Source organism: Burkholderia sp. 9777_1386, from assembly GCF_015712265.1.
Lineage (GTDB): Bacteria > Pseudomonadota > Gammaproteobacteria > Burkholderiales > Burkholderiaceae > Burkholderia > Burkholderia cenocepacia.
Map to the genome: position 1 here is coordinate 1 of NZ_JACCQB010000035.1, position 56,764 is coordinate 56,764.

General features: G+C 68.7%; 44 protein-coding genes, 1 tRNA gene, 2 pseudogenes and 2 riboswitches (1 of these 49 cut by a window edge). Of the genes and pseudogenes, 24 read left to right on the forward strand and 23 right to left on the reverse strand.

The genetic code is table 11. The features are described from left to right. Positions 1-122: 122 nt before the first annotated feature. Positions 123-911, forward strand: a complete 789-nt coding sequence (locus H0X91_RS23305) for an ABC transporter substrate-binding protein (protein WP_006488477.1) — start codon at positions 123-125, stop codon at positions 909-911. A gap of 15 nt (positions 912-926) precedes the next feature. After that, positions 927-2,357, forward strand: a complete 1,431-nt coding sequence (locus H0X91_RS23310; RefSeq protein ID WP_058902019.1) for an FAD-binding oxidoreductase — start codon at positions 927-929, stop codon at positions 2,355-2,357. Positions 2,358-2,402: 45 nt separating this feature from the next. Here the strand turns inward: H0X91_RS23310 and H0X91_RS23315 are convergent, their stop codons facing one another. Then, positions 2,403-2,975 (reverse strand): PadR family transcriptional regulator, encoded by a 573-nt coding sequence (locus H0X91_RS23315; RefSeq protein ID WP_060263636.1) that lies wholly within the window; start codon positions 2,973-2,975, stop codon positions 2,403-2,405. Positions 2,976-3,043: 68 nt separating this feature from the next. Beyond that, positions 3,044-3,475 carry a Cd(II)/Pb(II)-responsive transcriptional regulator gene (gene cadR, locus H0X91_RS23320; RefSeq protein WP_006490878.1) on the reverse strand — a complete coding sequence of 144 codons (432 nt, stop codon included), beginning with the start codon at positions 3,473-3,475 and terminating at the stop codon, positions 3,044-3,046. Between the two features lie 81 nt (positions 3,476-3,556). On the opposite strand from cadR, the gene H0X91_RS23325 reads away from it, so the two are divergent. Together H0X91_RS23325 and H0X91_RS23330 are read left to right on the forward strand one after the other, a co-directional pair. Then, entirely contained in the window at positions 3,557-6,079 is a 2,523-nt protein-coding gene (locus H0X91_RS23325; protein WP_196433386.1) for a heavy metal translocating P-type ATPase, read from the forward strand. A gap of 10 nt (positions 6,080-6,089) precedes the next feature. Then, complete coding sequence (locus H0X91_RS23330; protein ID WP_006489530.1) at positions 6,090-6,467, forward strand: zinc ribbon domain-containing protein; 378 nt, start codon at positions 6,090-6,092, stop codon at positions 6,465-6,467. 158 nt (positions 6,468-6,625) lie between these two features. On the opposite strand, the gene H0X91_RS23335 is transcribed toward H0X91_RS23330, so the two are convergent. Next, positions 6,626-7,507, reverse strand: coding sequence for an AraC family transcriptional regulator (locus H0X91_RS23335; protein ID WP_048988906.1), 882 nt, complete (start codon positions 7,505-7,507; stop codon positions 6,626-6,628). A 276-nt stretch (positions 7,508-7,783) separates the two neighbouring features. Between H0X91_RS23335 and H0X91_RS23340 the strand changes: the two genes are divergently transcribed. The 4 genes from H0X91_RS23340 to eutC all read left to right on the forward strand — a co-directional run bounded on the left by H0X91_RS23340 (position 7,784) and on the right by eutC (position 13,180). Continuing rightward, positions 7,784-9,247 carry a mechanosensitive ion channel gene (locus tag H0X91_RS23340; RefSeq protein WP_060263640.1) on the forward strand — a complete coding sequence of 488 codons (1,464 nt, stop codon included), beginning with the start codon at positions 7,784-7,786 and terminating at the stop codon, positions 9,245-9,247. Positions 9,248-9,436: 189 nt separating this feature from the next. Further along, a complete protein-coding gene (eat, locus tag H0X91_RS23345) occupies positions 9,437-10,849 on the forward strand; it encodes an ethanolamine permease (RefSeq protein WP_006496293.1) in 1,413 nt (470 codons plus the stop codon). 139 nt (positions 10,850-10,988) lie between these two features. Then, complete coding sequence (locus H0X91_RS23350; protein WP_196433387.1) at positions 10,989-12,386, forward strand: ethanolamine ammonia-lyase subunit EutB; 1,398 nt, start codon at positions 10,989-10,991, stop codon at positions 12,384-12,386. Then, complete coding sequence (gene eutC / locus H0X91_RS23355; RefSeq protein WP_034201150.1) at positions 12,383-13,180, forward strand: ethanolamine ammonia-lyase subunit EutC; 798 nt, start codon at positions 12,383-12,385, stop codon at positions 13,178-13,180. Before H0X91_RS23350 ends, eutC begins: the two co-directional genes overlap by 4 nt. Here the strand turns inward: eutC and H0X91_RS23360 are convergent. Next, complete coding sequence (locus H0X91_RS23360; RefSeq protein ID WP_084749721.1) at positions 13,173-14,057, reverse strand: LysR family transcriptional regulator; 885 nt, start codon at positions 14,055-14,057, stop codon at positions 13,173-13,175. The genes eutC and H0X91_RS23360 overlap by 8 nt on opposite strands. A 155-nt stretch (positions 14,058-14,212) precedes the next feature. On the opposite strand from H0X91_RS23360, the gene H0X91_RS23365 reads away from it, so the two are divergent. Continuing rightward, positions 14,213-15,835, forward strand: a complete 1,623-nt coding sequence (locus H0X91_RS23365) for an MFS transporter (protein ID WP_196433388.1) — start codon at positions 14,213-14,215, stop codon at positions 15,833-15,835. Positions 15,836-15,969: 134 nt separating this feature from the next. Here H0X91_RS23365 and H0X91_RS23370 read toward each other — a convergent pair whose 3' ends face one another. Then, complete coding sequence (locus H0X91_RS23370; protein ID WP_034178592.1) at positions 15,970-16,398, reverse strand: pyridoxamine 5'-phosphate oxidase family protein; 429 nt, start codon at positions 16,396-16,398, stop codon at positions 15,970-15,972. 321 nt (positions 16,399-16,719) lie between these two features. Between H0X91_RS23370 and exaC the strand changes: the two genes are divergently transcribed. The 3 genes from exaC to H0X91_RS23385 all read left to right on the forward strand — a co-directional run bounded on the left by exaC (position 16,720) and on the right by H0X91_RS23385 (position 20,192). Then, a complete protein-coding gene (gene exaC, locus H0X91_RS23375) occupies positions 16,720-18,246 on the forward strand; it encodes an acetaldehyde dehydrogenase ExaC (RefSeq protein ID WP_006489874.1) in 1,527 nt (508 codons plus the stop codon). Between the two features lie 175 nt (positions 18,247-18,421). Further along, the gene (locus tag H0X91_RS23380) at positions 18,422-18,970 is read left to right on the forward strand and encodes a hypothetical protein (RefSeq protein WP_062884189.1); all 549 of its coding nucleotides are present in this window, start codon (positions 18,422-18,424) and stop codon (positions 18,968-18,970) included. A gap of 205 nt (positions 18,971-19,175) precedes the next feature. Continuing rightward, positions 19,176-20,192 (forward strand): helix-turn-helix domain-containing protein, encoded by a 1,017-nt coding sequence (locus H0X91_RS23385; protein WP_006493582.1) that lies wholly within the window; start codon positions 19,176-19,178, stop codon positions 20,190-20,192. 109 nt (positions 20,193-20,301) lie between these two features. Here the strand turns inward: H0X91_RS23385 and H0X91_RS23390 are convergent, their stop codons facing one another. Together H0X91_RS23390 and H0X91_RS23395 are read right to left on the reverse strand one after the other, a co-directional pair. Then, positions 20,302-21,399, reverse strand: coding sequence for a glycosyltransferase family 9 protein (locus H0X91_RS23390; RefSeq protein WP_196433389.1), 1,098 nt, complete (start codon positions 21,397-21,399; stop codon positions 20,302-20,304). Beyond that, the gene (locus H0X91_RS23395; protein ID WP_196433390.1) at positions 21,396-23,099 is read right to left on the reverse strand and encodes a thiamine pyrophosphate-binding protein; all 1,704 of its coding nucleotides are present in this window, start codon (positions 23,097-23,099) and stop codon (positions 21,396-21,398) included. The genes H0X91_RS23390 and H0X91_RS23395 overlap by 4 nt, the downstream gene beginning before the upstream one ends. A 281-nt stretch (positions 23,100-23,380) precedes the next feature. Between H0X91_RS23395 and H0X91_RS23400 the strand changes: the two genes are divergently transcribed. The 3 genes and pseudogenes from H0X91_RS23400 to H0X91_RS35335 form a co-directional block, all read left to right on the forward strand. Further along, entirely contained in the window at positions 23,381-23,842 is a 462-nt protein-coding gene (locus H0X91_RS23400) for an antitoxin PaaA2 family protein (protein WP_006485674.1), read from the forward strand. Next, a complete protein-coding gene (locus H0X91_RS23405; protein WP_006485672.1) occupies positions 23,839-24,123 on the forward strand; it encodes a type II toxin-antitoxin system RelE/ParE family toxin in 285 nt (94 codons plus the stop codon). The genes H0X91_RS23400 and H0X91_RS23405 overlap by 4 nt, the downstream gene beginning before the upstream one ends. Positions 24,124-24,138: 15 nt before the next feature. Beyond that, a pseudogene (locus tag H0X91_RS35335) lies at positions 24,139-24,213 on the forward strand (VapC toxin family PIN domain ribonuclease); the annotation flags it as partial. A 68-nt stretch (positions 24,214-24,281) separates the two neighbouring features. Here H0X91_RS35335 and H0X91_RS23410 read toward each other — a convergent pair. The 8 genes and pseudogenes from H0X91_RS23410 to H0X91_RS23445 form a co-directional block, all read right to left on the reverse strand. Next, positions 24,282-25,670: an L-serine ammonia-lyase gene (locus H0X91_RS23410; protein ID WP_034201142.1), complete on the reverse strand. Its 1,389-nt coding sequence runs from the start codon at positions 25,668-25,670 to the stop codon at positions 24,282-24,284. Between the two features lie 30 nt (positions 25,671-25,700). Then, entirely contained in the window at positions 25,701-26,843 is a 1,143-nt protein-coding gene (locus tag H0X91_RS23415) for an alginate lyase family protein (protein ID WP_080330590.1), read from the reverse strand. Positions 26,844-26,994: 151 nt separating this feature from the next. Next, positions 26,995-29,922, reverse strand: coding sequence for an aminomethyl-transferring glycine dehydrogenase (gene gcvP / locus H0X91_RS23420; RefSeq protein WP_006485677.1), 2,928 nt, complete (start codon positions 29,920-29,922; stop codon positions 26,995-26,997). A gap of 58 nt (positions 29,923-29,980) precedes the next feature. Further along, complete coding sequence (gene gcvH, locus H0X91_RS23425) at positions 29,981-30,361, reverse strand: glycine cleavage system protein GcvH (protein WP_006485673.1); 381 nt, start codon at positions 30,359-30,361, stop codon at positions 29,981-29,983. 126 nt (positions 30,362-30,487) lie between these two features. Then, entirely contained in the window at positions 30,488-31,606 is a 1,119-nt protein-coding gene (gene gcvT / locus H0X91_RS23430) for a glycine cleavage system aminomethyltransferase GcvT (RefSeq protein WP_069353207.1), read from the reverse strand. Positions 31,607-31,689: 83 nt separating this feature from the next. Further along, a riboswitch (glycine riboswitch) is annotated at positions 31,690-31,823 on the reverse strand. A 34-nt stretch (positions 31,824-31,857) separates the two neighbouring features. Beyond that, a riboswitch (glycine riboswitch) is annotated at positions 31,858-31,960 on the reverse strand. A gap of 113 nt (positions 31,961-32,073) precedes the next feature. Further along, entirely contained in the window at positions 32,074-32,436 is a 363-nt protein-coding gene (locus H0X91_RS23435) for a hypothetical protein (protein WP_006485676.1), read from the reverse strand. Positions 32,437-32,639: 203 nt separating this feature from the next. Further along, positions 32,640-33,692 (reverse strand): oxidoreductase, encoded by a 1,053-nt coding sequence (locus tag H0X91_RS23440; protein ID WP_196433391.1) that lies wholly within the window; start codon positions 33,690-33,692, stop codon positions 32,640-32,642. A 301-nt stretch (positions 33,693-33,993) separates the two neighbouring features. Further along, positions 33,994-34,700 (reverse strand): annotated as a pseudogene (locus tag H0X91_RS23445) (SGNH/GDSL hydrolase family protein). Between the two features lie 310 nt (positions 34,701-35,010). On the opposite strand from H0X91_RS23445, the gene H0X91_RS23450 reads away from it, so the two are divergent. Next, positions 35,011-37,098, forward strand: coding sequence for a UvrD-helicase domain-containing protein (locus tag H0X91_RS23450; protein WP_034195655.1), 2,088 nt, complete (start codon positions 35,011-35,013; stop codon positions 37,096-37,098). Positions 37,099-37,204: 106 nt separating this feature from the next. Here the strand turns inward: H0X91_RS23450 and H0X91_RS23455 are convergent, their stop codons facing one another. After that, on the reverse strand, positions 37,205-38,092 hold the full coding sequence (locus H0X91_RS23455; RefSeq protein ID WP_062884185.1) for a c-type cytochrome: 888 nt from the start codon (positions 38,090-38,092) through the stop codon (positions 37,205-37,207). A gap of 251 nt (positions 38,093-38,343) precedes the next feature. Here H0X91_RS23455 and H0X91_RS23460 point away from each other — a divergent pair. From H0X91_RS23460 to H0X91_RS23480, 5 genes are all read left to right on the forward strand, one after another. Continuing rightward, positions 38,344-38,419, forward strand: a tRNA-Arg gene (locus H0X91_RS23460). Between the two features lie 201 nt (positions 38,420-38,620). Beyond that, positions 38,621-40,225 (forward strand): TIGR04222 domain-containing membrane protein, encoded by a 1,605-nt coding sequence (locus H0X91_RS23465; RefSeq protein WP_062884184.1) that lies wholly within the window; start codon positions 38,621-38,623, stop codon positions 40,223-40,225. Positions 40,226-40,487: 262 nt separating this feature from the next. Beyond that, entirely contained in the window at positions 40,488-41,231 is a 744-nt protein-coding gene (locus H0X91_RS23470; protein WP_048986113.1) for an acetyltransferase, read from the forward strand. Between the two features lie 39 nt (positions 41,232-41,270). Next, on the forward strand, positions 41,271-43,211 hold the full coding sequence (locus tag H0X91_RS23475; protein ID WP_196433392.1) for a tetratricopeptide repeat protein: 1,941 nt from the start codon (positions 41,271-41,273) through the stop codon (positions 43,209-43,211). A 106-nt stretch (positions 43,212-43,317) separates the two neighbouring features. After that, positions 43,318-43,980 carry an acetyltransferase gene (locus H0X91_RS23480; protein ID WP_196433393.1) on the forward strand — a complete coding sequence of 221 codons (663 nt, stop codon included), beginning with the start codon at positions 43,318-43,320 and terminating at the stop codon, positions 43,978-43,980. 10 nt (positions 43,981-43,990) lie between these two features. Here H0X91_RS23480 and vioA read toward each other — a convergent pair whose 3' ends face one another. From vioA to H0X91_RS23505, 5 genes are all read right to left on the reverse strand, one after another. Further along, positions 43,991-45,133: a dTDP-4-amino-4,6-dideoxy-D-glucose aminotransferase VioA gene (gene vioA, locus H0X91_RS23485; protein ID WP_048986119.1), complete on the reverse strand. Its 1,143-nt coding sequence runs from the start codon at positions 45,131-45,133 to the stop codon at positions 43,991-43,993. A 26-nt stretch (positions 45,134-45,159) separates the two neighbouring features. Continuing rightward, complete coding sequence (locus tag H0X91_RS23490; RefSeq protein ID WP_062884182.1) at positions 45,160-47,505, reverse strand: tetratricopeptide repeat protein; 2,346 nt, start codon at positions 47,503-47,505, stop codon at positions 45,160-45,162. 257 nt (positions 47,506-47,762) lie between these two features. After that, entirely contained in the window at positions 47,763-48,062 is a 300-nt protein-coding gene (locus H0X91_RS23495; RefSeq protein ID WP_006484091.1) for a flagellar protein FliT, read from the reverse strand. Positions 48,063-48,087: 25 nt separating this feature from the next. Further along, entirely contained in the window at positions 48,088-49,596 is a 1,509-nt protein-coding gene (gene fliD / locus H0X91_RS23500) for a flagellar filament capping protein FliD (protein WP_006484094.1), read from the reverse strand. A gap of 132 nt (positions 49,597-49,728) precedes the next feature. After that, on the reverse strand, positions 49,729-50,883 hold the full coding sequence (locus H0X91_RS23505; protein ID WP_048985845.1) for a flagellin: 1,155 nt from the start codon (positions 50,881-50,883) through the stop codon (positions 49,729-49,731). Between the two features lie 530 nt (positions 50,884-51,413). On the opposite strand from H0X91_RS23505, the gene rpsU reads away from it, so the two are divergent. Further along, positions 51,414-51,626, forward strand: a complete 213-nt coding sequence (gene rpsU / locus H0X91_RS23510; protein ID WP_006401410.1) for a 30S ribosomal protein S21 — start codon at positions 51,414-51,416, stop codon at positions 51,624-51,626. Positions 51,627-51,792: 166 nt separating this feature from the next. On the opposite strand, the gene H0X91_RS23515 is transcribed toward rpsU, so the two are convergent. Beyond that, the gene (locus H0X91_RS23515) at positions 51,793-53,916 is read right to left on the reverse strand and encodes a TonB-dependent siderophore receptor (RefSeq protein WP_196433394.1); all 2,124 of its coding nucleotides are present in this window, start codon (positions 53,914-53,916) and stop codon (positions 51,793-51,795) included. A gap of 229 nt (positions 53,917-54,145) precedes the next feature. Between H0X91_RS23515 and H0X91_RS23520 the strand changes: the two genes are divergently transcribed. Next, positions 54,146-55,381: a PepSY-associated TM helix domain-containing protein gene (locus H0X91_RS23520; protein ID WP_048985847.1), complete on the forward strand. Its 1,236-nt coding sequence runs from the start codon at positions 54,146-54,148 to the stop codon at positions 55,379-55,381. 102 nt (positions 55,382-55,483) lie between these two features. Here H0X91_RS23520 and H0X91_RS23525 read toward each other — a convergent pair whose 3' ends face one another. Continuing rightward, positions 55,484-56,086 (reverse strand): DNA-3-methyladenine glycosylase I, encoded by a 603-nt coding sequence (locus H0X91_RS23525; RefSeq protein ID WP_034201116.1) that lies wholly within the window; start codon positions 56,084-56,086, stop codon positions 55,484-55,486. A 141-nt stretch (positions 56,087-56,227) separates the two neighbouring features. Here H0X91_RS23525 and H0X91_RS23530 point away from each other — a divergent pair, with 141 nt between their 5' ends. Beyond that, positions 56,228-56,764, forward strand: partial view of a BadF/BadG/BcrA/BcrD ATPase family protein gene (locus tag H0X91_RS23530; protein WP_034201115.1) — the 5' portion only. 345 nt of this gene lie beyond the right edge of the window; 537 of the gene's 882 nt are visible here — the first part of the coding sequence; the start codon lies at positions 56,228-56,230; its stop codon lies beyond the right edge, outside the window.

Consider the following 56,764-nt stretch of genomic DNA (forward strand, 5'->3'; position numbering starts at 1 on the left):
TTTCATAGGGGCCCGCAGCGGCAGTACTGGCTGCAACAAGGCCGGATATAGAGCTGCAGCCCATCCTGTCTGTCTGAACACACGAAAACTGTTGCAAACGGGACGCGTTCATATAGATCACGATGAAACACACGGCCACCCTGAAACTCGCGTTCGCACTCGCGTGCGCCATCGGCTCCGGCGCGGCGCTCGCCGATGCGCCGACGCTGCGCTTCGGCCTCGAAGCGCAATACCCGCCGTTCGAATCGAAGGCGCCGAACGGCGACCTGCAGGGCTTCGACATCGACGTCGGTAACGCCGTCTGCCAGACGGCGAAGCTGTCGTGCAAATGGGTCGAGACGTCGTTCGACGGGCTGATCCCGGCGCTGAAGGGCCGCAAGTTCGACGCGATCAACTCGGCGATGAACGCGACCGAGCAGCGGCGCCAGGCGATCGACTTCACGACGATCATCTATCGCGTGCCGACCCAGCTGATCGCGCGTACCGGCAGCGGGCTGCTGCCGACGCCCGAATCGCTGAAGGGCAAGCGCGTGGGCGTGCTGCAGGCGTCGATCCAGGAAACCTTCGCGAAGGCGCACTGGGAGCCGGCCGGCGTCGCGATCGTCGCGTACCAGGACCAGAACCAGGCGTATGCGGATCTGGTCGCGGGCCGCCTCGACGCGACGCTCGTGCTCGCGCCGTCCGGCCAGCGCGGCTTCCTGTCGCGCCCGGACGGCAAGGGCTTCTCGTTCGTCGGCCAGCCGGTGCACGACGACAAGATCCTCGGCAGCGGCATCGCGTTCGGCCTGCGCAAGGGCGACGATGCGCTGAAGGCGAAGCTCGACGCGGCGATCGACAAGCTGAAGGCGGACGGCACGGTGAAGTCGCTCGGCCTCAAGTATTTCGGCGATATCGACATCTCGACGAAGTAAGCGGGGCCGCGCACGATGCCGACCCCGAACCCGACCGTCGCGGGTCGCGCACCGGATGGCAGGCCGTTGCCGGACGACGCCGTCGATGCGGTGCTCGCCGCCGAACTGGGCGACGCGCTCGTCACGCGCGCGGCCGATATCGATCCACGTTACTTCACCGCGTACAACGAGCCGGCCGGTGTGCGGCCGCGTGCGCTGGTGCGCCCGCGCAGCGTCGACGACGTGTCTCGCGCGCTCGCGCTGTGCATGCGGCTCGGCCAGCCGGTCGTGCCGCAAGGCGGGCTGACCGGGCTCGCGCGCGGGGCGGTCGCGCTGGGCGGCGAGGTCGTGCTGTCGATGGAGCGCTTCGCGGGCATCGAGGCGCTCGACGCGGCGGCCGGCACGATCACCGTGCGCGCGGGCACGCCGCTGCAGACCGTGCAGGACGCCGCGGAAGCGGCGGGCTTCACGTTCGGCGTCGATCTCGGCGCGCGCGGCTCGTGCCAGATCGGCGGCATGCTCGCGACCAATGCGGGCGGCACGCGTGCGATCCGCTACGGAATGATGCGCGAGCAGGTGTTGGGGCTCGAAGCGGTGCTCGCGGACGGCACGGTCGTGTCGTCGATGAACCGGATGCTGAAGAACAACGCGGGCTACGACCTGAAGCAGCTGTTCATCGGCAGCGAAGGGACGCTCGGCGTCGTCACGCGCGCGGTGCTGCGGCTGCATCCGTTGCTCGCGGCGCCGGCCACGGCGCTCTGCCGCGTGCGCGACTACGACGCGGTGGTCGCGCTGTGGAACCGCGTGCGCACGCTGCCGGAAGTCGTCAGCTTCGAGGCGATGTGGCCGGCGTTCTACGATTACGTCGCGCGGCATACGCCCGGTGTGTCGGCGCCGTTCGTCGGCGACGGCGGTTTCGTGGTGTTGATCGAATGCGCGACGAGCGCGCCGGGCGGCGATGCGCATCATGCGCTCGAAACGGCGCTCGCCGCGGGGTTCGATGCAGCGCTCGTCGACGATGCGGTACTCGCGACTTCCGAGCGGCAGGCGCGCGATTTGTGGACGCTGCGCGAAGGCCTCGCGATCGATGCGCTGCCCCATCTCGTCAACTTCGACGTGAGTCTGCCGACCGGCGAACTCGGCGCGTTCGCCGAGCGCTGCGAGGCGGCGTTGCGGACGCGCTGGCCGGCGCTCACGTGCCTGTTCTTCGGCCATGTCGGCGACGGCAACGTGCATATCGGCGTGTCGCTGGCCGCGATGACCGACGCGGACGCCGATGCGCTCGATCACTGCGTGTATGCGGTGGTGCGCGACATGGGCGGGTCGGTGTCGGCCGAGCACGGGATCGGCGTGCTCAAGCGTCCTTATCTCGCGCACACGCGCAGCGACGCGGAAATCGGGCTGATGCGACGCCTGAAGGCCGCGCTGGACCCGCGCGGCATCCTCAATCCGGGCAAGGTCCTTTGACGCGGCCGCCGCCCGTTGCCGACCCGCATCGGGCGGCGCGACGCGTCAGCCGTCCACCCAGCGCAGCGCGCCGATCTTCAGGTGTTCGACGACGCTGCGCGCCCAGTCGAGCTCCGCATTGAGCAGCACGAGCGCATGCTCGTTCTGCAGCAGGAACAGGCGCGGCACCTGATCGGCCTGCGCGGTCGCGCGCAGCGCTTCCAGCCGCTCGCGTTCGGCGTCGAGCCGGGCGATGCGCAACTCGAGCTGGTGGCGTGCGTCCTCGGCATCGAGCAGCGGCAGGAACGCGAGGCCGGCGCCGAATGCCGGAAATTCGCGCGCGGGCTCCGCGAGCAGCGCGTGCAGCCACGCCTGCCCGGCGGTGTGCCCGGCTTCGGTCAGCGCATACAGCGTGCGCTCAGGAAACGCGCCGTCGCGCTCGGTGTCGTGCACGGCGATCAGCCCGTCGCGCAGCAGCCGGTCGATCGTCTGGTAGAGGCTCGTGCGTTGCCGCACGTTGACGACTTCGTCGTATCCGCGGGCCTTCAGTTGCTGCAGCATCCCGTACGGATGCATCGGCGTTTCGGTGAGCGTCGCGAGGACTGCCAGCGCGAGCGGGGACGGACGGGTTGTGGACATGAATAGTTAAAGCATATCTAGTAATAATATAACTATTTTCAATCGGACTATCCGATTTGACAAGGATTTCAGCCCAGGTGCGAGCGCTTTGCGGCCGGCGCGACGGTTTCCATCGTCGCGAGGCCATGCACGATCCCGCAATCCTCGACCGAATGCTCGCCGACGCACTGGCGCCGCAATTCGGTGAGCTGGTCACGCAGCTGCGTGAGTTCCGCGAGGCGCGCATCGACGTGTCCGATGTGATCGTCGAGCAGCGAATTGATCGAATCGCAGCGGTCGGCCGGCGTGTCGGTGAGCCGCAGCAGTGCGCGGATCTCGTCGTGCGCCATGTCGAGCGCGCGGCAGTTGCGGATGAAGCGCAGCCGTTCGACGTGCACGTCGGTGTAGTTGCGGTAGTTCGAATCGGTGCGCTCCGCGTCCGGCATCAGACCCTCTTTCTCGTAGAAACGGATCGTCTCGGGCGTGCAGCGGGCCGCTTTGGCCAGTTCGCCAATCTTCATGCCTTTCTCCCGTGTAAGGGTTGACCTTGTAGTGGCTTCAGGGTGTTAACTCTACACCGTCAAGCCACAAAGGAGGTTGTCATGACCGACGCCAAGCGTCCCCACGACCCACGACACCGTCATGCCGGCGGCGCCGACGCGTGCTGCGCCGAGGCGCGCGACACGCAGACGGCGACCGTTGCCGACGCGGCGCCGGCGGCCGGCGAGCGCGCGCACGGCCATGACCACGATCATGGGCACGATCACGCCGCGCATGGCGAGGCCGGTCATGACCACGATCACGGCCATGCGGGCGACGACCAGCATGTGCACGGCGCGACGTGTTCGCACGACCACGCCGCGCATGACCATGCCGGTCACGACCACGACCACGACCACGACCACGACCACGCGGCCGGCGACTGCTGCGCGCCCGCCGCGCTGACGCTCGCGCCGCTGCCGGTCGCGCGGGCGACCGCGTCGGGCCACGTGCGCTCCGCGTTCCGGATCATGCAGATGGACTGCCCGACCGAGGAAATGCTGATTCGCAAGAAGCTTGGCGGGATGAGCGAAGTGTCGGCGCTCGAATTCAACCTGATGCAGCGGATGCTGACCGTCGAGCACGCGCCCGGCGCGCAGCCGGCGATCGAAAGCGCGATCCGCACGCTCGGGATGACGCCGGAGGCCGCGACGGCCGGCGCCCCGGCGGCGCGCGTCGCCGACGCGTCCGCGAAGCCGTGGTGGCCGCTCGCGCTCGCCGGCGTCGCCGCGATCGCGTCCGAAGGCGCGACCTGGGCCGGGCTGCCGGTGTGGCTGTCGGCGGCGCTCGCGCTCGCCGCGGTGCTCGCATGCGGGCTCACCACGTACAAGAAGGGCTGGATCGCGATCCGCAACGGCAACCTGAACATCAACGCGCTGATGAGCATCGCGGTGACGGGTGCGATGGCGATCGGCCAGTGGCCGGAAGCCGCGATGGTGATGGTGCTGTTCACGATCGCGGAACTGATCGAGGCGAAGTCGCTCGACCGCGCGCGCAACGCGATCCAGGGGCTGATGCAGCTCGCGCCGGACACCGCGACCGTGCAGCAGGCCGACGGCGCGTGGCGCACGATCGAGGCCGCGCAGGTCGCGCTCGGCGCGGTCGTGCGCGTGAAGCCGGGCGAACGGATCGGGCTGGACGGCGAAGTCGTCGCGGGCCGCTCGACGGTCAACCAGGCGCCGATCACCGGCGAGAGCCTGCCCGTCGAAAAGGCTAGTGGCGACGCCGTGTACGCGGGCACGATCAACGAATCGGGTTCGTTCGACTACCGCGTCACGGCCGTCGCGGCGAACTCGACGCTCGCGCGGATCATCCACGCGGTCGAGGAAGCGCAGGGCGCGAAGGCGCCGACGCAGCGCTTCGTCGACCAGTTTGCCCGCGTCTACACGCCGATCGTGTTCGCGGTCGCGCTGCTGGTCGCGGTGGTGCCGCCGCTCGTGATGGGCGGCGCGTGGCACGACTGGATCTACCGCGCGCTGGTGCTGCTCGTGATCGCGTGCCCCTGCGCGCTGGTGATCTCGACGCCGGTGACGATCGTGTCGGGGCTCGCGGCCGCCGCGCGGCGCGGGATTCTCGTGAAGGGCGGCGTCTATCTGGAAGAAGGGCGCAAGCTCGCGTGGCTCGCGCTCGACAAGACCGGCACGATCACGCACGGCAAGCCGGTGCAGACCGACTTCGACGTGCATGCGGACGACGCCGATGCGGCGCGCGTGCGGCACCTCGGCGCGAGCCTCGCGGCGCGCTCCGACCACCCGGTGTCGCAGGCGATCGCCGCCGCGGCGCGCGACGCCGGCACGACGGCATTCGCCGACGTGCAGGACTTCGAAGCGATCGTCGGGCGCGGCGTGCGCGGCACGATCGACGGCACGCGCTACTGGCTCGGCAACCATCGGCTCGTCGAGGAACTCGAACGCTGCTCGACGGCGCTCGAGGCGAAGCTCGACGCGCTGGAGCGGCAGGGCAAGAGCGTCGTCGTGCTGGTCGACGAAACGCGCGTGCTCGGCCTCTTCGCGGTGGCCGACACGATCAAGGACACGAGCCGCGACGCGATCGCCGATCTGCATGCGCTCGGCATCCGCACCGCGATGCTGACGGGCGACAACCCGCATACCGCGCAGGCGATCGCGCAGCAGGCCGGCATCGACGACGCGCGCGGCAACCAGTTGCCGGAAGACAAGCTCGCGGCGGTCGAGGAACTGTCGGCGGGCGGCGCGGGTGCGGTCGGGATGGTCGGCGACGGGATCAACGATGCGCCGGCGCTCGCGCGCGCCGACATCGGCTTCGCGATGGGCGCGATGGGCACCGACACGGCGATCGAGACGGCCGACGTCGCGCTGATGGACGACGACCTGCGCAAGATTCCCGCGTTCGTGCGGCTGTCGCGCGCGACGCACCGCGTGCTGGTGCAGAACATCGGCTTCGCGCTCGGCGTGAAGGTCGTGTTCCTCGGTCTCACGGTCGCGGGGCTCGGCACGATGTGGATGGCGGTCTTCGCCGATGCGGGCGCGAGCCTGATCGTCGTGGCCAACGGCTTGCGGCTGCTGTCGTCCTCCGGGGCGTTCGGCGGCGCCCGGGCCCAGCGTTGAGGAGCGGACGATGAGCTTTTTGAAACGGATTCTCGGCGGCCACGGCGGCGGTCATGGCAGCGGGCACGGCCACGGCGGTGACGGCGGTCACGGTGGCGGGCATCACGGCGGGTCGCGCCAGGGCGGCCATGGTGGCCACGATGCGCGCGGCCGCGATCGCCACGGCTGGGGCTGGCAGGCGCCGGCCGATGCGGCGAACGGTGGTCGGGGCGGGAATCTGGCGCTGAGCCAGCTCGCCTGCGCCGGTTGCGGCGCACTCAACGCAGCCGATGCACGCTTCTGCGCGCAATGCGGCACGGCGCAACGCGGCAAGGCTTGCAGCCGCTGCCATGCGGCGCTGGCGGCCGACGCGCGGTTCTGCCCCGGCTGCGGGACGCCGGCGGCTTAAGGATCTCCGCGAATTCGCGCCGGCTACGCATACGCACGGGCCGGCGCGCTTCGTTCAAGGCCGGCGCACCGGCATGCCCGATGTCGTCCCGGGCATCGTCGCACCCGCAATATCGTCGCGGTTCGTCAAGATACACGGCTGCGCGGCACACCCGTCGCTCAGCGCAACGGCAGGTGAATTTCGGTGCGCAGATCGGCCGGCGCCGTGTCCATCGGCGTATTGAGGTACAGCTCGAACGGCGGCGCGTCGGCGGCTTCGCGGCCCGAATGACGCAGCCAGTCGCCGTAGAGCCACTGGTAGGCCGTCTTCAGGTCCGCATACGGCCCCGTATGCAGCAGCACCGCGTATTCGCCGCCCGCGATCGTCGCGCGCTCGACCGGCGGCACGGGCGCCACGTCCGGCGCGCCGTCGGCCGGCATCAGGCAGGCCTTCGCGCGCAACTGCGCTTCGGGCGTCGTGTCCGGATCGTCGTAGAAGATCCCGATCATCTTCGCGCCCGGGCCGATCAGCCCGTGCTGCCCGGCCCACGCGCCGATGCGCCCGAACGCGTCGCCCACCTTCATATACGCACCGGTGTGCGCCACCGCGTAGCCGCGCAGTGCCGGCAGACGCCGGATCTCGACCTCGTGCTTGAACATGTCTTCCTCTCCTCGCTGTAGTGGATAAATCGGCCGGTGGCTGCCGGTGCGCCGGTGCTGTGCGGGCAGCACGCCGTACGCGTCGCGAAACGCCCGTGCGAACGCGTGCGTCGACCCGTAGCCGGCGCGTCGCGCGATCTCGTCGAGCGGCCGCGTGGTGCAGACCAGATCCTCGGACGCCCGCACGATCCGCATCCGCCGCACCGTCAACACGATCGACTCGCCGTACAGCGCGCGATAGACGCGCTGCCAGTGATACGGCGACAGGCACGCGACTTCGGCGAGCCGGTTCAGGTCGAGCGGGCCGTCGAGATGCGTGCTGATGTACGCGTGAACGCGCGCCACGCTCGCCGCGTAGCGGGCCCACGCGGGCGGCTCGGGATTGGTTTCGGTGGGGGTCATCGACGTGTCCGGGGCAAGCACCGACGCCACGGTAGCACGGCCCGAATGGATAAATCTTGCGGAAATGCGGGACCCCGAATCATCGATCCCTTTTTAATTTCGACGAAATGGGGTCTTGCCCCTCCGGGATCTATGACTAAAGTTAAAGACGGTGAAATCGGGTGAACGCGTCATTTTTCTCAGGTAAGTTGCTCCGGCGGCAACGCACGTTTTTCGAAGTACGCAGGTAGTTCGTCGATGTTCAATCGCAACGCCACGTTTTCGGGAGAAGAAGAAATGGATGCTTCCAGCTTCATCACGTCGCTGCAGACCACGCTAGGCGGATACCTGCCCAAGATCGCCGGCGCGATCGGCATCCTGGTGATCGGCTGGCTGATCGCCGTGGCGGTGCGGGCCGGCGCGTTGCGCCTGCTCAACGCGCTGAAGGTCGATCAGCGGATCACCGACAGCACCGGCCAGGGCGCGTGCGTCGAACGCATCATCGCCGGCGGCCTGTTCTGGCTCGTGCTGCTCGTCACCGCGGTGGGCATCTTCAACGTGCTCAACCTGTACGCGGTCTCCAATCCGTTCTCGCTGCTCGTCACGCACATCGTCAACTACCTGCCGAACCTGATCGGCGGCGCGGCGCTGACGCTGATCGCGTGGCTGATCGCATCGCTGCTGCGCAGCCTCGCGAACCGCGCGCTGAAGGCGAGCAAGGTCGACGCCACGCTGTCCGAAAGCGCCGGCATGCAGCCGATGAGCGGCTATCTCGGCGACGTGCTGTTCTGGCTCGTGATCCTGATGTTCCTGCCGGCGATCCTCGCGTCGTTCGCGCTGTCGGGGCTGCTGTCGCCGGTGCAGGGGATGGTCGACAAGCTGCTCGCGATCGTGCCGAACATTTTCGCGGCCGCGGTGATCGGCTTCGTCGGCTGGGTCGTCGCGCGCGTGCTGCGCGGCCTCGTGACCAACCTGCTGGTCGCGGCCGGCGCCGACCGCCTCACGCAAGGAATCGACAGCCCGACGCCGGTGCGCGTATCGAGCCTGGTCGGCACGATCGTCTACGTGTTCGTGTTCGTGCCGACGCTGATCTCCGCGCTCGACGCGCTGAAGATCGACGCGATCTCGATCCCCGCGACCAACATGCTGAACCAGTTCCTCGGCGCGGTGCCGGACATCGTCGCGGCGATCGTGATCGTGCTGGTCACGTTCTACTTCGCGCGCTTCGTCGCGTCGCTCGCGCAGAAGCTGCTGGAAGCCGCCGGCGTCGACGGGCTGCCGGCCGTGCTCGGTGTCGAGCGCGTATTCTCCGGGATCCTGCAGCCGTCGGTGCTGGTCGCGCGGCTGATCGTGTTTTTCGCGATGCTGTTCGCGTCGGTCGAGGCCGCGAACCGGCTCGGTTTCTCGCAGGTGCGCGACGTCGTCACGCTGTTCATCGAATTCGGCGGCCACGTGCTGATGGGCGGCGTGATCCTCGTGATCGGCGTGTGGCTCGCGGGCCTCGCCCGCCGCGTGATCGAGCAGGCCGACCGCGAGCACAGCGTGCTGTTCGCACGCATCGCGCAATTCGCGATCCTCGGCCTCGTGTTCGCGATGGGGCTGCGCGCGATGGGCATCGCCAACGAAATCGTCCAGCTCGCGTTCGGTCTCGTGCTCGGCGCGATCGCGGTGGCCGTTGCGCTGTCGTTCGGCCTCGGCGGTCGCGAGGCGGCCGGCAAGCTGCTCGACCGCTGGTTCAACCAGCGCGGCGGCGGCCGGTAAGCACGGACGATCCGGCCTGCGTCGCGCGGGCCCGGATCGACGTCGCAACGGACGCGGCCGGCGTTTCCGCAAGCGAAACGTCAGCCGCGATCTTTGCCGAATTTCGATAACACGTCGTTTAATGACTCTCTAGCATCGATTCTCAGTCGCGCTGGTCCGCAGGCCCGGCGCCTTTGAGGAGAGAGTCCGATGAAAGCAGAGTCGAATGGCCGGCCCGCCGCCGGCGCCAAGCTGTCCGGCCAGCCCGCGCTGCAGCAGACGCTCGGGACCTGGCAACTGTGGGGCATCGCGGTCGGCCTCGTGATTTCCGGCGAATACTTCGGCTGGAGCTACGGCTGGGCGAGCGCCGGCACGCTGGGTTTCGTGATCACCGCGCTGTTCGTCGCGGCGATGTACACCACCTTCATCTTCAGTTTCACCGAGCTGACGACGTCGATTCCGCATGCGGGCGGCCCGTTCGCGTATGCGCGCCGCGCGTTCGGCCCGACCGGCGGCTATCTGGCCGGCGCCGCGACGCTCGTCGAGTTCGTGTTCGCGCCGCCCGCGATCGCGCTCGCGATCGGCGCGTACCTGCACGTGCAGTTTCCGGGGCTCGAACCGAAACACGCGGCGATGGGCGCGTATCTCGTGTTCATGGCGCTGAACATCGTCGGCGTGCAGATCGCGGCGACCTTCGAGCTCGTCGTCACGCTGCTCGCGATCTTCGAGCTGCTGGTGTTCATGGGCGTCGTGTCGCCGGGTTTCGCATGGAGCAATTTCACGAAGGGCGGCTGGTCGGGCGCCGATCACTTCAGCCTGGGCGCGTTCCACGGGATGTTCGCGGCGATTCCGTTCGCGATCTGGTTCTTCCTCGCGATCGAAGGCGTCGCGATGGCCGCCGAGGAAGCGAAGAACCCGAAGCGCTCGATTCCGATCGCGTACGTGGCCGGGATCCTGACCCTCGTGGCGCTCGCGATCGGCGTGATGGTGTTCGCCGGCGGCGCGGGCGACTGGACCAAGCTCGCGAACATCAACGATCCGCTGCCGCAGGCGATGAAGTACATCGTCGGCGCGAACAGCGGCTGGATGCACATGCTCGTGTGGCTCGGGCTGTTCGGGCTCGTCGCGTCGTTCCACGGGATCATCCTCGGCTATTCGCGCCAGATCTTCGCGCTGGCCCGCGAAGGCTACCTGCCCGAATGGCTCGCGAAGGTGCATCCGCGCTTCAAGACGCCGTACCGCGCGATCCTCGCGGGCGGCGTGGTCGGGATCGCCGCGATCTACAGCGACGAGCTGATCCAGTTCGGCGGGCAGACGCTCACCGCGAATATCGTGACGATGTCGGTGTTCGGCGCGATCGTGATGTATATCGTGAGCATGGCGGCGCTGTTCAAGCTGCGCCGCTCGCAGCCGAACCTGGAGCGACCGTTCCGCGCGCCGCTGTATCCGATCTTCCCGGCATTCGCGATCCTCGCGGCGCTGGTCTGCCTCGGTACGATGGTGTATTTCAACGGGCTGGTCGCGCTGGTGTTCGTCGGCTTCCTCGCGGTCGGTTACGCGTACTTCCTCGCGACCCGCGCGCAGCGCGCAAGCGCGCCCGGCGACGCGCTGCTCGAGGAGTGAGCGATGCCGACGGTGCAGGCGAAGGTGAAAGTGAAAGGCCGTTCCTGACGGCATCCGGCGCGCCCCGTCGAACGGGCGCGCCGTCGGCTTTTGATCGGGGGCGTGAACCGGCTCCGAGATGGACAAGGAGACTCGCACGATGTCCTATACCGAGACGATCGGTCCGCGCACGTACCGCTTCGCGGACCTGAAGACGCTGCTCGCGAAGGCGAGCCCGCTGCGTTCCGGCGACCAGCTCGCCGGCGTCGCGGCGGCGAGCGAGGAGGAGCGCGTCGCCGCGAAGATCGCGCTCGCGGGCGTGCCGCTGAAGGCGTTCCTGAGCGAAGCGGTGATCCCGTATGAAGACGACGAGGTCACGCGCCTCATCATCGACGATCACGACGCGCAGGCGTTCGCCGACATCTCGCACCTCACCGTCGGCGATTTCCGCAACTGGCTGTTGTCGCCCGCGGCCGACGGCGCGGCGCTCGAGCGGATCGCGCCCGGCCTCACGCCCGAGATGGTCGCGGCCGTGTCGAAGCTGATGCGCAACCAGGACCTGATCGCGGCCGCGAGGAAGCGCCGCGTCGTCACGCGCTTTCGCAACACGGTCGGGCTGGCCGGCCGGATGTCGGTGCGGCTGCAGCCGAATCACCCGACCGATGACGTGAAGGGCATCGCCGCATCGATGCTCGACGGGCTGATGTACGGCTGCGGCGACGCGATGATCGGCATCAACCCGGCCACCGACAGCCTCGCGGCGATCGTGAAATTGCTCGCGATGATCGACGGCTTCCGCGAGCGCTACGGCGTGCCGACCCAGTCGTGCGTGCTCACGCACGTGACCAACACGATCGCGGCGATCGAGAAGGGCGCGCCGGTCGATCTCGTGTTCCAGTCGATTGCGGGCACCGAGAAAGCCAATGCCAGCTTCGGGATCTCGCTCGCGCTGCTCGGCGAGGCGCGCGAGGCCGCACTGGCGCTGAAGCGCGGCACGGTCGGCGACAACCTGATGTACTTCGAGACGGGCCAGGGCAGCGCGCTGTCGGCGAACGCGCATTTCGGCGTCGACCAGCAGACCTGCGAAGTGCGCGCGTATGCGGTCGCGCGCAAGTTCGAGCCGTTCCTCGTGAACACCGTGGTCGGCTTCATCGGGCCCGAATACCTGTACGACGGCAAGCAGATCATCCGCGCGGGCCTCGAGGATCACTTCTGCGGCAAGCTGCTCGGCGTGCCGATGGGCTGCGACATCTGCTACACGAACCATGCGGAAGCCGACCAGGACGACATGGATACGCTGCTGACGCTGCTGGGGGCGGCCGGCATCAACTTCATCATGGGGATTCCGGGTGCGGACGACGTGATGCTGAACTACCAGAGCACGTCGTTCCATGACCAGCTCTACGTGCGCGAGGTGCTCGGGCTGCGCCGCGCGCCCGAGTTCGAGGAATGGCTGGAGACGATGGAGATCGCCGACGCGCACGGCGCGCTGCGCGCCGCGACGGCGCGCGTGCCGCTGCTCGCGGGGGCAAACGACTGGATGGGGGTGTCCGCATGAGCGACGCCGTCGAAAAGAACCCCTGGGCGCAGCTGAAGTCGTTCACGAACGCGCGGATCGCGCTCGGCCGCGCGGGCAACAGCCTGCCGACCGCGCCGCTGCTGGCCTTCAACCTGTCGCATGCGCAGGCGCGCGACGCGGTGCACCAGCCGCTCGACGCGGATGCGCTGCGGCGCGAGATCGAGGCGGCCGGCATGCTGCCGACGCTGCGCGTGCAGAGCGCCGCGCCCGACCGTGACCATTACCTGCGCCGGCCCGATCTCGGCCGCAAGCTGTCGGACGACAGCCGCGGGCTGCTGGCGGGTTACGGGGCGGCGCTCGACGAGGCGCCCGACGTCGTGTTCGTGGTCGGCGACGGGCTGTCGGCGTTCGCGGCCGCGAAGCAGGCGCTGCCGCTGTTGCAGGCCGTGCGGCCGCGGCTCGATGCGGATGGCTGGCGGATCGGCCCGGTGGTGGTCGCGACGCAGGCGCGCGTCGCGCTCGGCGACGAGATCGGCGAGCTGTTGCGCGCGAAGGTCGTCGCGATGCTGATCGGCGAGCGGCCCGGGCTCAGCTCGCCGGACAGCCTCGGCGTGTATCTGACGTGGGCGCCGAAGGTCGGCTGTCACGACGCGCTGCGCAACTGCATCTCGAACGTGCGGCCCGAAGGACTGCCGCACGCGGCCGCCGCGCACAAGCTGCATTACCTGATGACGCATGCGCGCAGGCTCGGGCTGACGGGCGTCGGGCTGAAGGACGACAGCGACGCGCTGTTGCCGGCGGCGGAAGCGGAGCGGATCGGTGTGACTACCTGAACAGCCGCTCGCACAGGAAATCGACGAACACGCGCAGCTTCGGCGACAACTGCCGGCTGGACGGCCACACGATCGAGAACTGCCCCGGCGCGATCCGGTAGTCGTCGAGCACGGTGACGAGCGCACCGTGGTCGAGTGCGTCGCGCGCGAGGAAGTCGGGCATGTAGCCGATGCCGAGCCCCGCGAGTACGGCGCCACGCAGCGCCTCCATGTTGTTGCAGGTCATCGCGGTGCGCAGCTTCAGCGGTGTGCCGTCGTCGGCCGCGAGCGCCCAGTCCTGCAGCTTGCCGGTGGTCGGAAAGCAGTAGCGCACGCAGTCGTGCGCTTCGAGCTCGCGCGGCGTGCGCGGCGTGCCGGCTTGCGCGAGATACGCGGGCGTCGCGCACAGCACGAACGCGAACGGACCGAGCCGCCGCGACATCAGGCTCGAATCGGACAGCGGGCCGCTGCGGATCACCGCGTCGAAGCCGCCTTCGACCACGTCGACCATCCGGTCGTTGAAATCGAGATCGAGTTCGACGTCCGGGTAGCGCTGCCGGAATTCGGGCAGCACCGGCAGCAGGAAGCGGTAGCCGATCACCGGCAGGCTCACGCGCAGCTTGCCGCGCGGGCGCTGCGCGGACGCCGTCACGGTCGCCTCCGCGTCGCGAAAATCCTCGAGGATGCGCTGGCAACGCTCGTAGAAATGCCGCCCCTCTTCGGTGAGCGTCACGCGCCGCGTCGTGCGATTGAACAGCCGCACGCCGAGCGACTGCTCCAGTTTCGCGATCGTCTTGCCGACCGCCGACGCCGAGATGCCGAGCGCGCGGCCGGCCGCGACGAAGCTCAGCGCTTCGGCGGCGCGGACGAACGCGACGATACCGGTGAGATTTTCCATCGAATCGAAGGGCGTGCGGCGACGCACGCTGCCAGGTGAATTGCGGAATTCTAGTCCGTTATATGTGGAGCTTCGCGGGGTTTTTCGCGGATTGAATCGGATTTATCGTCTGTCGCTCTGATGGCGCATCCGCGCCGGCTTTTCGAGGAGCGATGATGGATCACCCTGTTTCAGCCGTTTCGGCCCTGGCGGCGCGTCGGCGCGCGTGGGTGCTGGCCGCCGTCTGCATGGCCGCCGTCGCGCTGCCGCTGTCGTTTTCGGGCGGCGCGGTCGCGACGCCGGCGATCGGCCGCGACCTGCACGGCAGCCCGGTCGCGATGAACTGGATCACCAACGCGTTCATGCTCGCGTTCGGCAGCTTCCTGATGGCGTCGGGCGCGCTGGCTGACCAGTTCGGCCGCAAGCGCCTGTTCGCGATCGGCGTCGGCGGCTTCACGCTGATGTCGGTCGCGCTCGCGTTCGCGCCGTCGATGCTCGCGGTCGACTTGCTGCGCGCCGCGCAAGGGCTTTCGGCGGCTGCGGCGCTGGCCGGCGGCACGGCCGCGCTCGCGCAGGAATTCGACGGCGCGGCGCGCACGCGTGCGTTCAGCCTGCTCGGCACGACGTTCGGGATCGGGCTCGCGTTCGGGCCGGTGCTCGCTGGCGGTTTGATCGGGCATTACGGCTGGCGCGCGATCTTCGTGACGAGCGCGGTGGCCGGCGTGCTGTCGCTCGCGTTCGGGCTGCCGCGCATGCACGAGTCGCGCGATCCGCACGCGACCGGGCTCGACTGGCCCGGCACGGCGGCGTTCACGACCGCGCTGACGCTGTTCACGTTCGGCGTGATCGAGGCGCCCGCGCGCGGCTGGTCGAGCCCGCTCGTGATCGCGCTGCTGGCCGGCGCGGCGCTCGGCGCGTGCGCGTTCGTGACGATCGAGACGCGCGTCGCGCGGCCGATGCTCGACCTGTCGCTGTTTCGCATCGCGCGCTTCGTCGGCGTGCAGGTGCTGCCGGTGTCGACCTGCTGCTGCTACATCGTGCTGCTCGTCGTGCTGCCGCTGCGCTTCATCGGTATCGACGGTTTCAGCGAGATCGACGCCGGCTGGCTGATGCTCGCGATTTCCGCGCCGATGCTGGTCGTGCCGCTCGTCGCGGCGACGCTCACGCGCTGGCTGTCGGCCGGCGTGATTTCAGGGCTCGGGCTGCTGGTCGCGGCAGCCGGGCTCGTGTGGCTCGGAATCGCGTTGCGCGGCGGCGCGGGGCCGGCGGCGATCGCGCCGATGCTCGCGATCGGTGTCGGCGCCGGCATGCCGTGGGGGCTGATGGACGGGCTGTCGGTGAGCGTCGTGCCGAAGGAGCGCGCGGGGATGGCGACGGGCATTTTCAGCACGACGCGCGTGGCCGGCGAGGGGATCGCGCTGGCGATCGTCGGCGCGGTACTGGCCGCGCTCGCGCAAGCGGGGCTCGGGCACGCGGCAGGGGCGGCCGGTGCTGCCGATGCGCCGGATGCGACGCTGCGGGCCGCCGCGCGGCTCGCGACCGGCGATCTCGCGGGCGCGGCGGCCGCGTTGCCGGGCGTCGGTCGGGCAGCGTTGATCGCGAGCTACACGCACGCGTTCGACCGGCTGCTGATGGGGCTGGCCGTCGTCACCGTGCTGTGCGCGGTGGTGGTGTTCGGGTTTCTCGGCCTGCGGCCGGCCGCCGATGAAACGGGCGACGATGCGGACGGCCGCGCGCCCGCCGATGCGTCGGCGCGCAGCCGGATCGAGCCGGCCTGCGCGGAGACGCACGGGCGGTGAGTGTTGCATCGCGACGCGTCGACGCGTCGGTACTTCGACGCGTTGGCACATCGGCACATCGGCACATCGGCATTTCGGTCGATGCAGGCGCCGTGCCCGCATGGTCGGCTGGCCAGCGCGTCACCCGTCGCGCATCACGCCAGCACGAGCGGCGGCAGCGCCGCATCCGCGCGCGCCTGCGCACGTTCCACATCGATCACCAGATAGCGCAACGCGTCCGGCCACAGGTGCGCGCGCGCTTGCGCATCCTCGTCGAGCGTCGCGCGGCCCTGCACGAGCCAGGTCGTCTGGCGCACGAAATCGACGAACAGCAGCGCGATGGCCGGATTCACGAGCAGGTTGCCGATCGTGTTGAGCAGGTTGTTGCCCGCGAAATCGGGCAGCACCAGCGTGCGGCGATCCGGGATATCGACGAGCGGCGTGAACGAGCCGTCGGCGCGCGGCTGGCGGCCACGGTACGAACAGTCGCCGTTACCGGCCGCGTCGGCGGTCGCGACGATCAGGAAAGCCTGCTCGCGGATGAATGCGATGGCGTCGTCGGTCAGGGGGCCGCGATCGTTCATGGTGTCGGTCGGCGCGTGCGCCGTGGCGTGGGGATCGGTGATCCGCACGCAAGCGACATGCCACGCGCGGCGGCGCGCCTCCACGGGCAGCGCCCCTGCGCGCACTGTGGAAATTCCGAACAGCGATCCCGTCGCTGCGCAATCGCGATGTTCAGAATCGGTACACCCGCCGTGTTGCGTGCGTGAACACTGCACGGTGCGAACACGGGCCGGCCGCGATCGACATGCCCCCGGTCCGTTTGGCACGCATGTTGCGTAAACGGGACCAGCGCATTCCAACCGGCGCTGTACTCACACAAGCACGATGAACAGGAGACATGTATGAACCCGTTTGACCTGAAGCAACTGGGCCTCGACGTCGAATACCCGTACCGTCAGCAATACGACAACTACATCGGCGGCAAGTGGGTGGCGCCCGTGAAGGGCGAGTATTTCGAGAACGTGTCGCCGATCAACGGCCAGCCGTTCTGCCGCATCCCGCGCTCCGGCGCCGACGACATCGAGCTGGCGCTCGACGCCGCGCATGCCGCGCGCCGCAAGTGGGGCAAGACGTCCGTCGCCGAGCGCGCGAACCTGCTGCTCGCCGCCGCCGACCGGATGGAAAAGAACCTGAAGCTGCTGGCCGTGGCCGAGACGATCGACAACGGCAAGCCGCTGCGCGAGACGATGGCGGCCGACCTGCCGCTCGCGATCGACCACTTCCGCTATTTCGCGGGCTGCATCCGCGCGCAGGAAGGCGGCATCTCCGAAATCGACGACAACACCGTCGCGTACCATTTCCACGAGCCGCTCGGCGTGGTCGGCCAGATCATCCCGTGGAACTTCCCGTTGCTGATGGCCGCGTGGAAGCTCGCGCCGGCGCTCGCGGCCGGCTGCTGCGTGGTGATGAAGCCGGCCGAGCAGACGCCCGCGTCGGTGCTCGTGCTGATGGAGCTGATCGGCGACCTGTTCCCGGCCGGCACGATCAACATCGTGAACGGCTTCGGCAAGGAAGCGGGCGAAGCGCTCGCGACCAGCAAGCGGATCGCGAAGATCGCGTTCACGGGCTCGACCCCGGTCGGCAAGCACATCCTGCGCGCGGCGGCCGACAGCCTGATCCCGTCGACGGTCGAACTGGGCGGCAAGAGCCCGAACATCTTCTTCGCCGACGTGCTCGACCAGGACGACGCGTTCCTCGACAAGGCGCTCGAAGGGCTCGCGATGTTCGCGCTGAACCAGGGCGAGGTGTGCACGTGCCCGTCGCGGATCCTGATCCAGGAATCGATCTACGAACGCTTCATCGAGAAGGCCGTCGCGCGCGTCGAGCGCATCAAGTCCGGCCACCCGCTCGACCTGCAGACGATGATCGGCGCGCAGGCGTCGCAGCAGCAGCTCGACAAGATCCTGTCGTACATCGACATCGGCCGCGGCGAAGGCGCGCAATGCCTGACGGGCGGCGAGCGCGCGGCGCCGGCCGCCGACCTCGGCACGGGCTACTACGTGAAGCCGACGATGCTGCTCGGCAACAACAAGATGCGCGTGTTCCAGGAGGAGATCTTCGGGCCGGTCGCGTCGGTGATGACGTTCAAGGACGAGCAGGAAGCGATCGAACTCGCGAACGATACGTTCTACGGGCTCGGCGCCGGCGTGTGGACGCGCAACGGCACGCGTGCGTACCGGATGGGCCGCGAGGTCGAGGCCGGCCGCGTGTGGACCAACTGCTACCACCTGTACCCCGCGCATGCGGCGTTCGGCGGCTACAAGCAGTCGGGGATCGGCCGCGAGACGCACAAGATGGCGCTGTCGAACTATCAGCAGACGAAGTGCCTGCTGGTCAGCTACCAGGCCGAGGCGCTCGGGTTCTTCTGATCGCCGAAGCCGGCGCGACGTGTCGGGGCCGGTTGGGCCCCGTACGTCGCCCGGTTCGATTTCCCTGTTCGACAGTCGGCGCGGGCTGCGTTGTTGGCGGCCGGCGCCGGCCACGCTGCCGACCGCCGCGCATGCGCGGCGGTACGGCGCGCCGATGCATACGACGACCCCCAGCATGGCAGAACCGCCCCGATCCTTTCCCCGTCACCCGGTATTTCATCCGGGCGAACTCGACGCGCAACACCGCTTCGGCGTCGCCGACGAAGCCGAGCGGATGAGCGACACCGTGACGACGCGGCTGAGCCTCGGCGTGCGGCAGTTCGTCGAATCGCAGCCGTTCATGTTCGTCGGCATGGCATCCGGCGCGGGTGCCTCGATGACCTGCGACATCGTGCAGAGCCGACGCGACGCGAACGGCGATCTGCTGCCGGTGGTACGCGTGATCGACACGAAGACGCTGCGGTTCGCGTTGCCCGCCGCGCATGGCGGCGACGGCGGCCGGATCGACGCGGCCGCCTGCGACGGCAGCGGCGTCGGATTGCTGTTCGTCGATTTCGTGCGCGGCCTGCGCTACCGGATCAACGGTCGCGCCACGCTGCGCGCCGATCTGCCGGAAGCGGACGCGGCGCCGTGGGCGGCGGGCAGCGCGATCGTCGAGCTGGCGATCGCGCACGCATACGGCAATTGCGGCACGCGGGTCGTGCGGCTGAAGCCGGCCCGGTAGCCGGCATCCGGGCGCGGGCGGCGGCGCGCATGCGCGGTCGCCGCGCGGATCGCACCGGCGGCGTGCGCGGCATGCCGCCTTCGGGTGCGCCCGCATGGCGCGCGGCGGCCGGACAGCGTGGAATGGCGGGTTGCTCGCCGGGCCGTGCGGTTCGGCACGGGACTTGCGTGGCACGCAGGGTTCCGCGCAGGTGAGGGAGGACACGATGGATCAACACGTGGTGAGTACGGAAGAACCGACCGCCGAAGACACGCGGCGCAGCGCGCAGGGCGACGATGCGTTCGCCGGGCAGGCCGTCGTCAGCGTCGCGCACGATGCGGACGAGCAGGCGCGCAACCTGATCGGCTGGCGGCAGACCTACGACCAGCTCGCGGCCGGCCGCTTCGTCGGCACGCTGACCGAGCTGCCGCTGGACACGATGAAGCTGTTTCGCGAATCGACCAGCCATCTGCTGCGCCAGGCGTGCGAAGTGCGCGGCGATGCGTACTGGTTCGGCATTCCGCTCGTGTGCGACGGCTCGGCGCGCGTCGATGCGTGCCGCATCGGCCCCGGCGCGCTCGCATTTCGGCCCGGCAACGTCGAATTCGAACTGGTGACGCCCGCGCAGTTCTCGATCTACGGCGTCGTCGTGCGCGGCGACGTGCTGCGCCGCTATGCCGAGGACGTCGAGCGCCGCGCGCTCGACGAGCGGCTGTTCACGCAGCGCGTGATGCAGGTCGGCGATGCGCGGCTCGCGCGGCTGTGCGCGCTGCTCGGCCGCCGGCTCGACGGCGCGGTGGCGATGGCCGGCCCGCTGCCCGATGCGCAGCGCGACGACCTGCAGGCCGAAGTGCTGGCCGCGCTGTTCGATGCCTGCGCGCAGCCGGCCGACGACGGCAGCGGCGGCGCGCCGTCGACGCGCCGCTGGCTCGTCGACCAGGCGCGCGACTACGTGCTCGCGCACCGCACGCGCCCGGTCGGCGTGCCCGAGCTGTGCGAGCAGCTGCACGTGAGCCGGCGCACGCTGCAGTACTGTTTCCAGGACGTGCTCGGCATGGCGCCCGCGACCTACCTGCGCACGCTGCGGCTGAACGGCGCGCGGCGCGACCTGTGCGGGCGCGCGGCGGGGTCGGTGCAGGACGTCGCGGAGGCGTGGGGTTTCTGGCATCTCAGCCAGTTCGCGACCGATTACCGGCGCCTGTTCGGCAAGCGGCCGTCGGAGACGCTGCGCGATCGCGCGTGAGGGGCTTGGCGGGAAGGCGGGCGGCCGGAGCGGCGTCTGCAGTGGTGCTGACGCTGTGGGCGTGCCGCTACTGGCTTGATCGTTCCGCTCGCCGCTGCGCAGGCTTCGCTCAGATCGCCGATGCAGCCACGTCGCGCGGTGCGGGCCACGCGAGCGCGTCCCAGTCGATTGCGCGGTAAGCGGCTTCGACCGCCGCCAGATCGTCCGGCCGCTCGCTGCGATGCAGCCCGTGCAATGCGGCCGGCACGTCAAGCGTGACGGGCACGCAATGCGGATAGTCGCGCACGCGCAGCGCCGGGCCGATTGTCGTGAAGCATGCGAGCGTCGGCACGTCGAAACCGTCGGCGAGATGCAGGGCCGCCGTGTCCGGCGCGAACAGCAGGCTCGCGCCCTTGATCCAGGCGATGAAGCGCGCGGTGTCGGCCGCGTCGCTGCTCACATCCACGTAAGCCGGATGCGCGAGCGGACCGAAGCCGACTACCGGCAATCCGTAACGCTGCGCGAGCCGATCCACGAACGCGACGCGCAGCGCGGGCGGCACGCTGCGCACCGCGGTGCTCGCACTCGGGCAGAACAGCACGTACGGCCGCTGCCATTCGGCCGGCAGTGCGGGCAGCGGCAGCCGCGCGAGCCAGCGGTTGCGCTTCGCGGCGGCCGGCACGGCGGCCGGATCGACGCCGAGCGCGTCGAGGAAAAAGTCGATCATCGGCAGCCGCGCGAACGCGGGCCAGTACAGGTGATTGCCGACGTCGATGCAGTGCGGCTCCGTGGCCAGCGCTTCGGCGGGGTACGGCAGCGCGCGCGACGGCGCGACGACGTCGGCCGCGAGCGCGTACAGCGCATCGACATAGCGCGGCGCGCGCGCCGGCCGGTACAGCGTGAGGCGCAGGCCCGGATGGGCATCCCGCAACGCGGCGAGGGCCGTCATCCCGATCACCGAATCACCGAGCGTGACGCCCATGCCGTTGATCACGTGCACGTGCCGCGCCGCGCCGTAGTCGAGCCGGAACGGTCGGGACGCGGCGTGCCGCAGGCCGAGCGCGGGCGCGGCCGCTACATGGCCTTCGGCGCGCGCGTCGCCCTGCTCGAGGTCGTACGGCGCGACGAGCGTGCCGTCGGGCGCGAGCAGCGTGCCGGGGCAGGTCAGCGCGTCGTCGTGCGACAGCGCGGCGACGGGCGGCGTGGCGTGCATGTCGCCCGACGTCATGCGCCGCGCGCGCGGCGGCCCTGCTCGCGGATCTGCTCGAGCGTCGCGGCGGGTGTGCTGGCGTCCTGCGGGATGCGGATCTCGATCACCGCGGGCAGCCCGCAGGTCAACGCGCGTTCGAGCGCGGGCGCGAAATCGGCGGTGCGCTCGATCGTCTCGCCATGCGCGCCGAACGCACGCGCATACGCGGCGAAATCCGGATTCGTGAGCCCCGTGCCGTGCACGCGGCCCGGGTAGTTACGCTCCTGATGCATGCGGATCGTGCCGAAATGACCGTTGTTGACGACGATCGCGACGATGTTCAGCCCGTATTGCATCGCGGTCGCGAGCTCGTTGCCGGCCATCATGAAGCAGCCGTCGCCCGCGAGCGCGACGACGGCGCGCTGCGGATACAGCGACTTCGCGGCGAGCGCGGCCGGCAGCCCGTAGCCCATCGCGCCGCTCGTCGGCGCAAGCTGCGAACGGTAGTGCCGGTACGCGAAGTGGCGATGCAGCCAGATCGCATAATTGCCCGCGCCGTTGGTCAGGATCGCGTCGTGCGGCAGGCGCTCGCGCAACTGCACCATCACGTCGCCGAGTTGCACATCGCCGGGCATCGGCAGCGGCGCATGCCATTCGCGGTATGCGCGGTGCGCGTCGGCGGCCGCGCCGGCCCACGCGGGCCGCTCCGGCGGTTCGAGCGCGGCCAGCGGCGCGGCGATCTCGGGCATGCCCGACACGATCGGCAGGTCGGCGGCGTACACGCGGCCGAGTTCGTCCGCGCCCTGATGCACGTGGATCAGCGTCTGGCGCGTTTTCGGGATGTCGAGCAGCGTGTAGCCGCCGGTCGTCGCTTCGCCGAGGCGCGGCCCGATCACGAGCAGCAGGTCGGCGTCGCGGATGCGTTTCGCGAGCGCGGGGTTGATCCCGAGCCCGACGTCGCCCGCGTAGTTCGGGTGCGCGTTGTCGATCGTGTCCTGGAAGCGGAACGCGCACGCGACCGGCAATTGCCAGCGTTCGACGAAGGTGCGCAGGTTCGCGCACGCGTCCGGCGTCCAGCCGCTGCCGCCGACGATCGCGAACGGCCGCTCCGCGCGCGCGAGCCGCTCGCGCAGCTCGTCGAGCTGCGCGGCCGACGGCGCCGCCGCGATGCGTTTCGCGGCCGGTGCGACGGGCTGCGGCGCGCACGCGTCGGACAGCACGTCCTCCGGCAGCGCGAGCACGACCGGGCCGGGCCGGCCGGACGTCGCGACGTGGAACGCATGGCTCAGGTATTCGGGGATGCGGCGCGGGTCGTCGATCTGCGCGACCCATTTCGCCATCTGGCCGAACATCCGGCGGTAGTCGATTTCCTGGAAGGCTTCGCGGTCGAGGTGTTCGCGTGCGCACTGGCCGACGAACAGGATTATCGGCGTCGAATCCTGGAACGCGGTATGCACGCCGATCGACGCATGGGTCGCGCCGGGCCCGCGCGTGACGAACGCGATGCCCGGGCGGCCGGTCAGCTTGCCGACCGCTTCGGCCATGTTCGCGGCGGCCGCCTCGTGGCGGCAGACGACCGTCTGGATGCGGGCGGTGTCGTCCGCGAGCGCATCGAGCACGGCGAGGAAACTCTCGCCCGGCACGCAGAACACGCGTTCGACGTGATTGGCGAGCAACGCATCGACGAGCAGTCGCGCACCGGTGGTGGTGCGCGGCTCGAGATCCTTGGAATGCGACATGGACTGCCGTCTCCCTGGGTAGCGGGACGTACAGCTTACGCCGGATGGCCAGGCGCTGAAAAGTGTCGGAACGCCGGGTGGTTCGGTGCGGACGTCCCGGCTTCGGCTGGCTGATCGGCCAGCTTGTGCGCGTGGGCGCGACGGCGGAAAGTCAGGGCTACGGACACTGAGCCGGACGCTGCTTCCAGCGTGAAAGCGGGTCGACCAAATAACAATAAATCGGGAGGCCATTCAATAGTAAAATTTCAACGGATGAGTAAAAAAATGGGGCAAGAATCGCCATGACGACCGAAACGATCGATCAAAAGACGCTGACGGAGCTGGTCGAAGCCGGCGCGGTGCGTGCGGCCCGCGTGGTCGGTTGCGGCAACGGCTGGGCGCTCTCGGCCCGCTGCGGCGCGCACGAGCGTTTCCTGTCGGCCAAGCGCGGCGACGTGCGGGTGTTTCGCCGATTTGAAACGCTGGTCGGCTTTCTGCGTGACATCGGTATCAGCCGGTTCGATGTGGATGCGTCGGCCTTCGATCCGGATGCGGCCGGCCGGGCGACGCGGCCCGATCGGGCGGTGGCGTTGAAGGCGGCACACGAGGCGGCGGCCCACGATCGCTGGTTTCGGGAACAGGTGCAGCAGGCGCTGGACGACCCGCGTGCGTCGATTCCGGACGCCGAAGTCAGCGCCGACTTCGCGTCGCGCCGTGCGGCACTGCGTGATCGGCTCGCGGGCAGGCGTGGGGATGTTTCTTGACCCTGGCGCTGCACTGGAACCCGAAGGCGCTGGAGGATCGCGCCGCGATCATGGACTACATCGCCGAGGACGACCCGCTGGCTGCGGTCGAACTCGACGAACGGCTGGAAGAAAGGGCGGTGGCGCTACCGGCCCACGCCGAGTTGTATCGGCAAGGGCGGGTGGCCGGCACACGCGAGCTGGTGATCGCGCCGAACTATGTGCTCGTGTACCGAATCCGGCCGGCCGATGGCATCGTGGAGATTCTCCGCGTACTGCATGCGCGACGGCAATGGCCGTAATGCGCGATATTCGCCGTTCTGGTGACCAACAACGAGCGGGATCTCGCGAGTCACCCGGGATTGCGGCTCGAGAACTGGTTGAACGATTGATGTGTGCACGCCGGGACCCGGCGGTCATGCAAGCGTTCATTCGTCTCGCATGACCGCCTGATCCAGCATCAGCACTCGACGATATTCACCGCCAGCCCGCCGCGCGACGTTTCCTTGTACTTGGTCTTCATGTCGGCGCCCGTCTCGCGCATCGTCTTGATCACGGAGTCGAGCGACACGTAGTGCGAGCCGTCGCCGCGCAGCGCCATGCGCGCCGCGTTGACGGCCTTCACCGACGCCATCGCGTTGCGTTCGATGCACGGGATCTGCACCATCCCGCCCACCGGGTCGCAGGTCAGGCCGAGGTTGTGCTCCATTCCGATCTCGGCCGCGTTCTCGACCTGCTGCGGCGTGCCGCCGAGCACGGCCGCGAGTGCGCCCGCGGCCATCGAGCACGCGACGCCCACTTCGCCCTGGCAACCGACTTCCGCGCCGGAGATCGACGCGTTGAGCTTGTACAGGATGCCGATCGCGGCGGCCGTCAGCAGGAAATCGATCACGCCCTGTTCGTTCGCGCCGGGCGTGAAGCGCGTATAGTAGTGCAGCACCGCCGGGATGATGCCGGCCGCGCCGTTGGTCGGCGCGGTGACGACGCGGCCGCCGGCCGCGTTTTCCTCGTTGACCGCGATCGCGTACAGGTTGATCCAGTCGATCATCGACAGCGGATCCTGCAGCGCGCGCTCAGGGCTGCCCGTCAGCGTGCGGTACAGCTGCGGCGCGCGGCGCTTGACCTGGAACGGGCCGGGCAGGTTGCCGTCGGCGTCCGGGTTGCCGATCCCGCAGCCGCGCGACACGCACGACTGCATCACGGCCCAGATCTTCAGCAGCCCGTCGCGCGTTTCTTCCTCGGTGTGCCACGCGCGCTCGTTTTCCCACATCAGTTGCGCGATCGACTTGCCGGTCGACGCGGTCAGCGCGAGCAGCTCCGCGCCGGTGCGGAACGGATGCGTCATCTGCTCGGCCGCGCTCAGCACCTTGGTGTTCGGCGCGCCCGCCGTCACGACGAAGCCGCCGCCGACCGACAGATAAGTGCGCTCGGCCAGCACCGCGCCGTTCGCGTCGCTCGCGCGCAGCTTCATCCCATTCGGATGTTCGGGCAGCGCCTGGCGGTAGAACGCGATGTTGTCCTTCAGCACGAACGGCACCGGATGCGTGCCGAGCAGCGCGAGTTGCTTCGTCTTGCGGACGTCTTCGAGTCGCGCGTCGATCGTGTCGGGATCGACCGTGTCGGGCGCGTCGCCGAGCAGGCCGAGCATCACGCCGCGGTCGGTGCCGTGGCCCTTGCCGGTGGCGCCGAGCGAGCCGTACAGCTCGACCTTCACGTGGGCCGTCGCGTCGAGCAGCCCGTCGCGCTCGAGGCCCTGGACGAACATCAGCGCCGCGCGCATCGGTCCGACCGTGTGCGAACTGGACGGACCGATGCCGATCTTGAAGAGGTCAAACACGCTGACTGCCATTTCGATACCTGCCTTGCGATAAGAATGATGCTAGCGCGCCTGCAATGGCAGGCACGCGGCGAGCCATGCGGGCGGCGTTGGGGAAAGCTGCTGCGCGACGCGGGCATAGCGCCCGTCGAGCCGCGCGGCCAGATGAAAGAGTTCGGTGGCGTTTTTCGGGTCCCACTGCCCCGTGTAACCCGGCAAGCCGGCCTCGCGGCGCTTCGCGTCGAACGGCACCGGTGAATTCACGAATTCCTCGTGCGTCTTCTCGCCGAGCGCATACGGCACGAGCCAGTCGAGCGCGGCCGCGAGCGTCGCGCCATTCGCGCCGCGCTCGCGCAGCCAGTTGCGGTTGAAGCGGCGCGCGGCGAGCGCGGCCGTCACCAGCGGCTGCAGATCGTAGACCGCGTAATGCAGCGCATCGCGTTCCTCGAAATCCCAGGTCTTGCCGTCCGGGCCGATGTTGTCGGCGAGATGCTCGACGAACAGCCGCTGCGCGGCGTTCATCATCTTGCGGTCGCCGAGCGTGAACGCGGACAGCGCGATCAGCTTGATCCGGTGGCTCTGCCAGTTGTTGCGCCAGGTGCCGGTGAGCGGGCGCTTCTGCGCGTCGACCTGCGCGACATAGCCGGCGCCGAGCTTCGCGATGAACGCGGCCGTCGCGTTGCGCGTTTTCACCGGCAACGCGCTCGCGGTCATGTCGTACGCAATGATCAGGCTCTCGAAGCGCGTCTCGTCGATCGGGTTGAAGCTCGGCTGGTAGGTCGAGACCCACGCGGACAGGAAGTGGTCGACGAGCTGCAGGTAGCGCGGCGCGTTCGTCACGCGCCACGCGAGCGCCGCGTCGCGCATCAGGTCCATGTCCCGCAGCGCGGCCGCGCTCTGGTCGTAGATGCCTTCGTGCGGTAGCGTGCCCTCGGTGTGCACGCGCGCCATCGCTTTCGGCTGCTCGCCGATGCGCGCGTCGACGCTGCGGATCAGCGCCTGCACGCCCGGCTCGGCCTGCGTCGTCTCGCTCGTCTGCAGCGCCGGCGCCGCGCAGAAATTCATCGCCGCGCGCGCACTGCCGGCGGCGCCGAGGCCGGCGGCGGCCAGCGACAGCGACGCGACGAGCATCGGCACGTAGCGGCCTGCGCGGATGCGCGGCCGCCGCTCGGTTGCACCATGGCCCGGAAACATCGGACGCACCATGCGGAACTCCTTCATTGGCTGGATCGCGTGTGATGTTAGCCGGATTGGCGGATGAACGTGAACCGGTCGGCCCGGCGAACGCAAAAACCGCACGCAACCCGGGGTTGCGTGCGGTGCGGTCACCATTGGTCGGCTCCGGGCCTGGCGCGCGTTATGCGTAGTCCGACATCGGCACGCACGAGCAGAACAGATTGCGGTCGCCGTACGCGTTGTCCGCACGGCCGACCGGCGGCCAGTACTTGTTCGTGCCGAGCGATGCGACCGGGTACGCGGCCTGCTCGCGCGAGTACGCGTGCGGCCATTCGTTCGCGGTGACGACGGCCGCCGTGTGCGGTGCGTGACGCAGCGGGTTGTCCTCGCGATCGGCGCGGCCTTCCTCGACCGCGCGGATTTCCTCGCGGATCGCGATCATCGCGGCGATGAAGCGGTCGAGTTCTTCCTGCGATTCCGATTCGGTCGGCTCGACCATCAGCGTGCCCGGCACCGGGAAGCTCATCGTCGGCGCGTGGAATCCATAGTCCATCAGGCGCTTCGCGACGTCGTCGACGCTGATGCCGCTCGTTTCCTTGATCGGACGCAGGTCGAGAATGCACTCGTGCGCGACGAGCCCGCCCGGGCCCGAATACAGCACCGGGTAATGCGGCGCGAGGCGCTTCGCGATGTAGTTCGCGTTGAGGATCGCGGTTTCCGTCGCGGCGGTCAGGTTCTTCGCGCCCATCATCGCGATGTACATCCACGAGATCGGCAGGATCGACGCCGAGCCGTACGGCGCGGCCGACACCGCGCCGATGCCGTCTTCCGTGCGTGCGTAGCCGGTCGAGCGCTGGTTCGGCAGGAACTTCGCGAGGTGCGCGCCGACCGCGACCGGGCCGACGCCCGGGCCGCCGCCGCCGTGCGGGATGCAGAAGGTCTTGTGCAGGTTCAGGTGCGACACGTCGCCGCCGAACTGGCCCGGCGCGGTCAGGCCGACCATCGCGTTCATGTTCGCGCCGTCGACGTACACCTGGCCGCCGTGCGCATGGACGATTTCGCAGATCTCGCGGACGTTCTGCTCGAACACGCCGTGCGTCGACGGGTACGTGATCATGATCGCCGCGAGGTCCTTCGAGTGCTGTTCGGCCTTCGCCTTCAGGTCGGCGATGTCGACGTTGCCCTGCGCGTCGCAGGCGACGACCACGACCTTCATGCCGGCCATGTGCGCGGACGCCGGGTTCGTGCCGTGCGCGGACGCCGGGATCAGGCACACGTCGCGATGGCCTTCGCCGCGCGATGCGTGGTACGCGTGGATGATCAAGAGACCCGCGTACTCGCCCTGCGAGCCCGCGTTCGGCTGCAGCGACACGGCCGCGTAGCCGGTGGCCGCGACGAGCATCTGCTCAAGCTGGTCGATCATCTCGCGGTAGCCGACGGTCTGCTCGGCCGGGGCGAACGGGTGGATCCGGCCGAACTCGGGCCACGTGACGGGCAGCATTTCCGACGTCGCGTTCAGCTTCATCGTGCACGAGCCGAGCGGGATCATCGAGCGGTCGAGCGCGAGATCCTTGTCCGACAGGCTGCGCAGGTAGCGCAGCATTTCGGTTTCGGAATGGTGGCGGTTGAACACGTGGTGCGTCAGGTACGCGCTCGTGCGCTCGAGGCCGGCCGGCAGCGCGGCGACGCCGGCGAGGCCCGCGTCCAGCGCATCGACGGCCGGCGCGGTGCCGCCCGCGGCCTGCGCGAACACGTCGAGCAGGTCGGCGAGGTCGTCGCGCGTCGTCGTTTCGTCGACCGATACGCCGACTTGCGTGGCGCTCACGCGGCGCAGGTTGATGCGCTTCGCCTTCGCGAATTCGTGGACCTGCGCGGTGCGCGCGCCGGTGTCGATCGTCAGCGTGTCGAAGAACGTGTCGTTGACGGTCGCGAAGCCGAGCTGTTTCACGCCGGCGGCGAACAGCGCCGCGATGCGGTTCACGCGCAGCGCGATCGTCTTCAGGCCGTGCGGGCCGTGGTAGACCGCGTACATGCTGGCCATGATCGCGAGCAGCGCCTGTGCGGTACACACGTTCGACGTCGCCTTTTCGCGGCGGATGTGCTGTTCGCGCGTCTGCAGCGCGAGGCGCAGCGCGGGCTTGCCCTGCGCGTCGACCGTCACGCCGACGAGGCGGCCCGGCATCTGGCGCTTGAATTCGTCGCGCACGGCCATGTAAGCGGCGTGCGGGCCGCCGAAGCCCATCGGCACGCCGAAGCGCTGCGTGTTGCCGACCGCGACGTCCGCGCCCCATTCGCCGGGCGGCGTCAGCACGGTGAGCGCGAGCAGGTCGGCCGCGACGACCACGTGGCCGCCGGCCGCGTGGATCGCTTCGGTGAGCGCGCGGTAGTCGCGCACGTCGCCGTTCACGCCCGGGTATTGCAGCAGCACGCCGAACGCGTTCGCCTGCGCGGCGTCGGCCGCCGGGCCCGTCTTGACTTCGATGCCGATCGGCAGCGCGCGCGTGCGGATCACTTCGAGCGTTTGCGGCAGCACGTCGTCGGCCACATAGAACACGTTCGACTTCGGCTTGCCGGTACGCTGCAGCAGCGTCATCGCTTCGGCCGCGGCCGTCGCTTCATCCAGCAGCGACGCGTTCGAGATCGCGAGGCCGGTGAGGTCGGCCACCATCTGCTGGAAGTTCAGGAGCGCCTCGAGGCGGCCCTGGGAAATTTCGGGCTGGTACGGCGTGTAGGCCGTGTACCACGCCGGGTTTTCGAGCACGTTGCGCAGGATCACGGCCGGCGTGTGCGTGTCGTGATAACCCTGGCCGATATAGGAGCGGAACACCTGGTTCTTGTCCGCGAGCGCACGCAGCGCGGCGAGGGCTTCGGCCTCGCTCTTCGGCTGTGCGAACGGGCCGAGCGGCAGCGTTTCGGCGCGGCGGATCGAGGCCGGGATCACGGCGTCGATCAGGGCGGCGCGCGACGCGAAGCCGAGCGTGTCGAGCATGGCCTGCTGGCTGGCGGCGTCGGGGCCGATGTGGCGTTCGGCGAACGCGTCGTGCGTTTCGAGCGCGGCGAGCGAGAGGGGCGTGCGGTTCATCAGGCGGTCCGGGTGTTCGAGCTTCATGGCGTGACTCTGGTCCCGCGCGCGCCGAGGCCGGCGCCGCGCGGTTCGGGTAGGGAAATTAGTCGATCAGCTTGCTGTAGGCGTCGGCGTCGATCAGCTTGTCGGTCGACGCGCCGGCCGCGAGCTTGATCTTGAAGAGCCACACGCCGTACGCATCGCCGTTCACTTCTTCCGGCGCGTCGGTGGCTGCTTCGTTGATGGCGACGATCTCGCCGGACACCGGCGAGTAGATGTCGGAGGCCGCCTTCACCGATTCGACGACGCCGACGGCGTCGCCCGCGTTCACCGACTTGCCGACTTCGGGCAGCTCGAGGAAGACGATGTCGCCGAGCGTGCTCTGCGCGTGATCGGTGATGCCGACCGTCAGCGTGCCGTCCGCCTCGGTGCGGATCCACTCGTGTTCGTCGGTGTATTTCAGCTCGGCCGGGACGTTGCTCATCGGATGCTCCTGGATAAAAGGGTGTGTTCGTTCTGCTGGCGCGCCGCCATGGCACGCCGGATAGGGTTGCGCCGGGCGCCATCTCCCGGCTTGCCGGGAGGCGGCCCCGCGGCCGCTTCTCGGTCGTTACGCAGCGAGGACCTTGCCGTTGCGCACGAACGGCAGTTTTACCACGCGCGCGGGAAGATTCTTGTCTCGAATTTGCACCTGGACGGTGTCGCCGATCTGGACGGCCGCCGGCACCCGCGCGAACGCGATCGATTCCTGCATCGACGGCGAGAACGTGCCGCTCGTGATCTCGCCTTCGCCGTGCGGCGTGACGACCTTCTGGTGCGCGCGCAGCACGCCGCCCGCCTTGCCGTTTTCCTTCTGCAGGATCAGGCCGACGAACGCGGCGCGCGTGCCGTTGGCTTCGAGTGCGGCGCGGCCGACGAAGTCGCGCGGCGCGGCGAGGTCGACGGTCCATGCGAGGCCCGCGTCGAGCGGGGAGACGGTGTCGTCCATGTCCTGGCCGTACAGGTTCATGCCGGCCTCGAGGCGCAGCGTGTCGCGCGCGCCGAGCCCGCACGGACGCACGCCGTGTTGCTGCAGCGCATTCCACAGCACTTCGACGTGCACGGCCGGGACGATCACTTCGAAGCCGTCTTCGCCGGTATAGCCGGTGCGGGCGATGGTGAGATCGCCGAACGGCGTGCCGGCAACCTGCGCGGCGTTGAACGGCTTGAGTTCGCTGGTGGCGGCGCGGGCGGAAGGCACCGTCGCCCAGACTTTTTCGCGGGCGTTCGGACCTTGGACGGCGACGATCGCGAAATCGCGGCGCGGCGCGATCGTCAGGCCGTAGCCGCCTTGCTCGTTCAGCTCGTTGAACCACGCGATGTCTTTGTCGGCGGTGCCGGCGTTGACGACCACGCGGAAGAATTCTTCGGTGAAGTAGTAGACGATCAGATCGTCGATGACGCCGCCCTGCGGGTTGAGCAGGCACGAGTAGAGTGCCTTGCCGGGCGTCTTGAGCTTGCCGACGTTGTTCGCGATCGCATGCTCGAAGAACGCGCGCACGCGGCTGCCGGTGAAATCGACGACGCACATGTGCGACACGTCGAACATGCCGGCGTCGGTGCGCACGGCAGCGTGTTCTTCGATCTGCGAGCCGTAGTTGACGGGCATGTCCCAGCCGCCGAAGTCGACCATGCGGGCATTGAGCGCGCGGTGCGCGGCGTTGAGCGGGGTGTGATTCAGTGCAGTCATCGAGGCCTCAGGCAAGGCGCTTGCGCGCGGATCAGAACGGCCATGTGCCGACCGCCGCGGCCGACGGCCTCACGCGATCCGGTACATGCCCCTCTGTCCTCGATACCTGAGAGATTGCGCTGCGGGCCAAGCCCGGCGAACGCGCGCCCCTTCGGTGGGCAGCCTGCCCGCGCAGCCAATGCGCTGCGGGCTACTGCCGCTCTCCAGAGTGCGGGAAACGTATTGCTCGCGCGGTGCGCGGATGCGGTTTCCCGACGCGGTCGGTCCTTTTGCCTGAGAGTTTGCGGGTGTGCCCCTTCGGCGGCGCAACCGGTGTCGGAACAACCCGGTCACACGCTCTCCCGACGCGTGCGGGCGACTGTACGCGAGCAGGTGGGCATTGTCAATTTGAGCAAAAGAATGTCGCTTCGCGACAAGCGGCGGCGGCCGGCGCCGCCGCTTCATCCGCGCCGGCAGGTGCCGGCGCGTTACTCGCCGATCGCGCGCGCGGCCGTGTCGAGTTCCTGGTTCAGCACGCGCTGCTCGTCGCCGGACAGGCCGCCGTTGTGCTGGGCCGACATGTCGTTCGCTTCCTGGCGGATCACGTCGAGGCGATGGTGCAGCTGCGCGCCGTAGGGCGGCGGGTAGTAGCCGCCGTTCACGCGCGCGTCGATCCGGCGATGCAGGTTGTCGATCCGTCCCTGGACCTCCTGCATGCGGTCGTTCGCGACGACCTGCGGATTCGGTCGCGGCGGGGGCGCCTGCCGGGCCGGCCGCTGCGGCTGCACGATACACGCCGCGAGCGAGGAAACCAGGACGCAGCATGCCGCTGCGCGAATCAACCGTTGCATCACATTCTCCTGACGGATGGGTGTCGGATCGACTTTTTGAGAAACGCGTCAGACCGAACGACCGCTGACTTTCGTTCCCGCACCATTTGTAACGGAATGTTCGGCGCCGAGCGGGCGGGGCGGCGCAGGGAGGAAGAGGCAGCGCTGCCGCGGGCGTGTGGCGCGGGAGGGCGGCCGGGTCGGCACCGACCCGGCCCGCGGCGTCAGACCGGGCGGCGCACGAACGGCACCCGGCGGCCGTCGTGTTCGCTCTGCGCGGCGAGCTCGATGATCGTCATCACGTCGACCGCGTCCTGCGCGGTGACGGGGAACGGCGCGCCGTCGCGGATCGACGCGGCGAGCGCGCGGTAGAACTCCGCGTACTGGCCGTCGAGCGTCGGCACCGGCCGCTCGACCTCGACGTCGCCGTCGAGCACGCGCAGCAGGCCGGGCGGGTTGCCGCCGCCGAATTCGACGTCGTCCGCGGTGAGGCCGGCCTTGAGCTGGTCTTCCTGCGTGTCGAGCCCGAACTTCTGGTAGCTGCCGCGCGTGCCGTGCAGCGTGAAGCGCGCGGGTTCGATCGCCGACAGCGCGCTCGCATGCAGCGCGACGCCCTTGTCCGGATAGCCGAGCAGCAGGTGCACGAAATCGGGCGCCGTACCGTGGTCGCGGCGCGTCTTGACGGTGGCGCTCACCGTTTCCGGCGTGCCGAACAGCGCGAGCGCCTGGTCGATCAGGTGCGGGCCGAGGTCGAGCAGCAGGCCGCCGCCGCGGGCCGGCTCCTCGCGCCAGCGCGTGCGCGGCGTCGGCCGGAAGCGGTCGAAGTGCGACGCGAAGTACGTGAGGCGGCCGAGCTCGCCCGATTCGACGATGCGGCGCACGGTGAGGAAATCGCCGTCCCAGCGGCGGTTGTGGAACGGCGCGAACAGCCGGCTGCGCGCGTTCGCGAGCCGCGCGAGCGCGAGCGCCTCGTCGGCGGTGAGCGTGACGGGCTTGTCGACCACTACGTGGCGGCCGGCTTCGAGCACCTGGCGCGCGAGCGCGAAATGGGTGTCGTTCGGCGTGGCGATCACCACGCATTCGATATCGTCGAGGCCGAGCAGCGTGTCGAGGTCGGGGACGATGCGCGCGCCCGGATACGCGGCCTGCGCGCGTTCCCCCTGGCCCGTCGCGATCGCGGCGACTTCAGTGCGGCCGCTCGTGGCGATTACGGGCGCGTGGAACGTCGCGCCGGCGAAACCGAAACCCATCAAACCAATCCTGAGCAATGACGACATGGCAATTCCTGGCTGCGAAGGAAACTAAAGGATGGCGCGCCGGAGCGGCGCGAAGACGACCGGCTATTTTGGCATGGCGCTGCCGCTTGCACAGACGCGTCGGGCGAAATGCACGGAGCGATGCGACGCTTGCGCAAGGAATACCGGCATTTTGCGCAGGAGCGGGGGCGCGCGGTGCGACTGTCGAACGCGCGGCACCCGGCTCTTGGCTCTTGGCACCCGGCACCCGGCACCCGGCACCCGGCACCCGGCACACCGCACGGTGAGCCGGGGCGGCCGGCCGGCCTCGGCATGTGCCGCATCATCCGTCCATCCGCTGCCGCACCGCAGCCGCAACCTGCGCGGCCCACACCGCGCAGGCGGCTGCGCCGGGGTGGAAGCCGTCGGCGGCCATCAGGTGCCGTTCGAGCGGCAGGTCGACCCGCAGGAACGTGCAGTGCGGCTGCGCGCCCGCCCAGCCGGCGAGCGCCGTGTTGAGCCGTTTCGCGCGCCGCCCTAGATACCACGCGAGCGGCTGCGGCAGCGCCGGGAAGCGCTCCATCGGCGGCACCGCCGACAGGATCGCGTGCCCGATCTGGAAACGCGCGGCGAGCAGCCGCACCAGCTCGGTCTGCTGCGCGAGCCAGCGTGCGGGCGGCACGCCGCCCGTCACGTCGTTGACGCCGAGCGACGTCACGGCCACGTCGAACGGCTCGGTCGGCTCGGCGGCGAGCCAGTCGACGAGCTCGCGCGTGGTCAGGCCGGTGCGCGCGAGCAGTTTCCAGCGCACTCGGTGCGTGGCCGCCAGCGCGCTCGCCAGTTGCCCGGCGAGCGCGTCGTGCTGCGTCGCGACGCCGACCCCCGCGGCGGCCGAATCGCCGACCACCAGCACGCGCACGGCGGGCCGTCGCCGACTGAGCCGTCGCGGGGCCCGGCCGCTTCGGGCAGCCGCGGCGTGACGCGGCGCACGTAGCGCCCTTGCGCGAACAGCAGCGGGCCGAGGGCGGCGGTGGCGAACGGGTATCCCATGAGGTCGATCCGGCGGTGGTTGAAACGCATTGAAGCGGGCCGGCGCGGGTGGCGCCAGCGGAGTGCGTATTGTGTCCGATCACGGCGCGGACCGGGCCCGATTGGCCGAACGGACGGCCACGACAACGCCGAACGGACGGCGGGCGCCCGCCCGGCAAGCCTGCGCGCCCCGTCCGGCGGCGCGCCCGAAATACCCGCCGCCGACGTGTTAACATGCGCGTCCTGCCTGCGTGTCCGCCTGCTTCGCCAGCCTGCCGCGCACGGCATCCTCCCGGCGTTCCGCCGTCAACCCGCAACACCATCCGCCATCATGTCAGCAGGCCTCAATCCCGCTCAGAACGAAGCGGTGCGCTATCTCGACGGTCCCTGTCTCGTGCTCGCCGGCGCGGGCAGCGGCAAGACTCGCGTGATCACGCAGAAGATCGCGCACCTGATCGAAGCGAAAGGTTTCGAGCCGCGCCACATCGCCGCCGTCACGTTCACGAACAAGGCGGCGGCCGAAATGCGCGAGCGTGTGTCGAAGCTGCTGGAAGGCAAGACGCTGACCACGCCGGGCAAGGAAGGCCGCAAGGTGCCCGTCAACCAGCTCACCGTCTGCACGTTCCATTCGCTGGGTGTGCAGATCCTGCGCCAGGAGGCCGAGCACGTCGGCCTGAAGCCGCAGTTCTCGATCATGGATTCGGACGACTGCTTCGGGATGATCCAGGAGCAGCTCGGCACGACCGACAAAGGGCTGATCCGCAAGATCCAGAGCATCATCTCGCTGTGGAAGAACGGCCTGATCATGCCCGACGAGGCGATGGCGATCGCGGCGAACGAGGACGAACACCAGGCCGCGCTGGTCTACCGCAACTACGTGGCGACGCTCCACGCGTACCAGGCGGTCGACTTCGACGACCTGATCCGCCTGCCGGCCGAGCTGTTCGCGAAGAACGAGCAGGTGCGCGACCGCTGGCAGAACAAGCTGCGCTACCTGCTGATCGACGAATACCAGGACACCAACGCGTGCCAGTACGAGCTGCTGAAGCAGCTCGCGGGCCCGCGCGCCGCATTCACGGCGGTCGGCGACGACGACCAGGCGATCTACGGCTGGCGCGGCGCGACGCTCGAGAACCTCGCGCAGCTCGGCAAGGATTTCCCGAAGCTGCATGTGATCAAGCTCGAGCAGAACTACCGGTCGACGGTGCGGATCCTGACCGCCGCGAACAACGTGATCGCGAACAACCCGAAGCTGTTCGAGAAGAAGTTGTGGTCCGAGCACGGGATGGGCGATTCGATCACCGTCACGGCGTGCAACGACGAGGAACACGAGGCCGAGTCGGTCGTGTTCCGGCTGTCCGCGCACAAGTTCGAGCGGCGCGCGCAGTTCCGCGACTACGCGATCCTGTACCGCGGCAACTTCCAGGCGCGCATCTTCGAGCAGGTGCTGCGGCGCGAGCGGATTCCGTACGTGCTGTCGGGCGGCCAGTCGTTCTTCGACAAGGCCGAGATCAAGGATCTGTGCGCGTACTTGCGGCTGATCGCGAACGCCGACGACGATCCCGCGTTCATCCGCGCGGTCACCACGCCGCGCCGCGGCATCGGCAACACGACGCTGGAAGCGCTCGGCTCGTTCGCGGGGCAGGCGAAGGTGTCGCTGTTCGAGGCCGTGTACATGGGCGGGATCGAGGCGCGGCTGTCGGCGCGCCAGGTCGAGCCGCTGCGGATGTTCTGCGACTTCATCCAGCGCCTGACCGAGCGCGCGGACAAGGAGCCCGCGACCGTCGTGCTCGACGACATGATGGAGGCGATCCACTACGAGGCGTACCTGTACGACGCGTTCGACGAGCGGCAGGCGCAGTCGAAGTGGCAGAACGTGCTCGAATTCCTCGAATGGCTGAAGCGCAAGGGCACGAAGCCCGAGACGGAGGCCGTCGACGGCGAGGCCGACGGTTTCCACAACGCGGACGGGCTCGCCGACACGGGCAAGAACCTGCTCGGCCTGATCCAGACCGTCGCGCTGATGTCGATGCTCGAGGGCAAGGACGAGGACCCGGACGCCGTGCGGCTGTCGACCGTCCATGCGTCGAAGGGGCTCGAGTATCCGCACGTGTTCCTGGTCGGCGTCGAGGAAGGCATCATGCCGCACCGCGGCGGCAGCGAGGACGACGGCCCGATCGACAACGAGCGGATCGAGGAGGAGCGCCGGCTGATGTACGTCGCGATCACCCGTGCGCAGCGCAGCCTGCACCTGAACTGGTGCAAGAAGCGCAAGCGGGCGCGCGAGACGGTCGTGTGCGAACCGTCGCGCTTCATCCCGGAGATGGGGCTCGACGAAGCGCCGCCGCCGACGCCGGAAGAGGCGCCGATGTCGCCGAAGGACCGGCTCGCGAGCCTGAAGGCATTGCTGCAGAAGTGACGCGGCGCCGCGCACACGATGGCGCGGCGAACCGGCAACCAAAAAAAGAAACCCCCGCGATGCGCGTGCGTCGCGGGGGTTTTTGACGGATGGCCGGGCGACGTCGTTACTTCGCCGCGTTGACCATGTAGTCGACGGCCGCCTTCACGTCGGCATCCGACGCGTTCGACCCGCCCTTCGGCGGCATCGCGCCCTTGCCGTGCAGCGCGTAGTTGTAGACCGTATCCATCGAGTCCTTCAGGCGCGGCGCCCAGTCTTCCTTGCTGCCGAACTTCGGCGCGCCGAGCACGCCGGCCGCGTGGCAGGCCTGGCAGGTCGACGCGTACAGCGCCTTGCCGGCCGTTGCCGCATCGGCGCCGGCCGGGGCGGCCGCGGGCTTTTCGCCGGCCTTCGGGATCGCGGCGATCGCGGCCATGGCGGCCGCGGCCTGCGCGTTCGACGCATCGGCGCCCGACGCGGGCGCGCCGCTCGCGGGCTGCGCCGCGTTGGCGGCCGGCGCCGCCGGTTCGGGGAAGTTCGCGCCGTCGTTGTTAGCCATGTAGACGATCGCGCGGGCGATTTCATAGTCGCTGACGTCGTCGGGGCTCGTGCCGCCGCGCGCCGGCATCGCGCCCTTGCCCGCGAGGGCCGTCTTCAGCAGCGTGTCGATGCCTTGCGAGATGCGCGGCGCCCAGTCGTCCTTGTTGCCGAACTTCGGCGCGCCGGCGGCGCCGGTGCCGTGGCAGGTCACGCAGACGGCCTTGTAGACTTCCTCGCCGGTCTTGTACGTGCGGGGCGCGTTGGCGTCCTTCACGTCGACCTTCGCGATCGGGGCGATCCGTGCGGCGACCTGCTCGTCGGATAGCGCGTCCGTGCCGGCGCCGGAACGGAACGCATGGTTCGCATAATTGGCGAACAGGACGATCAGGATGATCGGAATCGCGAACGACGCGATGATGACGGCAATCAGCTGCCCGGGGGTTTTGACGGGAGATTCGTGGGGTGCTTCGCTCATGCTTGCCTCGTCTCCATGAATAGGAATTGTGAGCGCGGTGCAACGGCAAAATGGCAGTCCAATGAAGCACGGACGATTATAGACGGAACGTTTACATCACGGCGAGCGGCGCGATGGCGCGTGTTTACCCGCACGCAGCACGGCCCGGCGGCGATTCGGCAGGCAAGGTGGACGCGTCATGGGAAACCGGGTATCCTTGCCGTCTTGCCAATCGTGGGCGGCCTGTATATGGGGTCGCTTCACTGTCACACGCGCCCGTAGCTCAATGGATAGAGTACTGCCCTCCGAAGGCAGGGGTTGCTGGTTCGATCCCAGCCGGGCGCGCCAAATAGCCTGATTCCAGGCGTTGAATTTCCCGATCCGTTTTCCTGAAGTCGTCCAGGCGTAACGTCACCGCACGGCGTCGCATCGTCATCGGCCGGGCCGTTCCCACGCTATTCCGCCGCCTTTCCGGTGTGCGAGAATCGCCCACAACGACCACTCCAAGCGTCGATCGCGGCGGCCGTCCGCGCATCGCGCCGACTCCCGATGGCTGCCATTCCGTCTACCTCGACCGCAGTCGCTGCCTGCGCGCTGACCGATGCGCAGCAGGCGCTGCTCGCGCGTCTGCACGCGTATTCCCCCGACGATCCCGACGCGCCGCTGCCGTACAGCCGGCGCCTCGCCGACGCCGAAGGCTGGTCGCACGACCACGCGCTGGCCGTGATCGACGAATACAAGCGCTTCGCGTTTCTCGCACAGGTGGCCGGGCATCCGGTTACGCCGTCGGTCGCGGTCGATGCCGCGTGGCATTTCCATCTGCAATACACGCTCGAATACTGGGACGTGTTCTGCGCCGGCGTGCTGCGCGCGCGGCTGCACCACATGCCCGGCACCGGCGCGCCGGACGAGGCCGCCGTGTACGCGCAGCGCTATCGCGACACGCTCGTCAGCTATCGCCGGCTGTTCGGCTGCGAGCCGCCGGCATCGATCTGGCCGCGTCCCGTCGACCGGGCAGTCGAGCGAGAAGCGGGGGTCGAGGCGCAGCAGCCCGAGCGCATGGCCGCCGTGGCGCCGCGCCGTGCGTGGCGCGACCGTCTGCCGAAACTCGTGTGGCCGGCGGCCGCCGCGAGCGTCGCCGCGACCTGCGCATCGGCGCAGGACTTCAACGTGCTGAATTACACCGGGCCGCAGTTTCTCGCGTTCTACGTGCTGGCGTGCGTCGGCGCGCTGTTGCTGATCGTCGCGCTCCAGGCCATCGAATTTCGCGTCCGCCGCTGGGGCCGGCGCACGCGCAAGGCTTCGTCCGGGCTGAGTGCCGACGAAGTCGCCTATCTCACCGGCGGCGAGGCGCGGGTCGCGCAGGTCGTGACGATGTCGCTCGCGCATGCGGGCGCGGTCGATCTGTGGACCGTTCCCCGGCAAGGCGGGTACGTGAAGATCGCGGATCTGGAACGCGCGGGCCGGCACGACGACCACTGCGCGTGGCTCAACGAACAACCGTCCGGCACCGTGCGTTACGGCGTGTTTCGCGAGCGGCTGGCGAAGTACGCGCAGGAAGTCGTCGACGGAATGCGCGCGCAGGGCTGGTGGTGGGCGCCGGGCGAGTTGCGCGTGTCGCGCCTGGCCGCGCGCGCAATCGTGCTGCTCGTGCTCGGCACCGGCGCCGCGAAGCTTGCGGTCGGGTTGAGCCGCGGGCGGCCCGTGCTGCTGCTCGGCATCTGCATGGCGGTGTTCGCGCTCGCGTACCGGATCGTCGCGTGGCGACTCACCGGTTTCGGGCGAGGCGGCGCCACGGCGGCCGGGCGCGCCGCGTTGCTCGCGCGCCGCGCTGCGCACGATCCGCGGGCCGCGCGCGAGGTAGCGCACGCGAGCCAGACGCAGGAAACGCGCGAGACACGCGACGCCGAACGTGACGATCCGGACCCGTTGCTGTGGACCGCAGCGCTGTTCGGCGCCGGCGCGCTGGCTGGTACCGCGTGGTCAACGTATTCGGGCACGGTGCTGGCCGCCTCGCGAGGGGCGTCGGTCGCCGCGGCGAAAACGGGCGGCGGTACGTCGTTCGACTCGTCGGACAGCAGTTGCGCGTCGTCGAGCTGCAGTTCGTCGAGTTCGTGCAGTTCGAGCAGTTGCGGTGGGTGTTCGTCGAACTGAGCGACAGTGGGCGGTGCCGCGTCGATCACGCCGGGTGCGAACCCGGTTCGGCGCTCGCGGAATCCCGGTCGCGGATCCGGGGCATTCCGCCCATCGACGGAACAGAAGCCAGAACGCCGTTCTTTTTGATGGTCGGTTGTCGCAGTGCGCTTTCTATACTGCATCGTCCATGATCGCGACCGACGTGTCGCGTCGGTTTTCTCCTTTCCGTACCGGGCGGTTGCGACATCGTGCTACTGCGCCGGCAAACCTGCTACCGCGAATGAACGTTACGACCTCCGACGATTGTATTGGCGTGCTGGCCGACCATTCGTGGGCGAAGCATTTCATCGTGCTTGGCTACCGGGATGGTGCCTTTTCGGCGATTCCGAACAATTTTTTTCGCAACTGGGTCGATGAAGAAGCGCAGGCCGGCACGTTTCATATCGGCCGATGCTCATCGATCGGTGTGGGCTCGATCGCGAAGTACGACCTCGACCATCAGAAGCTTGTGATCGGCAAGCACGTGGCCGGCGGACTGCGCCTGCGATTCCTGTTGAACGGCCAGCACGAGATGCGCACGATTTCCACGAGCATGTTCAGCATTTACGGCAACGGCCTCGCCCATCCGCCGATGCCGCAATACGGGGATATGGTGATCCACAACGACGTCTGGATCGGCGACGAAGCGCTGTTCCTCGGTGGCAGCCAGATCGAAAGCGGCTGCGTGATCGGCGCGCGGGCCGTCATCCCGCCCAATTTCCGCACCGAGGCGTATGGAATCTATGCCGGGTCGCCGGCTCGTCTGGTGCGCTTCCGCTTCACGGAGAAAGTGCGCGAACGACTGCTGCAGCTTGCGTGGTGGGATATGCCGCTCGACTGGATCAAGCAGAACAACGACGCGTTCCTGGTCGACCTCACCGCTGACGAAGGGCGTGCGCTCGACACGCTCGCGGCGCTCCAGGAAGCCAAGGACCGAACGATGTGTGAGTCCGGTCAGCCGGCCGCCGTATCGACGCCCGCCTGACCGACCGTTCGCGTTGCGTGCCGCGCAGCGTCGCATGACATGACACCTGCTTCCGACGAATCCGTACCGGTTCAACACGCTGCAACCCTGTGCCAGAACGGACAGTTTGCCGACGCACTGTCGCTTGTGGCGCCGCAGCTCGACGCGCCTGCGGTGGACGTCGCGGTGCTGCACGTCGCGGCCGTCTGCGCGCTCGGCCTGAACCATCTGGCGGACGCAGAAGCCTCGTGGCGGCGCGCGATCGATGCGATGCCGGCGTTCGAGCCCCCCTACGACGGCCTTCACGCGCTGCTGATGTCGCAGGGTCGCTTGCCCGACGCCGAAGTGATCCTGCGCCGGCAGCTTGCCTGCGTCGCGCCGTTGCGCGCGTCGCACCATCACCGGCTCGGCAAGGTACTCGAAGCGCTCGGCCGGCTCGACGAAGCCGAGCAGGCGCTCGGGCAGGCCCTGTCGATCGAGCCGCGGTCGCCCGACGTGCTGACCGATTTCGGCAACCTGCTTCGCGTCCTTGCCCGGCCGGCGGAGGCGGAACTCGCGTACCGGCTCGCGATCGCGGTTCGCGCCGACCACGTACTCGCGCACGCGAATCTCGGCGCGATCCTCGTCGACATGCAGCGGTTGCCGGAAGCGGAGGCGGCCAGCCGGCAGACCATCGCATTGTGTCCCGATCATCCGGAAGCGCATTACAACCTCGGCGTCGCGCTGCAGAACCTCGATCGCCTGCCCGAAGCGGAAGCGGCCTATCGCGACGCGATCCGCTGCCGGCCCGGCCTGCCGCAGGCGCACAATAATCTCGGCTGCGTCCTGCGTGCGCAGGGCCGCCACGACGAAGCGGCCGTCGCGTTCACCGACGCGCTGGCACTCGCGCCGCAGATGGCCGAGGTGCACTACAACCTCGGCACGACGTTCGCGCATGCGGGCCGCCTCGACGAAGCCGAGCGCGCATACCGCCGTGCGCTCGATCTGCGGGCCGACTACGACGACGCGCGCTTCGGGCTGGCGACGCTGCTGCTCGGCGTCGGTCGGTTCGAGGAAGGCTGGCGCCGCTACGAATCGCGCTACGAGCAGTCGACGTTCGTGCACCGCCGGACCCGCGAGGTACTGCGGTGCGCGCAGTGGCAAGGCGAGCCGCTGGCCGGCAAGACGCTGCTCGTGTGGCAGGAGGACGGCCTCGGCGACATGCTGCAGTTCAGCCGTTATTTCGCGGAATTTCGCGCGCGGCAGGCGGCGCGGGTGGTGTTTGCGTGCCAGCCGGCGTTGCATCGGCTGATGGACACGGTCGATGGCGTCGACGCGGTGCTCGATCACGAGACGGCTACCGCGCAGGCCGCGCAATTCGATTACTGGACGAGTCTGTTGAGCGCGCCAATGCACGCGGGCACGACGCTCGACACGATCCCGCCACCGGTGCGGTTCGTACCCGATCCGGCGCGCGTCGCGCACTGGGGCGCGCGCCTCGATGCGCTGCCGCCCGGCCCGCGCGTCGGACTCGTGTGGAAAGGCAATCCGAAGCATCACAACGACGCGCACCGTTCGCTGCCGTCACTGGCATTACTGACGCCGCTGTGGAGCGTGCCGGGCGTGAATTTCGTGAGTCTGCAGAAAGGGCAGGGCGAGGACGAAGCGCGCCAGCCGCCGGGCGGGCTGCCGTTGCTGCACCTGGGCTCGGAACTCGACGATTTCGCCGATACGGCCGCGATCGTCGCGCAACTCGATCTCGTGGTGTGCGTCGACACGTCGACCGCGCATCTGGCCGCATCGCTCGGCAAGCCCTGCTGGGTGCTGCTGCCGAATCAGGACGTGGACTGGCGATGGATGCACGACCGTGAGGATTCGCCTTGGTATCCGGGCACGGTGCGGTTGTTCCGGCGCGGGCGCGGCGACAGCTGGATTCAGATGGCCGAGCGGCTGCGGGCGGCGTTTGCCGCGCATTTTGCAGCCGCGTTCGTGACGGCGGACAAAACGGCGCGTAGCGTCTGACGTGACGTGACGTGACGTGACGTGACGGGGCGCGGGCGCGACGACACGGCATACTGCACGAAACGCGGCCGTGCTGCCGCTACCCATCAGATCAATCGAGGCCTTCGTGGAAAACATCATCATCGTCGGCTCTTCCGGTCACGCCAAGGTCGTGATCGACATCGTCGAACAGGCCGGCCGGTACCGGATCGCCGGGCTGATCGATTCGTTCCGGACGCCCGGCGAGGAGACGCTCGGCTACGCGGTGCTGGGCGCCGAGCGCGATTTGCCGCAGATGGTCGACCAGTACGGAATCGGCGGGCTGTTGGTCGCCATTGGCGACAATCATGCACGCGAGAACGTGACGGCCGGCCTCGCGATGCTCGTGCCGGGCTTGCCGCGCGTGTCGGCGGTGCATCCGGCCGCGTGCGTCGGCAAGGCGTCGACGATTGGCGCGGGCACGGTCGTGATGGCCGGCGCGGTGATCAATCCGAGCTGCTCGATCGGCGAAGGCTGCATCGTCAACACGAATGTGTCGCTCGATCACGACGGCGTGATGGCGGATTTCTCGAGCCTCGCACCGGGCGTCGTCACGGGCGGCAACTGCCGGATCGGCCGCGGCGCGGCGATCGGCCTCGGCGCGATGCTGCGGCACCGGATTGCGGTCGGCGAGCACAGCGTCGTTGGCGCGGGTGCGGTCGTCCTGCACGACGTCGAGCCGTACACGGTGGCGTACGGCAACCCGGCGCGCCGGATCCGCGCGCGCGCGGCCGACGAGCGTTACCTGTAGGCGCGGCGGGTCAGAAGGCGATCAGCTCGACGATGCGGCGAACCATGTCGTCGCTGAGCGCCGGGTAGATCGGCAGGCACAATACCTTGCGCGCGGCTTCCGTGGCGACCGGCAGGTTGTCGCGGCTGGCGGACGGCAACCCGCGGTACATCGGAAATTCCGAAATCAGCGGATGGAAGTAGCGGCGCGCGTACACGTCGTAGTCGCGCAGCTTCTGGTACAGCGCGTCGCGATCGAGCGGATAGTCTTCGTCGACGAGGATCGCGAAATACGCATGGTTCGCGACGGTCTGGCCGCCGAGCGGCACACAGCGGATACCGCGCACGTCGGCCAGCAGCGTGCGGTACAGCGTGTCGATTTCGCGGCGGCGTGCGAGTGCGCCATCGATGTGCTGCAACTGCAGCATCCCGAACGCGGCGTTGATTTCGCTCATCTTGCCGTTGATGCCGGGCGCGACGACGGTGACCTCGTCGACGAAACCGAAGTTCTTCAGGTGGTCGATCCGCTGCTTGGTCTTCGCGTCGGGGCAGATGATCGCGCCGCCCTCGAACGTGTTGAACACCTTCGTCGCGTGGAAGCTCAGCACCGACAGGTCGCCGTGCGCGAGCACGCTGCCGTCGGCGTTCTGCACGCCGAACGCATGCGCCGCGTCGTAGATGACGCGCAGGTTGTAGTTGTCGGCGATCTTCTGGATCGCGTCGACATCGCACGGATTGCCGTAGCAGTGCACGGGCATGATCGCGGTGGTTTGCGGCGTGATCGCCGCCTCGATGCGCGCGGGGTCGAGATTGAGCGTGCCGGGCGCGACATCGACGAATACCGGTTTGATGCCGTTCCACAGCAGCGAATGCGCGGTCGCGACGAACGAGTACGGCGTCGTGATCACCTCGCCGGTAATGCGCAGCGCCTGCAACGCGGTGACAAGCGCGAGGGTGCCGTTCGCGAACAGAGACAGGTACGGCACGCCGAGATAGTCGCACAGCGCGCGCTCGAACTGCTGGTGGAACGGGCCGCCATTCGTCAGCGTGCGGCTCTCCCAGATCTTCTCGAGATACGGCAGGAATTCCGCGAGCGGTGGCAGGTGCGGTTGCGTGACGTAGATGCGTTCGTGCGGCAGTTGCGCGACGGACGATGCGGGCAGGCTGGCGGTCATGACGGTCTCTCTCGATAACGCGGCGTTCAGGCCTCGGCCGCGGCCGGTGCGGTCATCACGTCGTCGAACAGCGGCGTGTCGAATGCGGTGACGGGCTCTCCCGCGCACCAGCGGGTCCACATCGTGCGCAGCGCCGACGACAGCCCGGCCGCGACGACAGCCGGCCGGAACGCGGCGGACGCTCCGCAGCGCGCGCGCAGGCCGGCGCGAAGCGCCTGTAGCGCGGCGGTGTCGCGGCTGAGCGCCAGCGCTCTCGCGACGAAATCGTCCTCGTCCGTCGCGATGTACGCATCGAGCCCGACGTGCTGCAGCCAGCCCGCGCTACCGCGCCCGGCCATCGTCGCGCCGGGGATCGTCACGGTCGGCACGCCCATCCACAGCGCATTCAGCGTCGTCGTCGAACCGGTGTACGGGAACGCGTCGAGACAGAGGTCGACGCCGTGATGCTGTTGCATGTAGACGGGGATGTTCGAGCGCCGGTGGAACGTCAAGCGGTTGGCGTCGATCCCGGCGGCCGCGAACCATTCGGTCAGCGTCTGCCGGTCGCCTTCGTTGCCTATCGCGCCGAGCGCCATGCGCGCGGTCGGATCCGCGTGCAGCACGCGCGCCCAGACCTCGATCACGTGCGGACTCAGCTTGTTCAGGCGGTTGAAGCTGGCGTACGTCGTATAGCCGTTGTGCAGCGCCGGCAGCACGTTGACGGGCGGGCAGTTCGGCGGCGGCATGAACGGCGCGATCGCGGGCAGCCGCACGAGCTGCTCGACGAACTGGTCGTCGAATGCGCCGTGCGGCGCGACGAAGCGGTCCGTCAGGTAGTAGTCCATTGCGGCGAGCCCGGTCGTGGCCGGATAGCCGATCCACGACGCCTGAACCGGTGCCGCGCGCTGCGCCAGCGCAACGAGCCGGTTGCGGCCGGTATGACCCGACAGGTCGATCACGATGTCGATGTGGTCGTTGCGCACGCGTTCGAGGAAGGCCGTGTCGCTCATGCCGGCGACGTTGCGCCAGGTCGTGGCGTGGGCCTTGAAGCGCTCGGAGGTGTGATCTTCCTCGAAGTGATTGTGATAGAAGTGCATCGCGATGCCGGGATCGGCGGCGAGATGTTCGATCACGGGCACCGCGTAGGAGGCGACCGCGTGGCTGAACAAGTCCCCCGACACGAAGCCGACCTGCAGCTTGCGCGCCGGATCGCGCGAGTTCGAGAACACGGCCGCGCGCTTGCGCTTGTGGTTGTCGTAGCGCTCGCCGAACTTGCGGTGTTCCGCGACGAGCGCCTGCGGATCGAAGTCGCTGCTATGTGCGATACAGAACAGCATGCTGCTGTGGGTGATGTTGTCGGTCGGGTTGATTTCGATCGAGCGCTTCAGCCAGCCTATCGCTTCCTGCGTTGCGCCCTGTTCGAGCAGCACGAAACCGAGCGTGCCGCACGGCGCAGCGGCGTCGGGCGCAAGCTCGACCGCACGTCGGCAGGCCGCGATCGCTTCATCCGTGCGGCGCAGCGCGAACAGCACGAGACCGCGAATCCGGAAGGCCTCCGGGTGATCGGGCTGCAGCTGGAGCAGGCGCGTGCACTGCTCGTCGGCCTCCGCGAGACGGTTCATCATCCGCAGCGTGTCGGCGAGCAGCATGCGCACGAGTAATTCATTCGGCAGCAATTCGATCGTGCGAAAGCCGGCCTCGATCATCTCCGCGAAGCGGCCTTCCCGGTGAAGCGATGCGGACAGCGCGCGCCAGCATGCGCCGTCTTTCGGATAGTCGGCAACCAGTTGCCGCGCAAGCGCGGTGGCTTCCGCGTGCTTGTTTTTGTCGAACAGCGCCGCGTGCTTTTGCAGCAGCGTCTGATTAGGGTGACGGACCGGCTTGCCGGCGTCGCTCCGTCCGGCTGCGCCGGCCGCGATTTCCAGGACGATCGCCGTGTCGATGCCGCTCGGGGCCGCGACCGCGGCGGTCGCGAACACGACGTCGGGCGACGCCAATTGCGCGATCAGCCCGTCGAGCGCTGGTCCGTGCACGCCTCGCTGCTGCGCGATTTCGACCGCGATCCATGCGGCGGCCGTTTGCCCGCTGCGATGCAGCGCATGAATGTAGCTGACCCAGTAGTAGCCGTTGTCCGGGTTCGCGCCGATGGCGGCTTCGAAATGCGGCACCGCATCAGCCGCCCGGCCCGTATCGACCATCAGCACCGCGAGGTTGTAATGCGCATCGCCATGCGCGGGCACCGCGTCGAGGATGGCCTCGTACAGCGCCCGGGCGTCGTCGAACGCACCGCTGCGCTGGCGCTCGAGCGCGTTCTCCATGACGAGCGCGATGTCCTGCGCAAGCTGCTGTTCGGGCGTGAGCGCGGCGGTGGCGGGCAGTTCGGTCGAGAACATGATGAAATCTGCGGAAAGTCGGTCGATATCATTATGGGTAGCGGGCCGTCGCGCCGATGCCGCGAGGTGACGGGAAAAGCCCGGTCAGTTTGGTCGATTGACCGGTCGGCCGACGGAGGGGCGGTGCGGCTGGCGACACCCCAAAAAAAACGCCCGCACGAGGCGGGCGGGGAGGCGAACGAGCACGCCCTCACATCAGCGTGTAGTTCTTGTTGTCGGGTTGGCGGCGCGCATTGCGGCGCGCGGCCGGATGCGGATCAGCGGTTCGCGATGCTCTGGTACTGGCCGACGGCCTGCACGCGGCTCATTGCCGCCTGGTATTCGTCGGTCAGCTCCTGCTGCGCGCGTTGCGCGTCGGCGAAGATCCGGTCGTTGCTTGCCTGCATGCGGCGGATCGCGGCGATGCCGACGGGCGGCTGGTCGGTCGAGAGCAGCGCGACGAGCGACCAGCGCGCATCGACGAGGCGTGCGGCCTCGGCCCAGTCGGCCATCGCGGCCGCGTGTTCGATCCCGTCGGTGAGCGCATCGATCTGCGCAATCAGTTCGGTCTGTTCCATCGGTGCTCTCCGGTCCGGCCAGCGATCAGCCCTTGTTGTTCGACATCGCGCCGGCGCTGTTCGCGCCGCCGAACAACTGGGTCAGGTATTGCGAGTTGCTGTTCATCGTCGCCATCAGCGTGTTGAGCGCGGTGAACTGCGCCTGGTACTGGCTCGTCAGCTGGGCTGCATAGTTGGACAGCGTCGTCTGCTGCTGCGCGACGTTCTTCAGATCGTTGCTGAGCGCGGTCGTGCGCGCGGCGATCAGTCCGTTCGTCTTCGTGTAGTTCGTGATGTTCGTCGTCAACTGCTCGCCGATCCCGTTCTTCGAGTTGAACAGGGACGCGACGCCCGTCGGGTTGTTCTGCAGTGCGCCGTTGAGCGCCGTGCTGTCGACCTTCAGCGTGCCGTCGGCCTGCAGCGTGACGCCGATCGACGCGAGGTTGACCGTCGAGCCGTTGCTGTTCACGCCGCTCGCGACGATCGATGCGAGTGCGTTCTTGATCGTGTTCAGCGTCGAGTCGCCGAGCAGCGGGCCTTGCGACGACGCGCCGGACGTGAAGCTCGACAGCGAGCCCATCGTCGTGACCAGCGTGTTGTAGAGCGTCGCGAAGTTGTTGATCGCGGCGGCCTGGGATTTCGTGTCGGTCGCGACCGTCAACGTTTGCGGCTGCGTGGCGCCGACGGCGGCGCTGGTCAGGTTCAGCGTGACGCCGGTGATCGCGCTCGTCACGGTGTTGCTCGCGCTGGTGCCGGCGATCCCGTTGATCGTGAACGCGGCGTCCTGCGCGGCGGTGCTCTGCTTCCACGCGGCGCTGCCGTTCGCGGACGTGATCGTCGACTGGCCGCCCGTCGTGCTGGGCGTCGACGTGACGCCGAGGCTGGACAGGCCGTTGTCGCCGGCGACGTTGCTGAGCGCGACGCCGATCGTGTTCGCCGCGCCGGTCGGCGTCGAGCTGAGCACGAGGTGCGCGCCGTCGCTGCCGTTGACGACCGATGCGACGATGCCCGGGTTGCCGGTCGCGGTATTGATCGCGGCGGCGATGCCGGACAGCGTGTTGTTGGTGCCGTTCACGTCGACGGTGAACGACTGGCTGCCGAGCGACAGCGTCATCGTGCCGGTGCCGAGCGCGGTCGACGCGCCGAACGCGGCCGACGACAGCGACTGCGACGTCGCGATCTGCGTGACGCCGACCGAATAGCTGCCGGCTACCGCGCCGGCGCCCGCGGTCGCGGTGAGGCCGGTGCCGCTCGCGGTCGCGGTGAAGGTGTTCTGCAGCGAGCCGTTCGACAGCGTGGTGAGGCTGGCTTGCAATGCGCTCAGCGCGGCCGATAGTGCGCCGTACGCGGAAATCTGGGTGTTGTCGCTGCTTTGCTGCGCGTTGAGCGCGGCGGCCTGGCCGGCGGTTTTCGCATTGACGAGTGCCGTCACGAGCGAGTTGACGTCCATCGACGAGTTGCCGGTCGAACCGCTGATGATCGATTGGGCGGCTTGCTGCAGCGCGCTGTTGGCCGAGTTGTTGGCGGCGGTGACGGCGGGATTGATCGTCGACATCGTGTTGCTCCGTGCGGCGGGTGATCCGGGAAGTTCTGGATGAAGACCTGGCGGCGGAGCAACGCCCCGCGCGCCAAGTGACTGCGGCCGGGCCGCGCGTTACGCGGGGCCCGGCCGTCGGTTGCTACGCGATTACTGCAGGAGCTTCAGGACCTGCTGCGGCAGCGAGTTCGCCTGTGCGAGCACAGAGATGCCTGCTTGCTGCAGCACCTGGTTCTTCGACATGTTCGCGGTTTCCTGCGCGAAGTTCGCGTCGGTGATCTGCGACTGTGCCGACGACAGGTCGGTCGATTCCGCCTGCTGCGACGTGGCGATTGCCGTGAAGCGGTTTTGCGCCGCGCCGAGTGCCGCCTGCACGTTGTTCACCGTCTGCAGCGCGTTGTCGATCGACACCATCGCGACGTTCGCACCGCTGACCGTGCTGATGTCGAGGTTCGACACGGTAGCCGGCTTGTTGACGGCGTTGATCTGGGCGATTGCGTTGGTGATTGCCGTCTGTTGTGCCGCGGACGTGCCTGCGCCGGTTGCGCCAGTCTGCAGCGTCAGATTGCCGACTGCCGTGCCGGTGCCGGTGGTTGCGTTTGCGCCGAACACCGACTGTGCAACGGTTTGCGAGATCGCGCCGCCGTTCTGGTCGGTGAACGTGTAGCCACCTTTACCGTCGGACAGCACGTTGATCGCGGTAATCGCTGCGCCCGACGACGTGTACGCGCCGGCGTTGTCGAGGCTCAGACCTGTCACCGTACCAACCGTCTGGCCCTTCTGCACCAGGCCGCCGCCGATCTTCGCAGCCGACATGCTTTGGCTCAGGTCCAGCGAAATCGTCTGGCCGACGTTCGCGCCGACCTGGAACGACACGATGCCTGCCGAGCCGTCGAGAATGTTCGTGCCGTTGTACGTCGTTTGCGACGCGATACGGTTCACTTCCTGGATCTGCTGCGAAACTTCCTGCTGCAGTGCGGCCTGGTCGGTCGTGGACATCGTGCCCGTCGACGCCTGGACGGCCAACTGGCGGATACGCTGCAGGCTGTTCGTCAGCGACGACAGTGCGCTCGATGCCGTCTGGATCATCGACACGCCGTCGTTGGCGTTCGACACGCCCTGGTTCAGACCGTTGATCTGGGTCTGCATCCGGGTCGAGATCGCGAGGCCTGCTGCGTCGTCCGCTGCGCTGTTGATGCGCTTGCCCGACGACAGGCGCGTGATGGCCTGGGACAGGGCGTTTTGCGAGCCGTTGAGGTTCTGCTGTGCAACCAGCGAGTTGATGTTGCTGTTAATTCCGAGCATGGAAAAATCTCCTGTATAAGCCGAAAGCCCTGGAAAGCCGTTTTGGCGTCGGCGGAAGCACTCGTTCATTGCTGGCCGCCTCAGAGCAGGATTTCGGCGCACCAAAACAAAACTTGAGGGGCACGTGGAGATTCGGCCCGATTTTTTGTCCTTCTTTGTCATTTCGGACCGGCCCGGCACGGCGCCGGATTAAACGGGGGCAGAAACCGGCCCGATGAGGCTCCGGCGCCCAGTCGTGACGCTGTGCACACACGACCGACAAAAGGGTGGTTTTGTCTGTGATTCCCTGCTATGATGGCGGGCTGAATTGAGATTTTCTGTCACGCCTTTGCCGGTTTCGGCATGTCTGCTGGCAGTCAAACGCGGCGCTGCACGCGGTTGTGAAGCGTACTCGCGGTGCTTTCCGCCTCTCTTTTCCGGCCTCCGAGGCCGTATTTCCGCTCGTTTCGCCTGTTGTGGGGACGCTCGGATGGCCGGTGCGTGGCGCTTGGCCGCTACGTTTTTGACCGTTTAAGCAATTTAGGAACGACATGACGACGATTCTTCTGAAAGAAAACGAGCCGTTCGAAGTGGCGATTCGCCGCTTTCGTCGCGCTATCGAAAAAAATGGCCTGATCGCTGAACTGCGTGAGCGCCAGTCTTACGAAAAGCCGACCGCAGTCCGCAAGCGCAAGAAGGCAGCAGCCGTCAAGCGCCTGCACAAGCGCCTGCGCAGCCAGATGCTGCCGAAGAAGCTCCACTAAGCGCGTCTGACGGTTCGCCGCGAAACGGCGGAGTGTGCCTCGAAAGAGGCCGCTCCGCCGTTTTGCTTTGGCGGGCCGGGAAAATCCCGAGGCCATTGCGGCGCGGGTGTTCCCGCCAGCTGGCGAGACCCGGCGGCCAGCGGGTTGCGGCCGCCGGCCGCGGCGTTCAGAAATCGATCTTCGCGCTCAGGCTCACCGTGCGCGGGTCGCCCGGCTTCACGTAGTCCGCGTACTGGTATTCCCAGTAACGGCGATTCAACACGTTGTCGATCGATGCGCGCAGCGTCACGTCGTGCCGTCCGACCCGCGTCAGGTAACGCGCGCCCGCATTGACGACGAGAAAGCCCGGTGCGTCGAGGCCGCCGGCCGCGCGCAGCGGCGTCGCGCCGGTGAATTTCGCGTCGACGCCGAGCGTCAGCCCCGGCACGCCCGGCACCGCATAGCCGAGGCCGCCGGCGAGCACGAAGCGCGGCGCGCCGGCCACGCGGTTGCCGTTGTTGCCGATCCCGTTCGCGTGCCACGCGTCGAGCAGCATCGCGTCGACGCCCGCGTTCCAGTGCGCGCCGAATTTCGCGCGCGCGCCGACCTCGATCCCCTGAATGATCGATTCGCCGTCCTGCACGTAGACGTTCGCGGTATTCGCGTATTCGGCGCTGCGCTCGATGCGGAACAGCGCGGCCGTCGCGCTCCAGCGCGCGCGCTCGCTCTTGATCCCCAGCTCGTACTGCTTGCTGCGCAGCGGCTTGAGCACCTGGCCCGCGTTCGCGTAGACATCGTTCACGCGGCTGCCGGGCTCGAGCGACTCGGCGTAGCTCGCGTACGCGGTGGTCGTCGGCGCGAGCTTGAACATCACCGCGAAGGTCGGCGTCACCACGCCGTTCTGGCGATAGCCGGGGTCCTCGGCGCCGCTCGCCTGGAACGCGCGCTGCGCGTAGTTCATGTAGCGCACGCCGGCTAGCACCGACCAGCGCTCGGTCAACTGCACGGTGTCGCTCGCGAACAGCGATTTCTGCACGATCTCGCTCGTGCGGTACTGGATGAAGCCGTGCGGACTCTCGTAGCGGTATGGATTCGGCGCATAGAGGTTGCCGGCGCCGAGCGGCACGAACACGCTGTTAGCCGAATAGTCGTTCGCCTGCTTCTGCCACGACGCGCCGAACACGATCTGGTGGCTGAACGGGCCCGTGCGCACCTTCCCCTCGACCATCGCGCGCCACTGGCTGAAGCGGTGATCCTCCATGCCGACGTAGCGGCTGTCGGTGTAGTTGCCGGCCGCGTCCTGCAGGTAGAGCGTGCTTTCGTTACGCCGGCGCGTCGCCTTGCTGTAGCTGTACGCGACGTCGAGCTGCCAGTCGGGCGCGAGCTGGTATTGCAGCCCGGCCGTATAGAGCTGCAGGTTCGTGTTCAGGTACTGGTCCTTGCCGCCCAGGTTCGTCGATCCGCCGCTGATCGTCGCGGGCAGCGCGCCGCCCGGATAGCTGCCGGTGAAGATCGACGGCGTCTGGCCGGTCGTGCGGCGGTCCTGGTACAGCGCGCCGAACGACACGGACAGGTCGCGCGTCAGGTTCGCCTGCAGCGCGAGCGACACGCTGTCGCGGCGGATGTTGCCGTCGTTGTACGTCTTGCCTTCCTCGTGGGTCGCATTCAGCCGCGCGCCGAACATGTGGTCGGGCCCGAAGCGCTGGCCGAGATCGACATGCTCGGTCCACACGTTGGTGCTCCGGTAGCCGATGTCGACGCTGCGCACCGGTTCGGCGCCCGGCTGCTTCGTCACGTAGTTGACGACGCCGCCCGGCGTCACGAAGCCGTACAGGAAGCCGCCGAGCCCCTTCAGCAGTTCGACGCGATCGAGCTGCTCGTACGGCATCGTGATGCCGTACGTGACGAACGGCAGTCCGTCGATCTTGTAGCCGTTCTGCCAGTCGAGCTGCATGCCGCGCACCGTCATGTAGCTGGCCCAGGCGCTGTATGCGCCGCTGTTATCCGACACCGACGCGTCGTTCGCGAAGACGTCGCCGAGCTTGTACGGCTGGCGGGCCTCGAGCTCTTCCGACGTGACGATGGTCGTCGAGAACGGCGTGTCGAGCTGGCGGCGGGTGCCGAGCGCACCCGTCGAGATCGTGTCGGTCAAGTGTTGCGGCGAATCATGCGCGGCCGTGATGTTGAGGGCGGGCAGTACCGCGACGTCGCCGGGCGAATCGTCCGCATGCGCGAGCGACGCGGCAAGGCAGGCGAGGGCGGCGGCCACGCGGCGTGGACGGACAGGCGGGCGGGCGAGGCAGACGGTCATGGCGAGCGGGTAAAAATGCGAGTAAGAATCATTCGCATTGCGTTAAAATGTCGCGCATCGTATCAAAACCCGCCAACCGCGCAACAATTCCATGCCGCGTACAAGGGCATCCGGCCTCGCCGGGCCCGACCGGATGACCGTTGCGCGGTGCTCGCCATCAAATGAACTGCATCCCGTCGAATCGGGGCCGCCGCTCGTGCCGGCCCGCCTTCCTTTCGCTGCGCACGCGATGAATGCGTTCCTGCGACCGTTTCTCGTGCGCCTGCACCGCTGGTTCGGGCTCGCCATCGCGCTGTTCCTGTTCGTCGCGGGGCTCACCGGCGCATTGATTGCGTGGGACCATGAGCTCGACGCGGCGCTGAACCCGGATTTCTACACCGCGCGCAGCGGCGCGGCGCCGCTGGCGCCGCTCGAACTCGCGGCGCGCATCGAGGCCGCCGATCCGCGCGTGCAGGTGACCTATCTGCCGCTCGCGATCGAACCGGGACACACGCTGCAGGCGGGCGTGATGCCGCGTACCGATCCGGCGACCGGCCAGCCGTACGCACTCGGTTTCAGCCAGATCGCCGTCGATCCCGCGACCGGCGCGGTGCAGGGCCGCCGCGAATGGGGCGCGCTGTCGCTCGCGCGGCTCGACCTGATGCCGTTCATCTACCGGCTGCATTACTCGCTGTTCCTGCCCGTGTACGGCGGGATCAACTTCGGGTTCTGGGTGATGGGCGTCGTCGGCATCGTGTGGGCGATCGACAGCCTGATCGCGCTGGTGCTGGCGTTTCCGAACCTGAAAAGCTGGCGCAAGTCGTTCGCGTTCCGCGTGCGGCGCGGCGGCTACCCGCTCGTGTTCGACCTGCACCGCTCGGGCGGCGTGTGGGTGTGGGGGCTGTTGCTCGTCGTTGCGATCACATCGATCTCGATGAACCTCGCCGTTCCGGTCGTGCGCCCGCTGGTCTCGCTGGTGTCGCCGCTTGCCGAAACGCCGTATACGAATCCGGAGCATTTCCCGCCGGCCCTGCCGGGCAGCCAGATCCTGCCGCGCGAGCGGATCGTCGAGATCGCGCGCTCGGCCGGCCGCGACGCAGGGATCGCCGCGCCGCCGGGCGCGCTGCTGTTCGCGCCGGGGATGAACGCGTATGCGGTCGGGTTCTTCACGCCGGGCAACGACCATGGCGACGTCGGGCTCGGCAATGCGTGGCTGTACTGGAATGCGGTGACCGGCAAGCCCGTCGCGGCTCAGGTGCCGGGCCGCGGTTCGGCCGGCGACCTGTTCATGCAGGCGCAGTTTCCGCTGCACTCGGGGCGAATCGCCGGTGTCGCCGGACGTGTCGCCGTGAGCGTGCTCGGCATCGTGATCGCGATGCTGAGCGTGACGGGCGTGTGCATCTGGGTGAAGAAGCGCGGCGCACGCGGGCGGGCTGCGCGGAGCGCGCGACCGGCCGTGCCGGCGTCGTCGCGCGCCGCGCGATAAGGACCGCGGGGCAAGCAGCAAGCAGCAAGCAGCAAGCAGCAAGCAGCAGGCGGCAAGCGGACGGCGCGACCGCCGCCGGGCCGCGGCGCGGCACCCGCGCCGTCAGCCTGCCTTGCGCCGGCGGGCCGGCTGCTTGCCGCCGAGCGCCGCGCATCGCGCGTGGCACGGGCAGCCGGCTTCGTGATCGTTGACCATGCCGGTTGCCTGCATCAGCGCATAGCAGATCGTCGAGCCGACGAACTTGCAGCCGTACGCCTTCAGCGCCTTGCTGAGCGCGTCGGACTGCTCGGTCGAGGCGGGCGCGTCGCGGTACGACTGCCACGCGTTCTGGACCGGCGTGTCGCCGACGAACGACCACAGGAACGCGGCGAGCGACCCGTGCTCTTCGCGGATGCGCTGCACGGCGCGCGCGTTGGTCACCGCCGATTCGACCTTCGCACGGTTGCGCACGATGCCCGGGTTCTCCAGCAATTTCTCGATGCGCGTGGGCGTGAAGCGTGCGACGGCATCGACGTCGAAATCGGCGAACGCTTCGCGATAGCCCGCGCGCTTGTTCAGGATCGTCGACCACGACAGCCCGGCCTGCGCGCCTTCCAGAATCAGCATTTCGAACAGGTGGCGATCGTCGTGCGACGGCACGCCCCACTCGGTATCGTGATAGTGAGCGTCCGCTTCCGTCTTCACCCAGTTGCACCGCTGCGACATCGTCTGCCTCGTTTTCAGTGTCGATTCGATCGCGCCAGCATAGCGGAAGCCCTTTTGGCGGGATAGCCGGCCGAACGGCAGATGGGCGCGCGGCGCCGATCCGGTTAAGCTTGGCGCCTGTTCGAATCAGCGGGATGAAGCATGGCGGCATTACTTTTTGCGATCGGCATCGACGGCGGCGGCACGGGCACGCGCGCGGTACTGGCCGACCGGGACGGGCGCGAGCTGGCGCAGGGGCGCGGCGGCCCGTCGGGGCTCGGTCTCGGCATCGAGCGGGCATGGGCGTCGATCGGCGCGGCGTGCGCGGACGCGTTCACGCAGGCCGGTCTCGCGTTCGACTGGTCGCAGTGCGCGCTCGGCTGCGGGCTGGCCGGCGTCAACAACGCGGCGTGGCTCGCCGCATTCCGCGCGCAGGCGCCGCTCGGCGCGCTCGCGATCGAAAGCGACGCGTATACGACCGTCGTCGGCGCGCACGGCGGCGCGCCGGGGCTCATCGTCGCGCTCGGCACCGGCAGCATCGCGGCGGCGCTCGACGCGGCCGGCGCGTGCCGGATCGCGGGCGGCTTCGGCTTTCCGTCCGGCGACGAGGCGAGCGGCGCGTGGCTCGGCGTGCGCGCGCTCGCGTATGCGCAACAGGCGCTCGACGGCCGCGTGCCGCGCGACGCGTTCGCCACGGCG

What these genes read in the sequence shown, in the direction of transcription:
- H0X91_RS23400 (WP_006485674.1), top strand. Translation starts at nt 23,381, where the DNA reads ATGACGACCGAAACGATCGATCAAAAGACGCTGACGGAGCTGGTCGAA.
- H0X91_RS23465 (WP_062884184.1), top strand. Translation starts at nt 38,621, where the DNA reads ATGGCTGCCATTCCGTCTACCTCGACCGCAGTCGCTGCCTGCGCGCTG.
- H0X91_RS23325 (WP_196433386.1), top strand. Translation starts at nt 3,557, where the DNA reads ATGACCGACGCCAAGCGTCCCCACGACCCACGACACCGTCATGCCGGC.
- H0X91_RS23475 (WP_196433392.1), top strand. Translation starts at nt 41,271, where the DNA reads ATGACACCTGCTTCCGACGAATCCGTACCGGTTCAACACGCTGCAACC.
- eat (WP_006496293.1), top strand. Translation starts at nt 9,437, where the DNA reads ATGAAAGCAGAGTCGAATGGCCGGCCCGCCGCCGGCGCCAAGCTGTCC.
- H0X91_RS23525 (WP_034201116.1), bottom strand. Translation starts at nt 56,086, where the DNA reads ATGTCGCAGCGGTGCAACTGGGTGAAGACGGAAGCGGACGCTCACTAT.
- H0X91_RS23435 (WP_006485676.1), bottom strand. Translation starts at nt 32,436, where the DNA reads ATGCAACGGTTGATTCGCGCAGCGGCATGCTGCGTCCTGGTTTCCTCG.
- exaC (WP_006489874.1), top strand. Translation starts at nt 16,720, where the DNA reads ATGAACCCGTTTGACCTGAAGCAACTGGGCCTCGACGTCGAATACCCG.
- H0X91_RS23305 (WP_006488477.1), top strand. Translation starts at nt 123, where the DNA reads ATGAAACACACGGCCACCCTGAAACTCGCGTTCGCACTCGCGTGCGCC.
- H0X91_RS23340 (WP_060263640.1), top strand. Translation starts at nt 7,784, where the DNA reads ATGGATGCTTCCAGCTTCATCACGTCGCTGCAGACCACGCTAGGCGGA.
- H0X91_RS23410 (WP_034201142.1), bottom strand. Translation starts at nt 25,670, where the DNA reads ATGGCAGTCAGCGTGTTTGACCTCTTCAAGATCGGCATCGGTCCGTCC.
- H0X91_RS23365 (WP_196433388.1), top strand. Translation starts at nt 14,213, where the DNA reads ATGGATCACCCTGTTTCAGCCGTTTCGGCCCTGGCGGCGCGTCGGCGC.
- H0X91_RS23385 (WP_006493582.1), top strand. Translation starts at nt 19,176, where the DNA reads ATGGATCAACACGTGGTGAGTACGGAAGAACCGACCGCCGAAGACACG.
- H0X91_RS23515 (WP_196433394.1), bottom strand. Translation starts at nt 53,916, where the DNA reads ATGACCGTCTGCCTCGCCCGCCCGCCTGTCCGTCCACGCCGCGTGGCC.
- H0X91_RS23370 (WP_034178592.1), bottom strand. Translation starts at nt 16,398, where the DNA reads ATGAACGATCGCGGCCCCCTGACCGACGACGCCATCGCATTCATCCGC.
- H0X91_RS23455 (WP_062884185.1), bottom strand. Translation starts at nt 38,092, where the DNA reads ATGAGCGAAGCACCCCACGAATCTCCCGTCAAAACCCCCGGGCAGCTG.
- H0X91_RS23380 (WP_062884189.1), top strand. Translation starts at nt 18,422, where the DNA reads ATGGCAGAACCGCCCCGATCCTTTCCCCGTCACCCGGTATTTCATCCG.
- H0X91_RS23360 (WP_084749721.1), bottom strand. Translation starts at nt 14,057, where the DNA reads ATGGAAAATCTCACCGGTATCGTCGCGTTCGTCCGCGCCGCCGAAGCG.
- gcvT (WP_069353207.1), bottom strand. Translation starts at nt 31,606, where the DNA reads ATGACTGCACTGAATCACACCCCGCTCAACGCCGCGCACCGCGCGCTC.
- vioA (WP_048986119.1), bottom strand. Translation starts at nt 45,133, where the DNA reads ATGACCGCCAGCCTGCCCGCATCGTCCGTCGCGCAACTGCCGCACGAA.
- cadR (WP_006490878.1), bottom strand. Translation starts at nt 3,475, where the DNA reads ATGAAGATTGGCGAACTGGCCAAAGCGGCCCGCTGCACGCCCGAGACG.
- H0X91_RS23335 (WP_048988906.1), bottom strand. Translation starts at nt 7,507, where the DNA reads ATGACCCCCACCGAAACCAATCCCGAGCCGCCCGCGTGGGCCCGCTAC.
- rpsU (WP_006401410.1), top strand. Translation starts at nt 51,414, where the DNA reads ATGACGACGATTCTTCTGAAAGAAAACGAGCCGTTCGAAGTGGCGATT.
- fliD (WP_006484094.1), bottom strand. Translation starts at nt 49,596, where the DNA reads ATGTCGACGATCAATCCCGCCGTCACCGCCGCCAACAACTCGGCCAAC.
- gcvP (WP_006485677.1), bottom strand. Translation starts at nt 29,922, where the DNA reads ATGAAGCTCGAACACCCGGACCGCCTGATGAACCGCACGCCCCTCTCG.
- H0X91_RS23470 (WP_048986113.1), top strand. Translation starts at nt 40,488, where the DNA reads ATGAACGTTACGACCTCCGACGATTGTATTGGCGTGCTGGCCGACCAT.
- H0X91_RS23490 (WP_062884182.1), bottom strand. Translation starts at nt 47,505, where the DNA reads ATGTTCTCGACCGAACTGCCCGCCACCGCCGCGCTCACGCCCGAACAG.
- H0X91_RS23390 (WP_196433389.1), bottom strand. Translation starts at nt 21,399, where the DNA reads ATGACGTCGGGCGACATGCACGCCACGCCGCCCGTCGCCGCGCTGTCG.
- H0X91_RS23315 (WP_060263636.1), bottom strand. Translation starts at nt 2,975, where the DNA reads ATGTCCACAACCCGTCCGTCCCCGCTCGCGCTGGCAGTCCTCGCGACG.
- H0X91_RS23330 (WP_006489530.1), top strand. Translation starts at nt 6,090, where the DNA reads ATGAGCTTTTTGAAACGGATTCTCGGCGGCCACGGCGGCGGTCATGGC.
- eutC (WP_034201150.1), top strand. Translation starts at nt 12,383, where the DNA reads ATGAGCGACGCCGTCGAAAAGAACCCCTGGGCGCAGCTGAAGTCGTTC.
- H0X91_RS23450 (WP_034195655.1), top strand. Translation starts at nt 35,011, where the DNA reads ATGTCAGCAGGCCTCAATCCCGCTCAGAACGAAGCGGTGCGCTATCTC.
- H0X91_RS23440 (WP_196433391.1), bottom strand. Translation starts at nt 33,692, where the DNA reads ATGTCGTCATTGCTCAGGATTGGTTTGATGGGTTTCGGTTTCGCCGGC.
- gcvH (WP_006485673.1), bottom strand. Translation starts at nt 30,361, where the DNA reads ATGAGCAACGTCCCGGCCGAGCTGAAATACACCGACGAACACGAGTGG.
- H0X91_RS23520 (WP_048985847.1), top strand. Translation starts at nt 54,146, where the DNA reads ATGAATGCGTTCCTGCGACCGTTTCTCGTGCGCCTGCACCGCTGGTTC.
- H0X91_RS23350 (WP_196433387.1), top strand. Translation starts at nt 10,989, where the DNA reads ATGTCCTATACCGAGACGATCGGTCCGCGCACGTACCGCTTCGCGGAC.
- H0X91_RS23395 (WP_196433390.1), bottom strand. Translation starts at nt 23,099, where the DNA reads ATGTCGCATTCCAAGGATCTCGAGCCGCGCACCACCACCGGTGCGCGA.
- H0X91_RS23505 (WP_048985845.1), bottom strand. Translation starts at nt 50,883, where the DNA reads ATGCTCGGAATTAACAGCAACATCAACTCGCTGGTTGCACAGCAGAAC.
- H0X91_RS23310 (WP_058902019.1), top strand. Translation starts at nt 927, where the DNA reads ATGCCGACCCCGAACCCGACCGTCGCGGGTCGCGCACCGGATGGCAGG.
- H0X91_RS23415 (WP_080330590.1), bottom strand. Translation starts at nt 26,843, where the DNA reads ATGGTGCGTCCGATGTTTCCGGGCCATGGTGCAACCGAGCGGCGGCCG.
- H0X91_RS23495 (WP_006484091.1), bottom strand. Translation starts at nt 48,062, where the DNA reads ATGGAACAGACCGAACTGATTGCGCAGATCGATGCGCTCACCGACGGG.